We start from the raw sequence: 56,868 nt of genomic DNA, 5'->3' as shown, positions 1-56,868 counted from the left end.
TGCGGGACGCCATCGACCCGGAAGCGGCGGAATATCTCTTCGGTGCGGTCGCCCAGCGCGGCCAATGTGCGCTGCGCCTCGATCAGCTGCTCGCGCGCCAGCAGCGCCCGCTCGGCGGAGGGCGCATCGGAGGCTTCGCTGAGCCCGGTGGTGACGTCCGTCCAGTCGCGGCCGCGTTTCGCGGCGCTCGCCTCGGCGCGAGCCCGGTCGATCATCAGATTGTTGGCGGCCCGGTAGAGGTAGGACAGCGGGTCCTGGATCGGCCCGGACAAGCCCGTCGATGCCTTCAGCCAAAGCTCCTGCAGCAGGTCCTCGGCTGCGTCTCCGGCGCCGCGCGCGCGCAGGAAGCGCAGCAGCTCGGGGCGGTGCGCCAGGTAGATCGCCTCCAGCCCGCCCGTGTTCATCCGCGCCGGCCCCGCCGACGCGCTCCGCTCCCGCCGATCCCGCGCATGCCCCTTCATAGGGCTTGCGCCATCGTCCTGCCAGAAGCTGAGGCGCCTTGTGTCAACCGCGGCTGCCATAGGCCGTATCGATCCGCGCCTGGCGCATGTCCGTCGCGACCTGCAGCGCGAGCGCGCAGAGCACAGCCGCGACGACGCCCGCCATTCCCACAAGCAAACGCCGTTCCTGCATGATCACCTCCTCCGCCCTGAACCAGGGCCTCGATGATCAGACGGAGTCGGTCAGCCGGTTCCGTATGCCTTAGTGCGAGGCGCCTGGACCGACCACCCGCTGGGGGCGCGGAGAGAGCCAGATCATGCCCGCCGCGACGACGAAGATGAGGGCGGACAGGAAGAAGATCTGGTTGACCGCGACGGCCATCGCTTCCTGCTCGACCAGCCGATCCACCATGGCGCGCACCTGGTCGAGGGAAAAGCCGTTGGCTTCCATTGTCGCGGTCACATCAGCGGGGTTCAGCCGCGCAACGATCTCGCTCCGCGCAATTCGGGACCGGTCGTCCCACAGGCTGACCGCGACGGTGGTGCCGAGCGCGCCGGCCACCGTGCGCAGGAAGCTCATCACGCCTGCCGCAGAGGCCGTTTCCTCCGGCTCGACCGCGCCCAATGCGATGGTGGTGAGCGGGATGAAGAAGAAGGGCATGCCAAAGCCCTGCAACAGCTGGGGCAAGGCCAGGGTCCAGAAATCGGAACCGCTGGTCCATTCGGTTCGGAGCAGGGATGTCGCCGCCAGCCACAATATGCCGCCGCAAACAAGCAGCCGCGGATCATATTTTCCGGTCAGCTTGGCAGCGATCGGCGACATGAACACGGCAGCGATGCCGGTCATGGCAGTGACATAGCCGGCATAGGTGGCGGTATAGCCCATGCTGACCTGCAGCCATTGCGGGATGATCACGACGGACGCGAAGAAAGCCGCGTAGGTGGCCGACAAGGCGACGGTCGCGAAGGTGAAGCCGCGATGGCGGAACACCGACAGATCGACGATGGGCCGTCGCTCCGTCAACTCCCAGACCAGGAAGATGGCAAGGCCGATGCCGGCAGTCAGGCCCAGGCCGACGATCATCGGATCGCCGAACCAGTCATGCTCGCGGCCCAGGTCGAGCATCAGCTGCAGGGCGCCGACCCAGAGCACCAGCAGCGACAGGCCGATCCCGTCGATGCGGCTATGCTCGACCGGCGTTTCGGCCGATTTCAGCACCCGCATCGCCCCAAACGCGCAGAGCAGCACGACCGGGATGTTGATGAAAAAGATCCAGTGCCAGGACCAATTGTCGCTGATCGTGCCGCCAAGGATCGGGCCCAGAATCGGCGCGACGACGGTGGTCATCGCCCACACGCCCATGGCCTGGGCGCGCTGTTGCGGCGGGAAGATGCGGAACAGCAGGGTCTGGCTGAGCGGCATTAGCGGTCCGCCGCAGAGGCCCTGTCCGATGCGGCAGATCACCAGCATGGTGAGCGTATGCGACATGCCGCACAGCACGGAGAAGATGCCGAAGCCGATCACGCCGGCCGTGAAGGTCCTGACAGTCCCGAACCGGGCAGCGAGCCAGCCGGTCAGCGGTACGCAGATCGCTTCGGCGACCGCATAGGAGGTGATGATCCAGGTGCCCTGACTTGGCGAAATCGCGAGCGATCCGGCGATGTGCGGGACCGACACATTGGCGATGGTGGTGTCGAGCACCACCATGAAGTTGGTGAGGGCGAGCACCGCTCCCGCCAGGATCAGCCGCGCACCGGTGAGCGGCGCGAACTCCTCCGCCTTGCCGGTCATAGGACCTACTCGGCCACCTTGATGCGCGCATCCATCGACAGGCCGACGCGCAGCGGGTGGCGGGCCAGCTCCTCGGGCTTCAGCCGGACGCGAACCGGCAGGCGCTGCACGACCTTGATCCAGTTGCCGGTCGCGTTCTGGGCAGGGATCAGCGCGAAGGCCGAGCCGGTGCCGCCCGCAAAGCCAACCACTTCGCCGTGATAGACGACATCGTCGCCATACAGGTCGGAGGTCAGCGTCACCGGCTGACCCGGACGGACCTTGGCGAGCTGCCCTTCCTTGAAGTTTGCATCCACATAGACCTGCCCGACGGGCACGATCCTCATCACCACCGCACCAGGGGCGATGCGCTGGCCGACCTGCACGGCCTTGCCCGCGACGACGCCGTCGATCGGCGCTCGGATGATCGTGCGGTCGAGATCGAGCCGCGCCTGTTGCACCCGCGCCCTGGCCGCGAGCACGTCCGGGCTGGAGCCGGCGCTGAGCCCTTGAGTCAGCGCCTGATTGGCAGCGAGCTCGCCGGTCGCGGCGCCGCGCGAAGCGGACGCCTGCGCCAGAGCTGCGCGCGCCTGCTCGACGCCGGCACGGGCATTGTCGAATGCGTTGGTCGCATAGGTCAGCTCATCGCCGGATACGGCGCCGTTCGGCGCCAGCCGTTGGCGGCGGGCCAGGTCGACCCGCGCTTTCTCGAAAGCAGCCTGCGCCGCCACGAGCTGGGCGCGGGCGCGGGCGATATCCGCCTCGCGCGCCATCACTTGCGCCGCCAGAGCGGATCCCGTCGCGGAGGTGCGGCCGAACTCGCGCTGGGCACGGGCCAGGTCGGCCTCGGCCTGGGCCAGCGCAATGCGGGCGTCGCGATCGTCCAGCCGCAGCAACACCTGTCCGCGCTTCACCGACTGTGTGTCGGTCACCTCGACGGCGAGCACGGTGCCGGGAACCTGCGGCGTCACCTGCGCCGTCTCCGCGCCGACATAGGCATTGTCGGTCGACACATAGCGGCTGCCGATAAACGCCTCATAGGCGCCATAGCCGGCACCCCCCACCAGCACTGCGCCGGCGATGGCGGCGAGCAGTTTTTTGCGCCGGGCGGGTGCGATCGGTGGCTGCGTCTCGGCGACGGGGTTGGCGTCGCTCTCCGCGTCCTTGATGCCGCGATAGTGCGGATCTGCATCAGCCACGGGTCTGTTCCTTGTTCGTCTGGTTCGTCACGGAAGTGGCCGAAAAGCCGCCGCCCAGCGCACGCACCAGCGCCACGTCGAGGGCGAAGGCCCTCGCCTTGAGCTCGGCAACAATGCGGCGGGCCTGAAGGACTCGGTCTTCGGCGGTCAGCACATCGAGGAAGTTGGAGAGCCCGCCTTCGAACCGCTGCTGGGCGACGGAATAAGCGGCCTCCGAATGCCCGAGGGCCAGGCGCGCCTCTGCGAGCCGGGTGGTGAGCGCAACCTGGCTCGTCACCGCATCCGCCACGTCGCGGAACGCCCTGACGACGGCGCCATCGTAGAGCGCGACGGCTTCGTCATAGCCGGCGCGCGCCTCGCGATACCGGCCCTGAAGTTCGCCGCCGCGAAAGATCGGCAGGCTGACCGCGGGCCCAGCGTTCAGGAAAGTCGATCCCGAGTCGAACAGCCGATCGAGCCCGAAGGCCTGCAGGCCCACCAGAGCCGACAGGTTCACTGACGGGTAGAAGTCGGCGCGCGCGACCTTGATGCGGCTCGCGGCGGCTTCGGCCCGGGCTTTGGCGGCAGCGACATCGGGCCGGCGGGCGATCAGGTCGGTGGTCACATTGGCGGGAAGACCGGCGCTGCGGCCAACCAATGCAGGCGCTTCAAGGGTCAAGCCACGGTCAGGCCCTTGTCCCACCAGCGCAGCGATCCGGTTGCGCGTGAGGGCGATCTGCTCATCGGTCGCCGCCAGTTCGGCGCGGACGGCGGGGAGCTGGGCGGCGGCCTGGCGCGCTTCCGCTTGCGTGTCCAGCCCCGCCGCCACTCGGTCACCGACCAGTCTGGCGGTGCGGTCCCGCACCGTCACCGCGTCCTGCTGCACCGCGCGCACGGCATGAAGCCGGGCCAGCTCCGCATAGGCTGCGGCGACATTGGTGGAGAGCACCAACGCCGCTTCACTTGCTTCCAGCCGCGCCGCCTGGGCTTGGGACGTCGCGGCGGCCAGAGCAGCGCGATTGCGGCCCCACAGATCGAGATCGAGCCCGATCTGGAGCGCGATCTCGCCGCTCTGGTTGACGCCTTTGGGCACGAATGCCTCTGGGATGAGGTTGTTGTAGCTCTGCTTGACAGCCTGAGCTGACGCGCGGGCATCCACCCGCGGTGCGGATGCGGCTCCGGCCTGAAGTGCGATCGCCTCCGCGGCGCGGAGACGAGCTGCTGCGGCAGCCAAATCGGGCGCGCCGGCGAGTGCCTCTTCGATCAAGCGATCCAGCTGTGGGTCGCCAAACCGCGTCCACCAGCGTTCGGTGGGCCACTCGGCCGTTGCAGCGGCTGCGAAGCTGCGCTCCGCGGCCGGCGCGCCGCGTAACTGCGGCCGGGCACCGAGGTCGGGCACGGTTGCACAGCCGGACAACGCTAACGAGGCCAACGAGATCGCTACGAAAGAAGGGGGCAATCGGGTCATCGTCACAAAACCGTACTGGTGAGTACGCCCGCGCAGATGGGCGCAGCTTCGTCCATTGTCAATGCAAAGACGTACCCTATAGTACATTTGTGACAGCCACTGACGGATCTCCGCCGCTCAGCAAGCGGGACGTGCGCAAACTGGACCGGCGGCGCGCGATTCTGGACGCGGCGCGTGTGTCCTTCCTCGAAAAGGGATATGACGGCACCTCGATGTCCGGCCTGCTCGATACGGTTGGTGGTTCGAAGGCGACTCTCTGGGGCTATTTCCGGTCGAAGGAGGAGCTGTTCGCGGCCGTCCTCGATGACGCAGTGGTGGAGCATCGCGCCGCACTGCTCGCCTGCATCGATCCGACCGGTGATCTGGTCGAGAGCCTGACGCAGTTCTGCCGCCGTTTCCTGGAGAAGCTGTCGTCGCCCGATTCGCTCGCCTTGTGGCGGACGATCGCTGCAGAGGGCGGCCGCAATCCGGCGATCGGCCGCATCTTCTACGAACGCGCACCCAAGCGGATCGAAGCCGGCCTGACCGCCTTCATCCAAAAACATATCGAGATGGGCGAGCTCCGCGCCGACGATCCCGTCCGTATGGCGCGGGTGCTGATCAGCCTGTGTACGGGGCGTCAGTACCGGCTGATGTGGGGCGTGGCGAGCGCCGATCCGGCAGAGATCGAAAGCGATGTCGCGACCGTGGTCGAGGTGTTTCTGCGAGCTTACGGGCAGGGCTAGAAGAGGCGACCGCCGTTCGGCACCTCGTGCGTCGGCGCGATCAGCACGACTTCGCCCTCCCCATCGGGAAAGCCGAGCGTCAGCACTTCCGACATAAAGGGGCCGATCTGGCGCGGTGCGAAGTTGACGACGGCGGCCACCTGACGGCCGACCAGTGTTTCGGGCGTATAGTGCACCGTGATTTGCGCGCTCGACTTCTTGACGCCGATCTCCGGCCCGAAATCGATGCGCAGCTTGAAGGCGGGCTTGCGCGCTTCAGGAAAGGGCTCTGCGGCGACGATAGTGCCGACGCGGATGTCGACCGCAGCGAATTGTTCGTAGCTGATCGTCATGCTGTCCCCTTCTGTTGAACCGGTGCCCATGCCGCACGTTGGTGCCGCATGGCAGAGGAAAATAATGCGCGCGTCTATGGCATGGCCGACCAGGCCAATCGGCACCCGCCGGCTGCGCAGGGCATGCGTGGCGAGAAGTCGACAGGCACGCAAGGTGCGGGACCCGAGTTCAGCCATGACGTGACGCTGGAGAGCGGCAGGCGCGTCGTGGTGAGCGAGGGCAATGGCGTCGCCTTTGCCGAAGCCTCGGGCCGCATCCCGTCGGCTGAAGGCCGGGACGAGCTGGAGGTTGAGTTTATTCCCGAAGGCGAGTTCGCTGAGCCGGCCCGCCCGTCGCAGACGCCGTTGCTGATCGGTGCATTGCTGGCAGGTGCTGGTCTGGCCCTCTATGTCACCGACCGCTGGCTGCGCAGCCGGACCGATCGCGAAACGGATGTGCGGTTCGGCGATCTTAGCGCCAGCAAACAAAGCCGTGAACTGGTGCCGGTGCAAGACCTTCCGCACCGGCAGCAGGTCTCCTCGTCATTGCGAGGAGCGTAGCGAGGAAGCAATCCAGCTGGGCCAGACTGGCGCACCGGATTGCTTCGCTGCGCTCGCAATGACGAACGTCTGCTTCAGCCCTTCGGCTTCACGAACTTGAGCGTCATGCGGTCGCTTTCGCCGATCGCCTGATATTTGGCGCGGTCGGTCTCGCCTTCCGCATAGGTGGGCGGCAGCGTCCAGACGCCCTTCGGCCAATCGGCGGTGTCCTTCTTGTTCGCGTTGACCTCGGACGAGCCCGCAAAGCGGAAGCCCGCCTGCTCGGCGAGGCGGCGGACCGTGGACACCTTGATATAGCCGCTCGACTTCTCCCGGGCATCGTCGGCGCTTTCGGGCAGGCGGTGATCCTCGACGCCGAGCACACCGCCCGGCTTCAGCATCGCATAGATTTCCCGGAACGCCTCGAGCGAATAATCCTGCTTCTCGGGATGCTGATAGCCGCCGCGCCAGTTGTGCGCGTTGCGGAAGGTCAGCACTGCATCGGCGGTGCCCGGCGAGACGCCGGTGCCGCCGAGCAGGGTCGGGAAGTTCACCGCCTGCACTTTGCCGAACAGCTCGGGCTTGGCGGCGAGCCGCTTCTGCGTACCCTCCAGTCCCTTCGCCGTCGGCGCGGCGACGATCAGCTTGCCCCGCTCGGCGAGATAGGGAGCGAGAATCTCGGTGTACCAACCGCCGCCGGGCCACAGCTCGACGACGGTGTCGGTCGGCTTGATGCCGAAAAAGGCGAGCGTCTCGGCCGGATGGCGATACTGGTCGCGGGCGCGATTGGCTTCGCTGCGAGCGGGGTTCGCCACCGCCTGCTTGAGCGCGGCGGACGGCGCCTGGGCCGGCGCGGCGCTGGCGATGAAGGCGGACGAAACGGCAAAAGCAAGGGTCAGGGCGCGCATCAGGGTCTCCTATTCTGCGGCTCGGCTGAAGAAGCCCTAACGCTATCCGGCAATCGGGACTCGATCAACGTCGGGTGCGGTTCGACAGGCGCCGCGATCAATAGCCGAGATCGAGATCGACCTGGTTGATCAGCGGCTCGCCAGCCCGATAGCGCGCCAGATTGTCTAGGAAGAGCTGGGCGGCGCGCTGGAACATGCGGGTCTGGGCTCGGCCGGACAAATGCATGGTGATCAGCGTGTTGGGTGCTCTCCACAGCGGGTGTTCGGGCGGCAGCGGCTCCGGATCGGTGACGTCGAGATGGGCGCCGGCGATCTGCTTGCTCTCCAGCGCGGCGATCAGCGCGCTCTGGTCGACGAGCGTGCCGCGGGCGATGTTCACCAGATAGGCGCTGGGCCTCATCGCCGCGAGTTCGTCGGCGCCGATCAGATGCGCCGTTTCCGACGTGGCCGGCGCGGCGACAATGACCCAGTCGAACTCGCCCAGGCGCGGCCGCCAGTCGTCGGGACCGAGCATGTTCGGCTCGCCGCTGGCCGAGCGGCGAACGCCTGTTACCTCGACGCCGAAGCCGCCCAGGATCTCGCCGATCCGCCGGCCGATGGCGCCATAGCCGATGATCAACGCCTTGCTTCCCTGAAGCTCGACCTTGCCGGGCGCGTCGAGCAGCCACTCCGACCGGTCCTGCGCGCGCACGATCGCCGGAAAGTCCTTCGCCAGCGACAGCATGCCCATCACCGCATATTCGGCGACCGCATTGGTGTTGATGCCGACGCCATTGGTCAGCCGCGTGCCGCGCGCCTTCATCTCCTGCAGCGGAAAGGCGTCGGTGCCGGCATAGATGGTGGTGACCAGCTTCAGATCGGTACCGAGGGAGATCGCGCGACCGGTGTTCCTGGCTACTTGCATGTCGAGCCAGCCGACCTCCGCGCCCGGCGCCATCGCATAGGCGTCCTCGGCCGAAGCAAACCAGCGGACCTCCGCGTCTTGAGGAAGGTGCGGCTCGATCAGCGGGCGGGCGAGGGCTGGGACTACGATGATCATGGGCCGCTTATAAGGCTTGAGCCGTCCAAGTTAAGTTGCTCCCCGGCGAAGGCCGGGCCCACTGGCGCGGGTGTGATCTTGGGCCCCGGCCTTCGCCGGGGAACAGCTGAGACTAGACGAGCGGCCCGTGATCGATCCGGGGCAGCACGTGGCGGGCGAACAGGTCTGCCTCCGCCGCGTGCGGATAGCCGGACAGGATGAACGCCTCGATGCCCATAGCGCGGTAGCGCTGCAGCTTCGCCAGCACCTGGTCAGGATCGCCGACGATCGCCGCGCCGCATCCGGAGCGGGCGCGGCCGATGCCGGTCCACAAGCCCTCCTCGACAAAGCCCTCATTATCGGCGGCTTCGCGCAGCGCCGCCTGGGCAGTGACGCCAACGGAGGTCGAGTCGAGCGACTTCTGCCGGATCGCGGCGCCGGTCTCGGCGTCCAGCTTGGAAAGCAGGCGGCGGGCATAGGCGCGTGCCTCGTCCTCCGTTTCGCGAACAATCACATGGGCGCGGTAGCCGAAGCGGAGCGTGCGGCCATATTTGGCGGCGCGGTCCTTCATATCGGCGATGATGTCGCGCACCGCTTCCTCGCGGTCCGGCCACATCAGATACACGTCGCAGCCTTGCGCGGCCGCGTCGCGGGCATCCGGCGACAGGCCGCCGAAATAAAGCGGCGGGCATTTGCCGGAGACCGTGCCGACGCGCGGCGGGTCAAGCTTCAGCTTCCAGAACTCGCCGTCATGATCGAGCGGCTCGCCGTTCAGCAATGTCTTCAGGATTTTCATCGCCTCGACGGTGCGGGCATAACGCGGCGCCGAAGCCAGTGTCTCGCCCGGCATGTCGGACGAGATGATATTGACCGTGAGGCGACCGCCGAGGATGCGGTCGATGGTCGCGATCTGGCGCGCCAGCTGCGGCGGCCAGGTCTCGCCGATCCGCACCGCCATCAGCAGCCTGATCCGGTGAACCAGCGTTGAGATGGCGGCGGCGAAGGCAGTGGTGTCGATACCGAGAGCATAGCCCGACGGCAGGAGGATGTTGTCGAAGCCGCCGGTCTCCGCGGTCAGGACAATGTCGCGGCAATGCTCCCAGCTGGATTTGAGCTTCGGATCGGAAACGCCCAGAAACTCATAATCATCGTCGCACAGCGCGGAAAACCAGCTGATCTCGCAGGCGCTCACGGTAGTCTCTCCCCCATCGAAGCTTGCAGCACGGCATACCATTCGGCGCGCGTCCAGCGCGGCTGGAGCGCCTGTGGAATTTCGGCGATCCGCTCCGGCCGCTGCGTGCCGACGATCGGGATCGGACGCGACGGATGCGCCATGATCCAGCTGAGCGCGGCGGCGGTGCGGCCCACGCCCGCTTCTTTTGCCTTTTTATCGAGCAAAGCCGCCACTTCCTGGCTGCGCCCATCCCAGGGTTCGGCGATGCGGCCGCCCGCGAGCGGGGACCAGGCGAGCACGGCCAGGTCAAGCATCATCGCCTGGTCGAGCAGCCCGCTGCGGATCGGATCGAGCGCGAGTGCCGAGAATTCCGGCTGGGTCGAGACCAAGGGGATGGTCAAATACTGGGCGAGCGCCGCCGTCTGCCAGATCGTGAAGTTGGACACGCCGACGGCGGCGATCTTGCCGGCCGCCTGCGCCTTTTCAAGGGCGCGCGCGACTTCCTGCGGATGAGTGAGGATGTCGGGGCGGTGGATCTGCCACAGCTCCACACGCTCGGTTCCGAGCCGCTGCAGCGAAGCGTCGATTGCCTGGCCGATATAGTCGCTGCTGCTGTCATAGGGCGTGCCGATAACGATGCCGCCCTTGGTCGCGAGCACCATCCTGTCGCGCAGGCCCGGCGCGTCCTTGAACACGCGCCCGAGCAGCGCCTCGGCGGCGCCGAACGGCTCCTTGTTGTCCGGACCGTAGATGTCCGCGGTGTCGAACAGGGTGATGCCGGCGTCGAGCGCCGCTTCGACCTTGCGGCGGGCGGCGTTCACGTCGTCGCCGGCGAAGCGCCACATGCCCCATGCGACGGGAGAAACTTCGATTCCGCTCTTGCCGAGCGGGCGCTTATCGGGTGAGACAGGCAAATATGACATCGCTGTCTTATGGCACGGAAGGTTCGGGAATGGCTAGCCGGGTTCGGTATGGAATGATCGGAACGGGCATGATGGGGCTGGAGCACATCCAGAATCTCCGCGTAACCCCGGGCGCCGAACTGGTCGCGATCCACGATCCCGTGGCGCAGTCGCTCGACTGGGCGAAGACCGCTTCCGCGGGCTGGTGCGAACCCAAAGTCTATGAAAATGGCGAGGCGCTGGCGCGCTCGGGCGAGGTGGACGCCATCATCATCGCCAGCCCCAATCACACCCACCGATCGGTGCTCGAGCCGATCATCGAGGCGCCGGTCCACATCCTCTGCGAAAAGCCGCTTGCCACCACGATTGAGGATGCGCGCTGGATCGCCGAGGCTGCGGCGGGGCGAAGCCACGCTTTCTGGACGGCGATGGAGTATCGCTTCATGCCGCCGGCCGCCAAGTTCATCGACCAGGTCCATGGTGGGCGGGTCGGACGGCTGCAGATGCTCTCGATCCGCGAGCACCGCTTTCCCTTCCTGCCCAAAGTCGGCGACTGGAACCGCTTCAGCCGCAATACCGGTGGCACGATGGTCGAGAAATGCTGCCACTTCTTCGATCTGATGCGGCTGATCGTGCAATCGGAAGCCGTGCGCGTCTATTGCTCCGGCGCGATGGACGTGAACCACCAGGACGAACGTTATGACGGGCAGAAGCCCGACATCATCGACAACAGCTACACCGTCGTCGATTTCTCGAACGGCGTGCGGGCGATGCTCGACCTCTGCATGTTCGCGGACGGGGCGGAGAACCAGGAAGAGATCACTGCCGTCGGCGACAAGGCTCGGCTCGACGTGCTGATCCCCGAAGGCTCGATCGTGTTCTCGCCCCGCGTCGGCTTTATGAACCCCAAGCAGGTCGAGCGCGAGCACGTCGGCGTGGACGAGCTGGCGCTCTCGACCGGCCAGCATCACGGATCGACCTATTACCAGCACCAGCATTTCAACGCGGTCGTGCGTGGCGAGGGCGAAGTGCTGGTCACGGCCGAAGATGGCCTGCGCGCCGTCGAGATCGGCGCCGCCGCCGAGTTAAGCGCGCGAGAGAAGCGGGCCGTGACGCTGGAGGAAGTTAGAACATAGATTTGTCTGCTCGCCCTGAGCCCTGAGCGCCGCCGACAGGCGGCGGCGAAGGGCTCGGGACGAGCAAGTCAGGTGCCTGGAAGGGCGCAATCACCGCCTTCGCTGCCTCGACCGGCCGGTCGAGGTCGAGCTTCTCCACCACCGCGAGCGCATCGTCGAAGCCGGCGCCGCAAAAGGTCGGCACGCCCGCTGCCTCGATCGCGCGCAGCAGGGTGCCCTCGGGACCTGAGCGGCAGCTGCCGTCAACGTCGCGGATGAACACGGCAGCGACGCGAGGGCCGAAATCCTTCACCACTTGCGCGTAGATGGTGACGTCCTTCTGGCCATTGTCGCCGATCAGCAGGAAGCGGAGCTTCGGATAGGCGGCAAGGATTGTCTCGATCGCCAGCAGTTTGTGCGTCTCATGGCCGCTGTCGATTAGCTTGTCGGCGTCCAGGCCATAGTCCTTCAGGAACATCGGGCCGTGCGGGATGCCGTTCAGCTCCATGAACTCCGTCAGGAAGCCGTAGAGGTTCCAGGGCGAGGAGGAGACGTAGAAGAAGGGGCGGGCAGGTGCGCGGTGATCGACCGCGATCATCCGGTAGAGCGCGGACGCGCCGGGCACCGCCAGCCGGTCCGAAGGCCGCTCAACCAGCACGCGCCGCCAGTTCCTGACGAAGTTCGTCGCGCCGGTTTCGACCACCGTGTCGTCGATGTCGGAGATGATGCCCCAATTGTTGTTGGCACCGGGCGCAAGCATGGGCGCGGAGACCTGGGGCGTCGCCGATGTGCGGCCGGGTGTCGTCAGCGTCACCTTTTCCCACGACGTGGCCTTGGGCAGCGGCTGGGCGACGGGCTTGTCGAAATGGAAATAGCCTTCCTGGTCGGTCACGGTCTCGTGGGTCTCGCCGTACGCCTGGAGTTGGACCGGCACACCGGCGAGTTCGCGGCTGTTGTAGATGGCGAGCATGGCGCGCATCCGGCTCCAGGTTCCCGCGCCCGGCGTGAGCGTCGGAGCAGCGCGGACGACGCGCCCTTTCAGGTGCAGCCGCGTTTCCGTGCGGTAGCCTGCATAAGCGAGCAGCCGCACCTCGCAGCGGTGATGGCGCCCGAGCGTCGATCCGAGCCGGTCCAGCGCGCCTTCGATGCCCGCGAGCAGGCGGAGAAGCGAGGAAGCCGTCATGCCGGCGGGAACGCCCGAAGCCTTGGACTGATGCAGACGCGCAACAATCCCGTAAACAATTTCTAGGCGGCGCCGCCTTGGGCTTTCCGGCAATCCGTAATTCTGCTTAGTCTGCGTATGACAACGCTATCAATAGGGTGGGGAAATCTGAAATGCGTCGCTTGACCTTGACTACAAGCTTGATCGCGCTCGCTTTTTCGGCGGTGCCTGCTTTGGCCCAGCGGCCGGCCGAGACTGCGGCGGCGGAAGAGAGCTTTGGCGACATCGTCGTCACCGCCCAGAAACGCGAAGAAAATCTCCAGGACGTGCCCGCCGCGGTGAGCGTCGTCTCCGGCGCGCAGTTCGAGCAGCGCGGGGGCGTCAACATCCAGTCGCTGCAGCAGCTCGTGCCCAGCCTGAACTTCAAGGATTCGGCGACCAGCCTCGATTCGACGCTATTCCTGCGCGGCGTCGGCACGATCAACTTTTCGATCGCCGCCGAACCGAGCGTCGGCTTCGTGGTCGATGGGGTGACCTTTGCACGCGCCGGCGAAGCGTTTGGCGACTTGTATGACGTCGAGCGGATCGAGGTGCTGCGTGGGCCGCAGGGTACGCTCTTCGGCAAGAATGCATCGGCCGGCGTGATAAGCGTGGTGACTCGCCGCCCCGGCAGCGAGTTCGGCGGATATGTCGAAGCGACTGCCACCACCGATGAGGAATATAAGATCCGCGGCGCGATCGATCTTCCACTCTCGGACACGATCAAGAGCCGCATCACGGCGTCCTACGCGAACTTTGACGGTATCGTCCGCAACCTGACGCTCAATCGCACCGTCAATGGTTATGAGCGTTATGGCATTCGCGCGGTCGTCGAGGCGCAGCCGACCGACGCGCTGACTCTGACCCTGATCGGCGATTATCGCAAGCAGAACAGCGACTGCTGCGCGGAGGTGGTGGGTACGCTGCCAGCGGGCGTGCTCGCCGGCGCGGTGAGCGGTATCGACATTTCCGGAGCGGCTACGCGCCAGATCCGCCAGAACACGCTGACGGAGACGAAGGAGCGGAGCTGGGGTGTGTCGCTGCAGGGCGACCTCGACGTCGGCACCGCAGGCACGCTGACATCGATCACCGCCTATCGCTATTACCGCAACTTCGGCATTCGCGACGGCGACTTCATCGATACGGTTTTCGCGAATGGCGGTGGCTTCCAGCAACTGGACTTCGGCCCGCAGCCATCCAAGACCTTTACGCAGGAAGTTCGCCTGACGTCCCCGGGGGGTCAGTTCATCGAATATGTGATCGGCGGCTTCTATTATTGGGCGAAGCAGCAGCGCACCTTTCAGCGCGACGATATCGTGTGTAACATCCAGAATTCGCCGACGCTTACGCCTTGCGTCCTGACGCCTGGCAACTTCACGACGCCGAGCGCCCGGGGTGTGTTCGGATCGACGTTCAAGAACGCGGCCATCTACGGCAACGTCACCGTGAACGTCACCGACCGCTTCCGCCTGATTGCTGGTGGCCGTTACACGCATGACGACCTGACCGCCTTCAACGATCGTACCGCCTCGCTCGTCGCCGGTCCCGGTGTGCTCGCTGCTGCGTTCAATGGCCGCTTCAAGGTCAAGAACGACGACTTCTCGGTCAAGGGCGGCGCGCAGTTCGACGTGACCGACGATTGGATGGTCTATGGCACCTATACCCAGGGCTATAAGGGGCCTGCGTTCAACGTCTTCTTCAACCAGAACCCGACCCTGACCGCTCCGCTTAAGCCGGAGACGTCGGACGCTTATGAGATCGGTTCCAAGTTCCAGTCGGCCGACGGCACCTTCACGCTCAACACCGCCTTGTTCCACGCGACCTACAAGAACTTCCAGGCGAACGGCTTCATTCAGGTCGGAACGCCGCCCAATGTCAGCACCGTCACCAACCTGACGAACGCCGGCACGATCGCGACCAAGGGCTTCGAGATCGAATCGCTGATCCGTCCGTCGCGCAACTTCACGATCACGGCGGGGCTTGCTTACACCGATGCCGAGATCAAGCGGTTCAACGTCACCCAGGCGGGCCAGAGCACCCGGGCCGGCGAGCAGCTGCCGCTTGCGCCCAAGTGGAAGGGCAACTTGGCTGCGCTGTGGAAGATCGAGACCGGGGGTTTCGCCGACTTTGAGATCGGCGGTGACGTGGCGATCACTAGCGATCAGGTGTCGACCCTCCAGCAGGCGGTGACTCCGGCCGAGATCGCGACCCGCCGCGCGATCACGATCGACGCTTATACGATCCTGAATGCCAATGTGGCGGTCGTGGATCCGAACGGCGTCTGGCGGGTGAACTTCTTCGGCCGCAACCTGACGGACCAGAGCTATGCGACGCTGATCACGCCGGGCGGTCCCGGCGGCAGCTTCCGCTACCTGCTGCCGCGTGATGTGGACCGCTATTTCGGGGTGAATGTCCGCTTCAACTTCTAATTGTTGAAGACTCGTCATTGCGAGGAGCGGATGCGACGAAGCAATCCAGCGGCGCAGAAGGTGGATTGCTTCGCTCCGCTCGCAATGACGAAGGAGAGGTGACGAACTTGAGCTTCGAACAGCAATCCCGCCAGTTTGCCGAGCAAGGCTTTGCCGTGTTTCCCGGCGTGCTGGTGGGGACGCCGCTCGAACTGCTCCGCCGCGAGTGCGACGCCTTGGTCGCGCGCGAGGACGCTCGGATGGACGAGCTCGGCGTCGACACCATCGGCATCAGCCATCGGGGCAAGCGCTATTTCGCCAACGAGTGCCAACGGGTCTCGCCGGAGCTCCGTTCCGTGCTGTTCAGCGAGGCGATGGCGGAGGTCTGCCGCGCGACGCTCGGCGCCGACGCCTATTTCTTCTTCGATCAATATGTTGTGAAGGGCCCCGAAGGCGGCCTGCCATTTTCCTGGCACCAGGACTCGGGCTATGTGGTCGGCAATGGCGGTCCCCCAGATCACGCGCCCTATCTTACCTGCTGGTGTCCGCTCGACGATACGACCGAGGAGAATGGCACGGTACGCCTGATCCCCGGGAGCCACAAGGGCGGGATCATCGACCATCAGCGCCAGCCGGGCACCAACGACCTGGTCGGGGCTCCAGCCGGCACGGAAGGCGTCATGGTGGAGGCGAAGGCTGGCGATGTGGTCGCCTTTTCGAGCCTGACGCTCCATGCAACGGGCGCGAACCGCACGGACAAGCCGCGCCGGGTCTATCTCGCCCAATATACGCCTGAGGTCATGCTCGACCCGGGCACCAAGCACCTGCGCCGCAATGCCGTCGCCTTTCTGCGGCACGGCGAACGCGTGACGATCGGGTGAGTTCGGACCAGCGCCCCCCGACTTCGCTCGTGAAGAGCGGAGAGGTTTCGGGGTCCAGCACGCTCGTCCCGAGCGAAGTCGAGGGGCGTAGGCTCGGGCAAGGTCGCGGCTGGACGCTGTTCGCGCTGTTGTGCGTGGCGGGCATCTTCAATGCGATGGACCGGCCTGTCATCGCGATCCTGAAGCCAGACATGTCGGCCGAGTTGGGCTGGACTGATGCGGAGTTCGGACGTCTCGCCTTCTACACCCAACTGTCGGCGGCGGCCTCCTTCCTGTTCACTGGCTGGCTGATCGACCGGCTGGGCGTACGCCGGTCGATGATCGCCGGCGTATCGGCGTGGAGCGTGGCGGCCATGGCGCATGGCTGGGCGATCTCCGCCTGGCAGGTGGTTGCCGCCCGGATCGGCCTGGGTGCGACCGAAGCCATGCAGACGCCGCTCACGATCAAAATGGTCGCGACCCTGTTCGCGGCCGAGCGGCGCTCGCTGGCACTCGGCATCAATACCGCGATCGCGAGCATCGGCACGATCAGCTTGCCCTTCTTCATCCCGGTGCTGGCGGCGTCGGTCGGCTGGCGGGGCGCGCTGCTGCTGGCGGGCATCGGCGGCTTCGTGACGCTCGCCGCCTGGCTGGCGGTCGCCCGCGGCGTCCGCTTCGACGACAGCGCCGAGGATCCGGAGCTCGACTTTTCGGACGACGGCAAGCCCTATGGTCCGATCCTCAGCGAACGCCGCACCTGGGCGATCGTGATCGCCAAGGCCCTGTCGGATTCGACCTTCTGGCTGCTGACCTTCTGGCTGCCCGATTTCTACCGCCGAACCTATGAGCTGACGACGGGGCAGCTGGCGGTGCCGCTGGCGCTGGCCTTTGCCGGGTCGGCTCTGGGCGGGCTCGCGGCGGGGGCGATCTCGAGCCGGCTGATCGCCAAGGGCTGGCCCGTCGCCAAGGTGCGCAAGACCGTGATGGTGGTATCGGCATTGGTCGTCACCCCAGTGCCCTTCGTGCTGCAGCTGGACAGTTTCTGGACGGTCGCGGTGATGATGGGCGTGGTGCTCGCCGGTCACCAGGGCTTCTCGCTCTCAATCTTCGCCACCATCACGGACGTCGTGCCGCGCGCCAAGGTCGGCCGGGTGACGGCGTTCGGCGCCTTTTGCGGCAATGTCGCGGGCGGGCTGCTTGTCTGGGTCGTCGGCACGGCACTCACCGCGGGCTATGGCTATGCGCCGTTCTTCATCTTCGCGGCGGTGTCGTATCTGCTCGCCATCGCCTGGCTGCGGCTGCTGATGCCCCGGGCTGATTCGTCGCTTCGTCATTCCCGCGAAACCGGGAATCCACAACGGTGAAGTGAAGAAGAAGCTGGGTCCCCGCCTGCGCGGGGATGACGAGTAGGAAGATGCGCTCTCAGGCCGGCCCGGTGGAGCCGCGTTCGATGATCTCGAATGGCAGCACCACACGCTCCTGCTCACCGGCAAAGAGCAGTTCCGCGGCGCGCTCGGCCATGGCGCGGATCGGCTGGCGGACGGTGGTGAGGCCAGGCCAAACGAGGCTGGCGAGATCGGTGTCATCGAAGCCGGCGATTGCGATCTGATCGGGCACTTTCGCGCCACGGCGATGCGCGACACTCAAGACGCCGGCTGCCATGTCGTCGCTGCTGGCAAAGATCGCGGTCGGCGGCCGGCGCAGTCCGAGCAATTCTTCCGCCGCTGCCGCACCCGACTGGAAGCTGAACTCGCCCTGCTGAAGCAGGCTGCCGTCGAGCGCGATACCGCACTCGCGCAATGCATCGAGATAGCCCTCCAGCCGCTGCTCGCTAACGCTGAAGCCCTTGTGCCCGATGACGAAGCCGATGCGCTGGTGGCCCATGTCGATCAGCCGCCGCGTCATCATGCGGGCGGCGCCGTGATTGTCGATCGACACCGAAGCGCCGCGATCCAAATCCGCGGCCGGCGAGATGCGGACATAGGGCGTGCCCGCCCGGTCGAGATGATCCAGCACCACCGGCTGATCGGCGATCGGCGGCGTCAATATGGCGCCGTCCAGGTTCATCTGGCGGAAGAAGCTGAGCACATCCTCGCCAAGCTCTTCAGTCTCGGTCTCATAAGCATGGACGATCAGGCGCACGCCCTCGGCGGCGCAGCGGCCGCGCAGGCCGCCGATCAGGCCGTGGAGGTAATAGGGGCCGGGATTGCTGCAGACGAGCGCGATCTGGAACGACTTGCCCCCTGCCAAAGCGCGGGCGGCGTAGCTGGGCTGAAAGCCCAAAGCCGCCATGGCTTCCTCGACGCGGGCGCGGGTGGCGGGACGAACGTAACGCTCATTGTTGATGACGCGGGAGACCGTCTTGATCGACACCCCCGCTCTTTGGCTCACGTCCTTGATATTGGCCCGCATGGCGCCTGTTGTGGGGGAGGGAAGGCGGCTCTGTCCAGCCTTGTCAGAAATGCGAAAGGGGCGGCGAACCTGCTGGTCCGCCGCCCCTCCGCAATCGCTTCAGATGAGGGTCTTAGCTGACCTTCATGTTCGACGACACGTTGTTGAAGGTCGTGCCGACCTTCGTGCCGAGCGACGACATGGCCGTGATGGCGGCGACGGCGATCAGCGCGGCGATCAGGCCGTATTCGATCGCGGTCGCGCCCTTGGAATTCCGAACGATGTTGCGCAGTTTCTGCACGAGATGTCTCCTTGGTCCAGTTCTACCCCGTTGACCCGACTGCCCGTCCCAAGATCAACGACACTGGAATACGAGACAGACGTTGCGGAAACCTAAACAAGGCCTGCACACCGGCCCGTTAACCATATTGGCCGGTAGATCGCTGTCGAACCTGCCTATCCCTGCTGCATCCGGGCGTGGTGGCGGATCACTTCGTCGATGATGAAGCGGAGGAATTTCTCCGAGAATTCGGGATCGAGCTTTGCCTCCGCGGCGAGCCGCCGCAGGCGCTCGATCTGCCGCTCCTCTCGACCCGGATCGGCGGGCGGCAGGCCATGCTCCGCCTTATAGGCCCCGACCGCCTGAGTAATCTTGAAGCGTTCGGCGAGCATGAAGACGAGGGCGGCATCGATATTGTCAATGCTTTCGCGATAGCGCGTCAGGCGGTTGTTATCGTCCAAACTATTCCCCCGCTCCGTTCGGGCTGAGCTTGTCGAAGCCCTCCCTTCTCACTTCCTTTGAGTCAAAAGAAAAGGAGGGCTTCGACAGGCTCAGCCCGAACGGCTTGGAGATAGCCTTGCCTTGGAGGGCGCGTCTCGCCACATGGCGGGCAGCATGAGCGCCACTCTTCACCGCATCGACGGCACGTCCGCTTCGCCCTCGCTCGATCCCATGGTCCGTCTTGTCGCGCACGACATGAATGCGGTGAACAGCGTCATTCTGGAGCGGATGCAGTCGGACATTCCGCTGATCCCGGAGCTCGCCGGTCACCTGATCGCCGGCGGCGGCAAGCGGATGCGGCCGATGCTGACGCTCGCCTGCGCCAAGCTGCTCGACTATCCAGGCACGCGCCACCACAAGCTCGCTGCCGCCGTGGAGTTCATCCACACTGCGACTTTGCTGCACGACGATGTCGTGGACGGATCCGACCTGCGGCGCGGTCGGCGCACCGCCAATATCATCTGGGGAAATCCGGCGAGCGTGCTGGTCGGCGATTTCCTGTTCAGTCGCTCTTTCGAGCTGATGGTCGAAGATGGCAGCCTCAAGGTGCTGCGCATCCTGTCCAACGCCTCGGCCGTGATCGCAGAAGGGGAGGTTAACCAGCTCACCGCGCAGCGCCAGGTGAACACGACCGAGGAACGCTATCTCGACATCATCGGCGCGAAGACCGCGTCCCTGTTCGCAGCCGCCTGCCGCATCGCCGCCGTGGTGGCGGAGCGGCCCGAGGCGGAGGAGCAGGCGCTCGACGCCTATGGCCGCAATCTGGGCATCGCCTTCCAGCTGGTCGATGACGCGATCGATTATGCCTCGGACGCGGCAACGATGGGCAAGGGCGTCGGTGACGACTTCCGCGACGGCAAGGTGACCTTGCCCGTGATCCTCGCTCATGCGCGCGGCTCGGCCGAGGACAAGGCGTTCTGGCGCGACGCGATGATGGGTCACCGGGTCAGCGACGAAGACCTGGCGCACGCGACGCGGCTGCTGCGCGACACTGGCGCGCTGGAGGACACGCTTGCGCACGCCCGCCACTATGGCCAGCGGGCGATCGATGCCTTGGGCGGATTTGGCCCGAGCGCGGCCAAGGCGGCGCTGACCGAAGCGGTCGCCTTCGCCGTCGCGCGGGCTTACTGAAAATAGGGACTGTCCCTATTTTCAGCTCTGCGGTCCTGTGATGACGGAGAAGTACGCGACAAGTTGCGACATTTTCGTGTGACTGCCGACATAGGTTTGCGACGGCTCGCGGCGATATACTGATCCCGACAGCGCGGTTTACCCCTTCCCCGCTGTCCGAACCACGGCAAGGCCACCCCTCCTTGCCGACCCAGGACGACCCAAGTCCGGGCCCCGCTCTCCCACCCCTGAGAGCGGGGCCCTTACTTTTTTGGCCGAACATCGCTCGGGACGAGCGAGATTTGTTGCTAGCGCCGCTGCGCTGCCGTCTTGTCTCGAGTCGCGCGAAATTCGCTATCCGTGCTCCAGTTCGGCCAGGCGCGGCGGTTGGCGAGCTCGGAGCCGAGCGCGTGCAGCAGCTCGAGATCGGCCGTCATCCCGGCCAGATTCCAGTCCGGGCTCCATTCGTCCGCCGGCTGGTGATAGCGGTCGCGCGTATAGGCCTTGCTGAGCTCCTCGCCGCGCGCGACGCCGCCCTCGACCAGGTTATTGCCGCCATCGAAGGAAATGGCCGGCACGCCGCGCTTGGCGAAGGGGAAATGGTCGGAGCGGTAGAAGCCGCCGGCTTCGGGATTCGGATCGGGCGAATAGACCCGGTTGCGGGCGGCCGCGAGCCGCGTCAGATCGTCGAGAAGGCCGAGCTTCGCGCTTCCCGAAATCGTGAAGTTGCGCGTCGGGCCGGCGATCGAACCGCCATCCATGTTGATCACGCCGACGGTCTTCGCCAGCGGATAGAGCGGGTTGGAGGCATAATATTCAGAGCCGAGCAGGCCCTTTTCCTCGGCGCCTACGGCCAGGAACAGGATCGAGCGCTGCGGACGCGGGCCCTTGGCAAAGGTGCGGGCGAGCTCCAGCATCTGGGCGATGCCGGTCGCATTGTCGACGGCGCCATTATAGATGCGGTCGCCACGCGCATCCGGCTGGCCGACGCCCAGATGATCCCAATGGCCCGAATAGACGACAATCTCGTCCGGCCGCTGCGCCCCGGGCAGGATACCGGCGACATTGTGCGAAGTGATCACTTCCGCATCGACGCGGTAATCGGCTGAGAAGCTGGCCTTGAGCGGCACCGGCTTGAAGCCGCGGGTTTGCGCGCGCTTCTTCTCCGCTTCGAAATCGAGGCCAGACGCCTTGAAGATCGCTACGGCCTGGTCGCGCTGGATCCAGGCCTCCACGGGCGTGTGCGACGCCTTGGGGTGCTTGCGGACGATGTCGAACATTGTGTTCGTGTTGGAGTTCTTGACGGTGTTCCAGCCATAGGATGCTGGATCGGTCTCGTGCACGATCAGCACCCCGGCTGCACCGCGCCTGGCTGCCTCCTCATATTTGTAGGTCCAGCGACCATAATAAGTCATCGCCTTGCCGCCGAAATCGCCATTGCCGGTCTCGAAATCGGGATCGTTGACGAGGACGACGAGCATCTTGCCCTTTACGTCCAGGCCCTTGAAATCGTCCCATTTCCGCTCGGGCGCGGTGACGCCATAGCCGACGAAGACGAGCGGCGCGTTGTTGACGTTGACGTGCTTCTGCCCGGTCAGCGGTGCGCGGACCGCGATCTGCTCGCCCTGGGTCATCGGCATCGCCTTGCCGGCGACCGTCAGCACCAGCTTCGGGTCGGCATCGCTGATCGAAGTGCGCAGCAGCGGCACCTTTTGGTACCAGCTGCGCTTGCCACCTTCGACGTCGCCTGCCGGCTGCAACCCGGCGGCTGCCATGCCTTCCGAGATATAGGCGATCGTCTTCTGCTCGCCTGGCGTCGCGGGGCCGCGCCCCTCGAACGCGTCGGAGGAAAGCGTGCGGATGTCCTGCGTCAGCCGATCGGTGCTGAACTGCGGCGCCTGGGCCAGCGCCGCGGTGGAGAGCAGGGCGAGGGCGGCGATCATCTTCTTCATCAAGCAAGAGCCTTAGCTGATTGAGGCGGCCACTCATGCCGCCAGCCGCGGCTCAGTTCAACGCTGCCGCTAAACGGTCGGTGAAAGGGCGCGAAAACAGGATGTTACACCTGCGTTCCTAATCGAAATCAGGAACCAACGCATGGCGAAGCCGTTAATGCTTATGAAGCTTGCTTCCCCCTTCGCGAGCTTCGTGTTCCCGCGTTGGCGCCCCGCTGCACACCCCCCTGGCAGCGAGGCGCATCGCGTTTCAGCCCCCGGCGGTGAAGCTCAGGCCTGCCCGGCTTTCCAGCCGCTTGACCAGCGGATCGCCCATGATCGCGCCGGGCGTCCAGATGCCGCCTTCGCCCTGCACGTCTTCGACCAGGCACAGTGCGCTTTCGGCGATCATCTTCGACGTCGAGCCATAGCCCGGATCTCGGTCGCCCTTGACCGACAGCCTTGCCGTCCGGCCGTCCGGATATTCGGCAACGAACAGGATGTCGTAGAAGCCGCTCTCGCGCTCTTCCTTGCTGGGGCCTTCGCCGGGCTTGGGCCCGCCTTCGCCCATCAGCGGATTGAACTTGGCGATGGCTTCGGCCGCAGCCTTGCCCATCTCACCCAGGCCGGGCGCGACCATCATCTCGTCATAGCGGAAGTCGCGTCCATAAGGGTGGCCGAGCAGCGCATTGGTCCGGTGGACATTCTTGGTGTTGATCGGCGCCATGATGAAAGGCGCGACCCAGGCGTTCACCGCGCTGTCGTAGTGCGGCAGCATCATGTTGGGCTGGTCCGGCCCTTCGAAGCCGGGCGTCAGGCCGAAGGAGCTTCCCAGCACCTTGACCAGCGACGGGTTCTTGGCGAGCGCCGCGAGCGTCGCCTTGAGACTCGCCGCCGTGCCGCCGGAGAAGCCGCCCTGCATGGCCCGCACCCGGCCCTTGATGCGCGGCGCCGGTGCGCCGAACCGCTCGGTGCAGAGCTTCTGCAGCTGCTGGACACCGAGATCGAAGGGGATAGAGTCGAAGCCGCAGGAGAAGACGATGCGTGCGCCGCTCGCCTTGGCGCGGTCCTGATGCGCGTCGATCATCTCGCGCATCCAGCCCGGCTCGCCGCACAGATCGACATAGGCGGTACCGTGCGTGGCGCACGCCGCGACAAGGCCGGTCCCGTAGAGCTGATAGGGTCCAACAGTGGTGATCACGACATCGGCCCGCATGACCATCTCGCCCAGGCTCGCCGGATCGGCGGCGTCGGCGATTATGAGGGGGAGGGTGGCCGGAGCGCCGATCTCCGCCCGGATCTGCTCCAGCTTGGCCTGGGTGCGCCCCGCCATCGCCCAGCGCAGATCGGGGTAGTTGGCAGCAAGATACTCGGCGACCAGCCGTCCGGTGAACCCAGTTGCCCCATAGACGATGATCGAGAATTCGCGCGCCATTCGGCCCTCCCTTGTCGCTCAGGAGAGCAGCATAGCAGCAGGCGGGCGACCCGCCAGCGGGCTTCGGCAGGTGACGATCGGCGGCTGGCGCCCTATCTGCGCTTTCGATGCCGACACTCTCAGACATTCTCGACGATTATGAACTGCTCGATGCCGATGATCGCTACCGGCTGCTGATCGATCTCGGGCGCGACCTCGAGCCTATGCCCGATCCGCTGAAGACCGACGCGACGTTGGTGCGCGGTTGTTCGGCTTCGGTGTGGGTGTATCCGATGAAGCAGGCCGAGCGGCTCCATTTTCTGGCCGATTCGAACGCGGCAATCACCAAGGGCATCATCGCGCTCGTGCTGCAGACGGTGCAGGACAAGACGCCGGCGGAAATCATGGGCACCGACATCGAGGGCGAACTCGCCCCCTTTGACCTGCGCAATCAGCTCAGTTCAAACCGCACCCAGGGTATCCCGAACATGATCGCGCTGATCAGGGCGACCGCAGAAAGGTATACGTGATTTTTTGGCTCGTCGTTGCGAGCGCAGCGAAGCAATCCAGGATCCGGCGCTGCTAGATTGCTTCGTCGCTGACGCTCCTCGCAATGACGAGGGCTGCTAGGCGACCTTACGCTCTTCCGCCCGCTTCAGCACGTCATAGGCCGCCTGGACCTGGCGGAACCGCTCGGCAGCCGCCGCGTCGCCGGGCTTTACGTCCGGGTGGTTGGCCTTGGCCAGGCGGCGATAAGCGGATTTCACATCGTCGAAGCTGGCATCGGACTCCAGCTCCAGCGCGGCGAGCGCGCGCATCTCGTCGCGCGAGCGGGTGCCATCGCCGGGACCGCCCCAGGCGTAATGACCGGACTGGCGGTAGCCGGAGGCGCCGCGCAGGTCATCTGCCTCGCGCTGGGCCGCTTCCTCGGCCGACAGGCCCTCGAAATAGTTCCAGTTCCGGTTGTACTCGGCGGCGTGCGCCTCGCAGAAATACCAACGCTCCGGGCTGTTCGGCGATTTGGGCGCAGGCCGATCGCCTGGCTCGCTGCAGCCTTCGCGGTCGCACAGCCTCACCTGCGTCGCGCCGCGCTCGCCGCCATAGGCGCGCCAGCGGGGAAAACCCCAGTCATTGGAACGAGTCTGCCGCGCCATCGCGCCCGAGATAGTCGCTAAGCCGCCTGAGGCAACCATCCGAACGGCACGACCTTGTTACCGGCATCGTGGCCAATATCGGCCACGCCCAGCAACGGGATGCCGGCCCGCTCGCACCAATAGCGGACCACCGTTTCGGGCGGCGCGCCGAAGTCCGGATCATTCTCCGGCACCTTGCTAATCCGGCCGAGCCGAATGCCTGCCAAGCCTTTCACCGCCGCCACGATCTGCGCCAGGTCGCGGTCGGTGCGGTAGAGATATTCGTCCACTTCCTCGATCATCAGCACATGCCCGGTCAGGTCCGGCAAATGGCGGGCGCCGACGAGATGGGCGAGGATGACGATGTTGAAGGCAACGGCGGGGGAGCCGCCGAGCGATGGCTCCAGCGAGGCCGGAGAGCGGTTGATGAGCCAGTCGAGCGCGCGCGCCACTGCCGCCTCGCCGCCGTCCCGCCTTATGTCCGAAGGCATGGGGCCATGGGCGATGCTGCCGATGCCCCGCGCATAGAGGGCGCCGAGCAGCGTCCCCGCATCCGAATAGCCGAGATAGGTTTTCCGTGCCGCGGCAGGGCCAAGTCCGTTCATCACGGCATCGACGATCCGCGCCGCGCCATAGCCGCCGCGGGCGAACCAGAGCGCGTTGATCGCGGGATCGTTCGCAAACTCGATCGCTGCTTGGGCGCGGGCGGCGTCGGGTCCGGCGAAATGACCGTCGCTGAGGAAGCATTGCGGATGCCAGACCAGTTCCGCCCGCCCTGCCACCAACGCCGACACGCGCTGCACCACGTCCTGATCGATCCGGCAGCTCGGCGCCACGATGCCTATGCGCAAATCCACTCTCCGTTCGCTTCGAGCGAAGTCGAGAAGCGCAAGCTCCGAGCAACGTTTCTCGACTGCGCTCGAAACGGACGGGCTTGGGTGCTTCACGCAACCAGGAAACCCGCTACTAGCCGCCTCATGTCTTCTCACAAATCCTATTTCTTCTGCGGGATCGGCGGCAGCGGGATGCTGCCGCTGGCCTGCATCGTCCGTGCGCAGGGCGCCGAGGTGGCCGGCTCCGACCGTGCGCTGGACCAGGGCCGGACCGCGCCGAAGTTCGAGTTCCTGCGCGCGCAGGGGATCGGCTTGTTCCCGCAGGACGGCAGCGGAGTCGCCTCGTCGGAACAATTGCTGGTAGCGTCGGCAGCCGTTGAAGACACTGTGCCCGACGTGCAAGCGGCGGCGGTGCTCGGCTGCGGCCGGATGAGCCGCGCCGGGCTGCTCGCCGAGCTGTTCAACGCCGCGCCCGAGCGGATCGCTATTGGCGGCACCAGCGGCAAGTCCACCGTGACGGGCATGATCGGCTGGATCCTCCATGCAGTCGGCCGCCACCCCACGGTGATGAATGGCGCGGTGATGAAGAACTTCGTCAGCGAAGACACCCCGTTTGCGAGCGCACTGGTTGGGGAGGGCGAGGTCTTCGTCAGCGAAGTCGACGAAAGCGACGGCTCCATCGCGCTGTTCGACCCGACCATCGCGGTGCTCGGCAATATCAGCCTCGACCACAAGGAAATGGACGAGCTGCGTGCGTTGTTCGAAGATTTCGTCGGCAAGGCACGCACTGCCGTCGTCAACATCGATCACCCGGAAGTCGCGGCGATTGCCGATGAGCTGCACCAGGACCGCCTGCTCACTTTTGCCTTCGACCGCGAAGCGCAGCTGATCGGGCATGAGCTTATCGAAGCGCCGGAAGGCGTGTCGTTCCACGTGACCGAACGGTCGAGCGGCGACCATGCCGAAGTGCAGCTGCAGGTGCCGGGCCGCCACAATGCGGTGAATGCGCTGTCGGCGATTGGTGCGGCCATCGCGGCTGGCGTGCCGCTCAGGGAAGCGGCGGAAGCGATGGCAGGCTTCACCGGCTTGAAGCGCCGGCTGGAGCGCGTCGGTGAGGCGGGCGGCGTCACCGTGTACGACGACTTCGGGCACAATCCCGACAAGATCGCGGCGACCCTCGACGCGCTCCATGCTTTTCCGGGGCGGCTGATCGTCTTCTTCCAGCCGCACGGCTATGGGCCGCTGCGGGTGATGGGCGAGGAACTGGTGCGGACCCTTGCCGACAAGCTGAGCCCTGAGGATCTGCTGATCCTCAGCGATCCGGTCTATTTCGGCGGCACTGTCGATCGCTCGGTCGGCAGCGACACCATCGTGGAAGGCGTCCGCGCCGCCGGCCGCAACGCCGAGCACATCCCGCTTCGCCCCGACATCGCCCGCCGCCTGGTCGAGATCACCCGCCCCGGCGACCGCATCATCGTCATGGGCGCCCGCGACGACACGCTTAGCCAGTTCGCGGAAGAGCTGCTGCCGCTGTTCGGCTGACGGAAGCATGCTTAGACGGCTCATCAACCGGTTCAGGCGCACCCCCGAGGCCCAGAGGCTCGACGCCGAACGGGACCAGGCCGTGATTGTCTGGATCAGAACGGTGCCATCAGAAGAGCGGCTCGCGTGCTTCCTTGCCGACCTACCGCGCCCTGATGCGCGAGCGGTCGAGCAGTCTGCACGACAGCTGCGTCGCGCCTTCGATCAGCTCATCGAGCGAGGACCGCCGAACGTTGCGCTGGACGCGTATCTCGACAGCATCGAACCAAAATTGCGTGCCCGCTTCCCGTGGATGTCAACCGAAGCTTTCGGCTGTCTTTCTTCCTACGCTCATTGGATGAATTGGCACGGCTGAGCCTTGCTGATTACTCGGATGCGCTCGAAGCGGCTCTTCACCAGGTGCGGGTAGAAGGTCGGCCGCATGGGGTAGAACGGTGCGGTGGCGCTTTTGGTACGCAGGCCTTAGATGCCGCCCATGCCGCACAGCGTGTTCGATTTATTCAAGATCGGGGTCGGCCCGTCCTCGTCCCACACGATGGGGCCGATGTCCGCGGCCTGCGCCTTTTCCGAACAGCTCCGCATGGCCGGGCTACTCGTACAGACCGCGCGGGTGCTGGCAGAGCTTTATGGCTCGCTCGCGCTGACGGGAAAGGGCCATGCCAGCGATCGCGCAGTGCTGCTGGGGCTATCTGGCAAGCGTCCGGACGGCATCTGTCCCGACGAGGCAGATCGGATCGTCGGTGAGATTCGCGCCTCCGGCCGCATGCAGCTTGGTGGCGAGGCGGAGATCGGGTTCTCGGAAGAGCGGGACCTGCTTTTTCATCAGCGCGAACGGCTGTCCTTCCATTCCAACGGAATGCGCTTCACCGCCATCGACGTGGCGGACCAGGAGCTGGCGAGCGGGATCTGGTATTCGATAGGCGGCGGCGCGATCGTCGCCGAAAGCGAAGTCTCCGGCAACGCGCCGCCGTCTGGGCTTTATGCCGATGTGCCCTATCCCTTCCATTCCGGCGATCAGCTGCTGGAGCGGGCCGAAGCGGCGGGACTGACGATCGGCGAGCTCACCCTGGCCAACGAACTCGCGCGGATGCCAGAGGCGGAGGTCCGCGCGCGGTTGAAGGCGATCCGCGAGACCATGTCGGCCTGCATCGACCGCGGAATGGGGCAGGGCGGCATCCTGCCGGGCGGGCTTCATGTCCGCCGCCGCGCGCCTGAAATCCACGCCAAGCTGGTCGCGCGGCAGGAGCGCGCTTTGTCCGATCCGCTGACGGTCATCGACTGGGTCAACCTCTGGGCGCTGGCGGTCAATGAGGAAAATGCTGCCGGCGGACGCGTCGTCACAGCGCCGACCAACGGTGCTGCCGGCATCGTGCCCGCCGTGCTGCGCTATTATGAGCGCTTCGTCGCCAATGCGACAGAGGAGGGGGCCGACCGCTTCCTGCTGACGGCCGCCGCGATCGGCTCGCTGTTCAAGGAGAATGCGTCCATTTCGGGCGCGGAGGTCGGATGCCAGGGCGAAGTGGGCGTCGCCTGCTCGATGGCGGCGGCCGGGCTGACCGCGGCGCTGGGCGGCTCCAACGGCCAGATCGAGAATGCCGCGGAGATCGGCATGGAGCATAATCTGGGCCTCACCTGCGATCCCGTCGGCGGCTTGGTCCAGGTGCCCTGCATCGAGCGCAATGCCGTGGGCGCGATCAAGGCGATCGAAGCGTCGCGCCTGGCCCTGCTCGGCGACGGCACCCACCGCGTCAGTCTCGATCAGGTGATCGAGACGATGCGCAAGACCGGGGCCGACATGAGCGCCAAATATAAGGAAACGGCGCTGGGCGGTCTGGCGGTGAACGTCGTCGCCTGCTGACGCGCTGTCGAACGGCTTTCCGGGACTGATCGAGACTTTGCCGCGCGGCGGGCGGCGCTCCGGTGCGTTTGGGCGAGAGAGAACCGTCACTGGAGAAGAAGCATGGCTTTCGAACTGCCGCCCTTGCCCTATGCCACCGATGCGTTCGGCGACATTATCTCTGCCGAGACGTTCGAGTTCCACTGGGGCAAGCACCACCGCACCTATGTCGCCAACACGAACAAACAGGCGCGTGAAGCCGGGCTCCAGGACCGTTCTCTTTCCGAAGTCATCCGCGCCGCCAAGGAGCGCGGCGACAAGGGGCTGTTCAACAACTCCGGCCAACTCTGGAACCACAGCTTTTACTGGCAGTGCCTGAGCCCCGAGCCGCAGCAGCCGACCGGCATGCTCCGGAAGAAGATCGAAGAGGCGTTCGGAACAGTGGAGGCGATGCTGGAGCAGCTGAAGACAGAGGCGGTCGGCCATTTCGCCAGCGGCTGGGGATGGCTGGTGCTCGACCGCGGCGAGCTGAAGATCACGTCGCTGCACGACGGCGATACGCCGGTCGCCTATGACGGCATGACGCCGCTCCTCACCATCGATGTGTGGGAGCATGCCTATTACATCGACTATCGCAACGCCCGCGCCGACTATGTCGACGCGCTGCTGAAACGGGCGATCAACTGGGAGTTCGTCGGGCAAAACCTGGACGGGCGCGGCGTGGAGCGCGCGGATCAGGAGCCGGAGATGGCGGCGGCGGTTTGACACCTTGCGTCATCCCGAACTTGTTTCGGGATAAGGCATGGGCAGCGTGATGCTTGAGGGCACCCTCCCTCCACGAGCAGCTCCACCCTTATCCCGAAACAAGTCCGGGATGACGATCTAGTTAGTCCCCCGGCGGCAGCGGCGCGTCTTTGCCGTCGCTGAGGCCGTGTTTCATCAGCATCGGAATGTTGAGGATCGCGAACAGCATCGTCAGCGGCACCGCGCCCCAGAGCTTGAAGCCGACCCAGAAATCCCAGCTCTGGGTCCGCCACACCGCTTCGTTCAGCAGCGCCATGAAGATAAAAAAGCCGACCCAATTGACCGTCAGTTTGCGCCAGCCGGTGTCGTTCAGGCCGGGATAGGCGGTTTCCAGCAGCATCTTCAGGAGCGGCTTGCCGGCGACCAAGCCATAGCCGAGGATCACCGCAAACATGGTGTAGACGATCGTCGGCTTCATCTTGATGAAGGTGTCATCGCGAAACCAGAGCGTCAGGCCGCCGAAGAACAGCACCAGCGCGCCCGAAATCCACAGCATGGGCGAAATGCGCCCGGCCTTCACCCGGCTGACGATCATCGCAATCGCGGTCGCCACCATGAAGGCGGTGGTCGCCATCATGACCTTCAGCAGCTTCGGCCCGTCCGCCAGCGTGTTGACCAGGAAGAAAACGGCGAGCGGCCCGAAATCCACCGCCATCCTCAAGCCGGGCGAGAGCTCGCGATTTGGCTCAGACTTATCCACGAAAACTCCCAAAACTACGTTCGGCCTGAGCCTGTCGAAGGCCTGTTCTTGTTATCCAGTCCGTAAAGAAAAGCAGGGCTTCGACAAGCTCAGCCCGAACGGATTGGAGGTTCAAGGCCTTAGCTCTCAAGTCCAGCGATCATCCGGGCAACTTCGCGCGCGTCGAAGGGTCGCAGATCGTCCATACCTTCGCCGACGCCGATGGCGTGGATCGGCATGCCGAATTTCTCGGCCGCAGCGACCAGCACGCCGCCTCTGGCGGTGCCGTCGAGCTTGGTCATGACGAGCCCCGAGACGCCTGCCACTTCCTTGAACACCTCGATCTGGCCGAGCGCGTTCTGGCCGGTGGTCGCGTCCAGCACCAGCACGACATCGTGCGGCGCCTCGGGGTTCAAGCGTCCGAGCACCCGCCTGATCTTGGCGAGCTCGTCCATCAGCTCACGCTTGTTCTGGAGCCGGCCGGCCGTGTCGACGATCAGCACGTCGATTCCGGTCGCGGTCGCCTGTTTGACCGCGTCCCAGACGATGCCGGCGGCGTCACCGCCTTCCGGCCCCGCCATGATCGGCACGCCGATCCGCTCCGCCCAGATGCGCAGCTGTTCGATCGCCGCAGCACGGAAGGTGTCGCCGGCGGCAAGCATCACGCCATAATCCTGCTCCAGGAACAGGCGGGCAAGCTTGGCGATGGTCGTGGTCTTGCCCGAGCCGTTGACGCCGATCACCAGGATGACCTGCGGGCGAGGAAAGGCGTCGACTTCGAGCGGCTCGGCGACGGGCGTCAGCACCTTCTCGATCTCCTCGGCGACTATCTCGCGCAGCTCATAGTCGCTCAAGCCCCGCTCGAACCGGCCTTCGGACAGCCGCTCGCGGATGCGAGCCGCCGTCGCCGGGCCGAGGTCGGAGGCGATCAGCGCATCTTCGATCTCGTCCAGCGTCTCGCGATCCAGCGCCGACTTGGTGAACAGGCCCGTCAGATTTTCGGTCAGCCGGTCCGACGTACGTCGGAAGCCGCCGAGCAGTTTGTCGTGCCAACGCGCATCGGTCATGCCGGCACTCCGACGAGCGCTGAGCCCTTGCGGCGAATGATGCTGACCGTCTGCACCGAGCGGGGCGGGAATAAGCTCTCCATTTCGACTTTCGCGAAGTTCTCTGCGTGCCCCATGCGACCGTCCAGCTCGACCAGCACCTGCTGCTGGGTTCCGATCAGCGCGTCGAGCCAGGCAGCCTGCCGTTCCTCGCATGCCTCGCGCAGCCGCTTGGCGCGCGCCTTGACGACCTCGGGTTCCACTTGGGGCATGCGAGCCGCCGGCGTGCCGCGACGCGGCGAATAAGGGAAGATGTGGCCGAAGACGATGTCGCACTCCTCGACGATGGCGAGGCTGTTGGCGAACATGGCTTCAGTCTCGGTGGGGAAGCCCGCGATCAGGTCGGCGCCGATCGCCACCTCGGGCCGCGCGGCCTTGATGCGCTCGACCAGCTTGATGGCGTCGGCGCGGAGGTGCCGCCGCTTCATTCGCTTCAGGATCATGTCGTCGCCCGCCTGCAACGACAGATGCAGATGCGGCATCAGCCGCGGCTCGCCGGCGATCAGCGCGAACAGCCGGTCGTCGATTTCGATCGGGTCGAGGGAGGAGAGGCGGAGGCGGGCGAGGCCAGGCACCCCTTTCAGGATGCGCTCGACCAGCAAGCCCAAGCCATCGCCCGCCAACTCGCCATAACTGGTCAGATCGACGCCGGTGAGCACGGCCTCCTGGCAACCGCTGTCCACCAGCGTCTTGATTTGTTGGATCACACCGCCCGCGGGCAGCGAACGGCTGGGGCCGCGGCCCCGCGGGATGATGCAGAAGGTGCAGCTGTGATCGCACCCATTCTGCACTTCGACAAAGGCACGGGCGTGGGACGGTTCGGGTCCGTTCGTATCGAGCGAAATCGAGATACGCTTCTCGACTTCGCTCGAAGCGAACGGAGAAAAAGAGGCAGGCTCCAGCTTCCCAAGATTGCTCACCACGCCGCTGACCTCGGGCATGTGCGCGAACATGTCCGGCTCGACCTCGACCGCGCAGCCGGTCACGACGATCCGCGCATCCGGCCGCTCGCGCCGCGCCCGCCGGATCGCGCGGCGGGTCTGGCGCACCGCCTCTTCGGTCACGGCGCAGCTGTTGACGACCACCAGATCCTCGTCCGGCAGCATTGCGCGTATCGCCTCGCTTTCGGCGATGTTGAGACGGCAGCCAAGGGTGATGACCTCGCTCACCCGAACGCCTCGAGTTCCGCTTCGCCGGTGAAGACATGGTTGGCGGGCCCGCTCATGCGGATGGTCTCGCCCGGCGCCCAGGCGATGATCAGATCGCCGCCTGGAAGTGAGACGGTGACCGGCGACTGCACCAGCTTGCGCCGGATGGCCGCGACCGCGGTCGCGCACGCGCCCGTGCCGCATGCCTGGGTGAGCCCAGCGCCGCGCTCCCAAACTCGCAGGCGCAGCGATGAGGGACCGGTCACTTGCGCAACATTCACATTCACGCGTTCGGGAAAGACGGGGTCATGCTCGATCTCGGGCCCGAGCTTTGCCAGCGGCACCGCGTCGAGGTCCGGCACGAAAAAGATGATGTGCGGATTGCCGACACTCACCGCCACCCCATGCGCCAGCTCGCCCCACGCCATCGGCAGGTCCGCCGTGTCGGCCGGATAGGCGAGCGGGATCTCGTCCCAGCCGAAGCGCGGCGCTCCCATGTCGATGCTGACCAGGCCTCCCGCCGCTGTGGCGGACACCAGTCCACCCTGTGTTTGAATTCGCTCCGCGCCAGTCAGGCTTGCCACGCAGCGCAGCGCGTTGCCGCATTGCTCGACCTCCGCCCCGTCGGCGTTGAAAATGCGCATGCGGAGATCGGCTTGGTCGCTCGGTTCGAGAAGGATCAGCTGATCGCAGCCGATGCCGCGATGGCGGTCGGCGATCGCCCGGGCCCGCGAGGCGTCCATCGCAATCGCCTGCGCACGTGCGTCAATCACGACGAAGTCGTTCCCGAGGCCGTGCATCTTGTGGAAGGCGAAGCGCATCGCGCGCGACTTAGGGTCGCGCCGGGCCCAAGTCTATGCTTGGCGGCGCAGTTCCCGGATGCGCTCGCCGGCCGGGGCGACGAGGCGCTGCACCGGCAACAGGTTACGCTGGGCAAGCATAGCCCGCACCTGCGCCACGTCCATCGGCTTGCCGAAATGCCAGCCCTGGCCCTGGTAGCAGCCCAGTGTCTTCAGCTGCGCTTCGATCTCCGGAGTCTCGACGCCCTCGGCAGTGACCGGCAGGCCGAGGCTGTCGCTCAGCCGGGTGATGGCGTTCACGATCGCGGCGCTCTCCGCGCTGCTGCCCAGCGTGGTCACGAAGCTGCGGTCGATCTTGACCCGGTCGAAGGGCAGGGCGCGCAGATTGGACAGCGACGAATAGCCGGTGCCGAAATCGTCGAGGGCAAGGCGGACGCCCTGGTTCTTCAGGCTGCCGATCACCGACTGGGCAACGCCCATATTTTCGGCGAGCGCGCGTTCGGTGATCTCGATCTCCAGGCGGTTGGCCGGGAAACCGGTTTCGACCAGCAGCTTGACAATCTTGTGCGCGAACCAGGGGTCGCGCAGCTGCGCCGGCGCGATGTTGACCGACAAGGTCAGGGACGGGTCCCAATTCTTCGCTTCTTCGAGCGCCTGGCGCATCACCGACATCGACAGGTCGGCGATCAGGCCGCATTCCTCGGCGATCGGAATGAAGATGTCCGGCGCGATGATGCCGCGGGTCGGATGCTCCCAGCGGGCAAGCATTTCGAAGCCGTGCAGCTTGCCGGTGGTGAGGTCGATCTGCTGTTCGTAATAGGGCACGAACTGGCCAAGCGGGATGCCGTCGCGAATGCCGTTCTCGATCGCGTTGCGCATGTGGAGCTCGCGCTCCATCGAGCGGTCGAACCAGCATTGCCGGTTGCGGCCGGCATGCTTGGCGGCGAACATCGCAATATCGGCGCGGCGCAGCAGTCGGTCGAGACCGTCATCTTCCGATTCGATGCTCGCCAGGCCAATGGACGCGCCGGTGTGGACGGCTGCGCCGCCCACTTCCAGGCGATGGCCGAGTTCGGCGACCAGCTTCTCGGCCAGCAGATCGGCCTCGCCCGCCGCGTGCTCCGACAAGAGCAGAACCGCAAACTCGTCGGCGCCGAGCCGGCCAGCCAGCGCGCCGTCGGGCAGATTGGCTTCGATCAGCGCCGCCACCATCTGCAGCGTGGTGTCGCCAATCGGATGGCCGTTCACGTCGTTGACCGCCTTGAAGTGATCGAGATCGAGCAGCAGCAGCGCTGCGCCCTTGCCCCGACGGCGCGCCTTGCGCAGCCGCACATCGCCGGTTTCGAAAAAGGCCGCGCGGTTGAGCAGGCCAGTAAGCCCGTCCTGCCGCGAAAGCTTGGCAAGCTTCTGCTCGGCCTGCTGGCGGCGGCCGGCCTCGGAGCGGAACTGGGCATATCGCCGCCAGCTGAATAGCAACAAAGCGACGTTCAGGATCACGGAGACGCTCAGCGCCTGGTTGAGAACGAGCTGCCCGGCCAGGCTTCGCATCGCCAGCGTGAAGGCTGAGCCTGCGGTGCCGACCAGCAACACGGTCGCGGCGAGGGTGACGCCCAGCAGGATCAGGTCTTGCCGCGTTGGTCCGTCGGTCAGGTTCCGCATGGCAAGAAAATGCCAGCGCGTGATGGAGGAAGCGTTAAGCGGCGACCTTACCGGCCGTTAAGCAACCTGTTCCCCGGCGAAAGCCGGGGCCCAGTATCGCAAATGGACCCCGGCCTGCGCCGGGGATCAACTTACGAACCCAGCTTGCGCGGTGGCGTGGCGGGCCCTCGGCGTATGACGAGGTTCCGGATCTCGGTCATGTCTTCCATGGCAAAGCGGACGCCCTCGCGGCCCAGGCCCGAGTCCTTCACGCCGCCATAGGGCATGTTGTCGACACGGTAGCTGGGCACGTCGTTCACGACGACGCCGCCGACGTCGAGATCATCCCAGGCGTCCAGCACCTTGAAGATGTCGCGGGTAAAGATGCCGGCCTGAAGACCAAATTTGCTGTCGTTGACAATCGCCAGCGCCTCGTCCCAAGTCCTGAAACGCTCGAAAAACGCGACGGGGCCGAATGCCTCCTCGCGGTTGAGCTTGGTGTCAGAGCTGACCTCTTCCAAAAGCGTCGCCTCGAGCATGGCGCCCTCGCGCTTCCCGCCGCACAGCAGCTTGGCGCCGCCCGCCACGGCTTCCTGTATCCAGTTGTCCAGGCGCTGCGCCTCCTTCGCGTCGATCATCGGGCCGACGAAGGTGTCGCGGTCGTGCGGATTGCCGGCGATCAGGGTTTTCGTCTTGGCGACCAGCTTGTCCCGAAAGGCTTCGTATACCTCATCATGCACGATGATGCGCTGGACGCCGATGCAGCTCTGGCCGGACTGGTAGAAGGCGCCGAACACGGTGCGCTCGACGGCGTCGTCCAGGTCGGCATCGCGGTCGATCACCACTGCGGCATTGCCGCCTAGTTCAAGCACGACCTTCTTCTTGCCGGCCTTGGCCTTCAGGTCCCAGCCGACGCCTGGAGAGCCGGTGAAGCTCAGCAGCTTCAGCCGCTCGTCCTCGGTGAATAGGTCGGCGCCGTCACGGGCAGCGGGCAGGATGGAGAAGGCGCCCTTGGGCAGGTTGGTCTCGGCGAGCACCTCGCCCATGATGATCGCGCCAAGCGGCGTGCGGCTCGCCGGCTTCATGACGAAGGGGCAGCCGACCGCAATCGCCGGCGCGATCTTGTGCGCGGCCAGGTTCAGCGGGAAGTTGAACGGCGAGATGAAGGAGCAGGGGCCGATCGGCACGCGCTTCCAGATGCCCTGATAGCCCTTCGCGCGAGGGCTGATGTCGAGCGGCTGGACCTCGCCCGTCATTCGCACCGACTCTTCTGCCGCGATGCGGAAGGTGTCGATCAGCCGCCCGACTTCGCCTTCGGAGTCCTTGATCGGCTTTCCCGCCTCGACGCAGAGCGCGTAGGCGAGTTCGTCAAACCGTTCCTTGAAGCGGGCAACGCAGTGCATCAGCACATCCTGGCGCTCGTATGACGCCATCCGCGCCATCCGCTCGGCGGCTTCAACGGCGGCGGCGATGCCGGCCTCGATCTGCTCGGTCCGGGCAAGCGCGACGCGAAAGGCGACTTCACCCGTGAACTTGTTGGTGACCTCCAGGTCCGCATTGCCGGACCAAGCTTCGTTGGCGAGGTAAAGGGGGTAGGTGTCCTTAAGCTTGGTCATGATGCGCCTAGCCTAGAAGAAAAAACAAAAAAGCAGCCACGCCGCCTGCAATCGCGAGAACAATGAGAAACGCGACCCCGCACCCGATTGCACCCCAACGTTTGTGCACTTGCTCGAACACAACGCTGAGACCCTGGGTAACAAGAAAGTCGAACATCTCCTCTCTAGAGCGCCTTCGACAGCTTTTTGATGTCGACGTTCAGGATCTGGTCGTTTTCTGAATAGTCCACCGGGCAATCGATCAGGTGCACGCCGGGCGTGTCGAGGCAGTCCTTCAGCAGCTGCGGCAAATGCTCGGCGCTTTCCACCCGGTGGCCCTTGGCGCCATAGCTCTCGGCATATTTGACGAAGTCCGGATTGCCATAGGTCAGGCCCCAATCCTTGAAGCCCATATTCGCCTGTTTCCAGCGGATCATGCCGTAGCTGTTGTCATTGAGGATCAGCACGGTGATGTTGAGGCCCAGCCGAACAGCGGTTTCCATCTCCTGGCTGTTCATCATGAACCCGCCGTCGCCGCAGATCGCCATCACCTTGCGGTCCGGATAGACCATCGCCGAGGCCATGGCGGACGGCAGGCCGGCGCCCATCGTCGCCAATGCGTTGTCTAGCAGCACCGTATTCTGCTGCCGCGCCGGATAATTGCGGGCGAACCAGATCTTATAGACGCCATTGTCGAGGCAGATGATGCCGTCGGCGGGCATCGCCTCGCGAATCTTGCGCACCAGGTAGGGCGGGAAGATCGGGAAACGCTCGTCGCTGTCCAGCGAAGCGGTGTGCTCCACCTCGGCGGCACGGAAGCGGAGCATGTCGTCGAAGCTCCACTTGCCCGATGGCACGATGTCTTCCTTGATCTGCCAGATGGCGTTGGCGATGTCGCCGAGCACCTCGATCTGCGGGAAATAGACCGGGTCCACTTCTGCCGAGCGGTTGGAGATGTGGATCACCTCCGCGCCGCCGCGCTGCATGAAAAAGGGCGGTTTCTCAATCACGTCGTGGCCGATGTTGACGATCACGTCCGCCGCTTCGATCGCGCGGTGGACATAGTCGCCGGCGGAAAGCGCCGCGCAGCCGACGAATTTCGGGTGCGTCTCGTCGATCACGCCCTTGCCGAGCTGGGTCGTGACGAACGGAATGCCGGTCTTTTCGACCAGCTGCAGCAACATGCGGCCGGTCAGCTTGCGATTGGCGCCTGCGCCGATCACCAGGATCGGAGACTTGGCTTCCTCCAGCTTCTTGACCGCGGCCCGCACGGCCTTCTGCTCGGCAAGCGGTCGGCGCGAGACGCTGGGCTTCAGCGGCGTCATGTCGGTATGCTCGTCCGCCACGTCCTCGGGGAATTCGAGGTGCGTGGCCCCAGGCTTTTCCTCCTCGGCCAGGCGGATCGCCTCGCGGATGCGGCTGGGGATATTGTCGGCGCTGGCGAGCTGGTGGGTGAACTTGGTGATCGGCCGCATCATGTCGACCACGTCCAGGATCTGGAAGCGGCCCTGTTTCGACTTCTTGATCGGCTTCTGGCCGGTCACCATCAGGATCGGCATGCCGCCGAGCTGCGCATAGGCGGCAGCGGTGACGAAGTTGGTAGCACCCGGCCCCAGCGTCGCCATGCAGACGCCCGTCTTGCCGGTGTGACGCCCATAGGTCGCAGCCATGAAGCCCGCGCCCTGTTCGTGGCGGGTCAGGATCAGCTTGATCTTGGTCGAGCGCGACAGGCTGTCCAGCATGTCGAGATTCTCTTCGCCGGGCACGCCGAAGATATATTCGACACCCTCCTCCTCAAGACATTGGATGAAGAGGTCGGAAGCCTTGGTCATGTAATCCCCCCGTCGCGTTACGTGGTGCGCGCGCCCCGCGCGGACGGTCCGGCTTTTCGCCGATTCCCGTGCCGCGGCGCAGGCTTATCGTTTCGGGAGCGGGGTGGCTAGAGGAGGCTGACGCGTCAGAACAGGAAAGCGACGACGATGACGAGCAGGATCAGCGCACCGATGCTCAGCGTGACATTGCGGCCCATAAGGTCCTCCGTTGGTTGCGGAGGTGTAATGCTCGCTAACCCGCCGGGTTCCCCTTACAGACAGGCTTCCAGAAACGCCTGGTCAAAGCCGAATTGCTTGGCCTTTTCCAGCGTATAGGGGCGCAGGCCAGACGAGCGGTATTCGCCGATGATCTTCCCGTCGGCGCTCTCGTCCAGATATTCGAACTTGAATAGCTCCTGCGTCACGATGACTGGCCCTTCCATGCCGATCACTTCGGTGACGTTGGTGACGCGGCGCGAGCCGTCGCGGAGGCGCTTCACCTGCACGATCATATCGACCGAATCGGCGATCTGGCGGCTGATCGCTTCCTTCGGCACCTTGATGTCCGACATCATCACCATGTTCTCCATACGCGCGAGGCATTCGCGCGGGGAGTTGGAGTGAAGCGTGCACATGGAGCCGTCATGGCCCGTGTTCATGGCCGCGAGCATGTCGAAGCACTCGGAGCCGCGGATTTCGCCCAGGATGATGCGGTCAGGGCGCATACGCAGCGCGTTGATGACGAGGTCGCGGATGGTGATCGCGCCCTGGCCCTCGAGATTTGCGGGGCGGGTTTCGAGCGGCAGCCAGTGCGGCTGCTGCAAGCGGAGCTCGGCCGCGTCCTCGATGGTGATGACGCGCTCGCCCGGGTCGATCATCTTCGACAGGGCATTGAGCATCGTCGTCTTGCCCGAGCCGGTGCCGCCCGAAATGACGATGTTGAAGCGGCTGGCGCCCGCAATCTTGAGCGCGGTCGCCATCTTTTCCGACATGGATCCGAACTTCGCCATCATGTCGAGCGTGATCGGCTTGGCGGAAAATTTACGGATCGAGATGGCGGTGCCGCGCAAGGAGAGCGGCGGCACGATCACGTTGACGCGGCTGCCGTCCTTCAGGCGGGCGTCGGCGAGCGGGGTGGTCTGGTCGACGCGGCGGCCGACCTGGTTGACGATCCGCTGGGCAATTTGAAACAGATGCTCTTCGTCGCGGAACTGGATCGGCGCGATCTCAAGCTTGCCCTTGCGCTCGATATAGGTCTGCTGCGGCCCGTTGACCATGATGTCGCTGACATCGGGATCGGCGAGCAGTTCCTCCAAGGGGCCGAGGCCCAGCAGCTCGTCGATCAGCACCTTCTCGAGCGCGAATTGCTCGCGCCGGTTGAGGGTGATCTTCAGCTCGGCCAGCACTTCGCCGATGATCGGCGAAAATTCCTCGGCCAGCTCGTCCTTGCTGAGCGAGGCGGCGGCTTCGGGGTCGACGCGCTCGAGCAGGCGGGGGAGAACCTGCTCCTTGATCTTGTGGACTGAGGACTCGAACCCCTCCACCTTCGACTGGCCAGCTTCGCCGGACGCGGCCTGGCGCTCGGCCAGGCGGGCCATGGCGTCGAGGGGTGGCGCGATCGGCTCTGCGTCAGGATAGGATTCCTGAACTGGCTCGCGCGACAGTTCACGCGGCGCAATCGCGGGCGCCTGCATGGGGCGCGCAACGCCGAACGACGGCCGCGCGCCGCCCGCACCAATTCCGCCACGCTTACCGAACGCACTCATCGGCAAGCGGCATAAGGACCAAACTTTGATAGAGTGCTAACCGCAAGCGGGGAGGGCATCATGATCGTGATTGCGGCGATGCTGGCGGCGGCGCCGGCTATCGAGGAATTTGCCTGGCTGGCCGGCGCCTGGCGCACCGAAGAGCGTGTTGCGGCCGATGGCGTGCTCTGGGCGGAAGAGGTTTGGACAGAGCCCGCCTTCCATTCGATGCTAGGCGTGGGCCGCAGCGTCGGTGGGCTGCGCACGCGCTCGTTCGATTTCATGCGGATCGCGAGGGACGAGCAGGGCGTCGCCTTTTGGGGCTCGCCGAATGGCTCACCGGCAGTGCGTTTTCCGCTCGTGTCGGCAGGCATGAACCGGGTCGAGTTTGCCAATCTTGCTCATGATTACCCGCAGCGCATCGTCTATGAACAGGAGGGGGAGACCCTTACGGCCACCATTTCGATGATGGACGGCAGCAAGCGGGTGCGCTGGGCCTATCGGCGTCGCTGAGGGGGCTTAACGGCTGCGCAAGGGCTGAGCGCCTAGAGCCGCAGCTGTGACGGAGATGCATGCAGAAGGCGCGCGGCTCGCTTCGATCCAGCGGCTGCGCGGGATCGCGGCGTTGCTCGTCGTCCTCGTCCACGCCATCGACCTCGCCGACCGCTCGCCCGATGCCGGAGCGCTCGCGCCGCTGTGGCTGATCAATGACCTGGGTGCGAGCGGCGTCGACCTGTTCTTCGTGCTGAGCGGCTTCGTCATGACGCTGGGGCTGGATCGGTTCACCGGCCCGGGCGGATGGCGGCGTTTTCTGGTCGCGCGTGCGATACGGATCCTGCCGCTCTTCTGGCTGCTGAACTTGCTGCTGATCGTGCTGATCGGGACGATTCCAGACTGGCGGTCGGCCATCACGGCGCTGTTGCTGTTGCCGGCGGCTGATATGCGCGACTTTTACTTTCCGCCCTTGTGGGTCGGTTGGACGCTGGCGTTCGAGGCCGGCTTTTACCTGATGGTCGCTTTGGCAGCTCGGAGCGCCCGTCCGGCTGTAGCTTTGGTGGCGCTGGTCGGAGCGGCGAGCCTTGCGGGCGCAGTTCTGCAGCCGAGTTGGCCTCTGGCGCAGGTGCTACTGAATCCGATCATGCTGGAGTTCGGACTGGGGGTCCTGATCTGCCTCGCCTGGCGCCGAGGCGTGTCAGCCTCGATCAGATCAGCGTGCATCATCACAGGCGCGCTGCTGCTCGTTGTGCCGCGGCTGCTGATGGCAGAGGTCGTGTTTTCGCCCGAAGCTGGACTCGTGATCGACGGGACGTTGAGCTTCCACCGCGTGCTGTTCTGGGGTGTGCCTTGGGCGCTGATCCTGACCGGAGCCACCGGCGGAGCGGATCGCAGCCATAGGGGTGGGCTGCTGCACAAGCTCGGCGACGCCTCCTATTCGCTTTATCTATCCCATGCGATTTTGGTGGCGCTGATAGAGAACTCGCTTGCCGGCAGCGGCGCCTATCAGGCGATCGTCACCGTGACGACCGCGTCGATGGCACTTGGTCTTGCCACGCATCGCTGGGTCGAACAGCCGCTCGCGCGGTTGCTCCGGCGCACTGGCGACGCGTCTGCCCCGACTATGGTCGATGGTAGCAGGCGCGTCGGCCAAGCTTAGAGCATGATCGACGTTGGCTGACGCAAATTCGTCATTGCGAGCAAAGCGAAGCAATCCAGCTTGGGCTTATGCGACTCCTAGATTGCTTCGTCGCTTCGCTCCTCGCAATGACGATCCCCTAAGGCGATCAAGCTTTAGGCGGCGAGCGCGACCTTCCGATCGCGGCGACGGATCGCGGCCCCGGCCATCGCGAAGCCGGCGACCATCATGCCCCAGGTGGCCGGCTCGGGCACGGCGGAGATGCCGAACTGGCGCACGATGTCGCGGAACAGGGCCTTCTGTACCGCAGCGGTCGGGTGAGTGCCGTCGAAAGAGAAGATGCCCTGGCAGCCGGTCGCCTGCGCACGCAGCTGGATGCAGCTCCGGTCGGTGCGCAGCGGCGGGAGGCCGAGCGCACCCGGATTGGTCGCTAGCGTGTTGAAGAAGTTGATATAGCTGAACCGGTAGAGCTCGGTGCCCGGCGCGAGCGTCAGCCCGGTCAGCGCGGCTTGCAGCTGCGCGTCGATTTGCACGGCGAGCGGCACGGTCGCATTCGGGATGCCGGTCACCAGGATGTTGCGCGCACCGAGATTGTTGAGCGTCTGCACCGCGCCGACATACTGGTTCACGATCGCGTTGATATACTCGGACGGGTTGGTGAAGGGCAGCAGCTGAGTCGGGTCGCCGGCGGCAAAGCGGCCGAGCGCGAAGATGTCGTTGCCGCCTGCGTTCAGGATGTAGAGGGCGTTGGGGTCGGCGACCGGACCTTTGGCTGCGACATAAGCGCCGATCTGTGGGTTGAGATCGGGGATCGTGTCCCGCGCGTCAGTCACCACGCGAGCGCCGCCGAACGCGAAGTTGTTCCCGCCCCTCAGCGAGGCTTTGGTCGCCGTGCCGAACAGCTGATAGTTGATATAGTCGACATAGTTATAGCCGTTGGTGAACCGACCCTCGAAATAGCCCAGCGACTTGTTGGGCGTGGTCCCGCCGGTGACCACGCTGATGTTGCCAGCATCGACGAGGCTGTCGCCGAATACGTAGAGCGCGCTGTAGTTGTTCTGATTGCCGGGGCTGGCGGCATTTGCCGGGGCGGTGAGCGCCAGTGCGGCGGCAGTGAGTGCGAACCCAATCGTTATGCGCATGCGATCCTCTCCTGTTTTTTATGACAGGAAGGTTACCGCTGCCGGGCATCTCTGCCAACGGCTTTAATCGAATCTTTACAGCTACTTAGGGCGCGGATAAGATGACGCTACGGCACCGTAGCGGCAGGCGTTCAGCCTTGCGCTTCCACCTGTTCGGCCAGCACCGTAAGACCGCGCTCATTCACTTCGGCAAAGCCGCCGGTCACACGAATCGCGGTCGGCGCGGCGCCCTGCGCAGCCACGACCAGTAGCTCGCCGTCGCGCAGGGTGGAGACGAGCGGGGCATGATTTTCCAGCACACCGAAGTCACCCTCGGTGCCGGGAACGGTCACCATATACACGTCCTCTGAGCGGACGAGCTTTTCGGGAGTCACGAGTTCGAAGTGCAGGGGCATCTCATATTCCTTCCACCGTCATTGCGAGGAGCGGAGCGACGAAGCAATCCAGCAGCTCGGATGCGGCACTGGATTGCTTCGCTACGCTCGCAATGACGAGGTATTACGCGTTGTCCGCCATCTTCTTGGCCTTTTCGACCGCCTCGTCGATGCCGCCGACCATGTAGAAGGCGGCTTCCGGCAGGTGGTCGTATTCGCCATCCACCACCGCCTTGAACGACTTCACCGTGTCTTCGAGTGCGACGAACTTGCCCGGGATGTTGGTGAACACTTCGGCGACGTGGAAGGGCTGGGACAGGAAGCGCTGGATCTTGCGCGCGCGGCTGACGACCAACTTATCCTCTTCACTCAGCTCATCCATGCCGAGGATGGCGATGATGTCCTGCAGCGACTTGTAGCGCTGCAGCGTCGACTGGACGGCGCGGGCAGTCTCGTAATGCTCCTGGCCGACGACCCGCGGCTCCAGCACGCGGCTGGTCGAGTCGAGCGGGTCCACCGCCGGGTAGATGCCGAGCTCCGAGATGGCGCGCGACAGCACGGTGGTGGCGTCCAGGTGCGCGAACGACGTGGCGGGCGCCGGGTCGGTCAAGTCGTCAGCAGGCACGTAGATGGCCTGGACCGAGGTGATCGAGCCCTTGTTGGTCGAGGTGATCCGCTCCTGCAGCGCGCCCATGTCGGTCGCGAGCGTCGGCTGATAGCCCACGGCCGAGGGGATGCGGCCGAGCAGCGCCGACACTTCCGAACCCGCCTGGGTGAAGCGGAAGATGTTGTCGACGAAGAACAGCACGTCCTGCCCTTCAACGTCGCGGAAATATTCGGCGATCGTCAGGCCCGATAGCGCGACGCGGGCGCGAGCGCCCGGCGGCTCGTTCATCTGGCCATAAACCAGGGCCACCTTCGAGCCTTCGGAGGTCGGGTTGCCCTCGGCATCCTTGGCGATGACGCCCGCATCGAGGAACTCGTGATAAAGGTCGTTGCCCTCGCGGGTTCGCTCGCCGACGCCGGCGAACACCGAGGTGCCGCCATGGCCCTTGGCGATGTTGTTGATCAGCTCCTGGATCAGCACGGTCTTGCCGACGCCGGCGCCGCCGAACAGGCCGATCTTGCCGCCCTTGGCGTAAGGCGCGAGCAGGTCGATCACCTTGATGCCGGTGACCAGGATCGAGCTTTCGGTCGACTGGTCGACGAACACCGGCGCTTCGGCATGGATCGGCGCGGTTTCGGTGTGACCGACGGGGCCGCGCTCGTCGATCGGCTCGCCGACCACGTTCAGGATTCGGCCGAGCGTCTTGGGACCGACCGGCACGCGGATCTGCGAGCCAGTGTCGCGCACGGCCTGTCCGCGGGTCAGGCCTTCGGTCGAGTCCATCGCGATGGTGCGGACGGTGTTCTCGCCGAGATGCTGCGCAACTTCGAGGACGAGGCGGTTGCCGCCATTGTCCGTCTCGAGCGCCGACAGGATGGCGGGGAGGTGGCCGTCGAACGACACGTCGACGACGGCGCCGATCACCTGGGCGATGCGGCCCGTATTGCCGCCCGCGGCAGTCGAGCGTTCGAGAGTCTGAGGCTCAAGCATGTGCGTCTTCCTTCAGCGTAACTTTACAGCGCCTCAGCGCCGGAGATGATTTCGACGAGTTCGGTGGTGATCGCAGCCTGGCGCTGCCGGTTATAGGCGATCGACAGGCGGTTGATCATATCGCCGGCATTGCGGGTCGCATTGTCCATCGCGGTCATCTGCGAGCCGTAGAAGCCGGCCTGGTTCTCGAGCAGCGCGCGATAGATCTGAATCGCTACGTTCTTCGGCAGCAGGTCCGCCAAGATTGCTTCCTCGTCGGGCTCGTAGGTGACGGCCGCCGAGACCGAAGTTGAGGAAGCAGAGCTTGTGGCGTCGAGCGGCACCGGGATGATCTGCTTGCCGGTCGGCTCCTGCACCAGCGCCGACTGGAACCTGGAAAAGAACAGGTGCGCGACGTCGAACTCGCCGGCGTCGTAGCGGGCGATCAGGTCCTGCGCGATCGCCTGCGCGTCCTCGAACGCCGCCTTCTTGGCATGGCTCATGTCGAAGTCGTGCAGCGTCTGCTTGGGGTAATAGCGGTTGATCACGCCGCGGCCCTTGCGGCCGGCGAGGTAGAAGCGGACCGTCTTGCCCTGCGCCTGCAACTCGTCGGCCTGGCGCCGGGCCGCGCGGACGATGTTGGTGTTGAAGCCGCCGGCGAGACCGCGCTCCGAAGTCATGACGACGATCAGGTGCACATCCGACTTGCCGGTGCCGGCGAGCAGGCGTGGCGAGGAGGCGCTGATCGTCACCTTCGAGGCAAGGCTCGCCATCACCGCTTCCAGCCGCTCGGCATAAGGGCGGCCGGCCACCGCCGCGTCCTGCGCACGGCGCAGCTTCGCGGCGGCGACGGTCTTCATCGCCTTGGTGATCTTCTGCGTCGACTTCACCGAGCCGATACGGAGTTTCAGAGCCTTGAGGCTGGCCATCTTCTCAATTCGTCCATTGTGCCGTCATGCTGAACTCGTTTCAGCATAAGACTTCCGGGTCCTCGCGGGCGGACGCCTTATCCCGAAACAAGTTCGGGATGACGGGTTAGGTCTTACGCAAACGTCTTCGCGAACTGGTCGAGAGCGCCCTTGAGCTTGCCCTTGACGTCGTCGCCCAGGTCGCGGCTGTCGCGGATGCCCGACAGCACGTCCGGATGCGAGGAGCGCAGGTAAGCGATCATCTCGCGCTCATAGCGGGTCACCGCCTCGACCGGCACATTGTCCAGATAGCCGTTGGTGCCGGCGAAGATCGACACCGTCTGCTCCTCGAACGGCATCGGGTTGAACTGGGGCTGCTTCAGCAGCTCCGTCAGCCGGGCGCCGCGAGCGAGCAGCTTCTGGGTCGACGCGTCGAGGTCCGAACCGAACTGCGCGAACGCCGCCATTTCGCGATACTGGGCGAGCTCGAGCTTGATCGAGCCAGACACCTTCTTCATCGCCTTGGTCTGCGCGGCCGAGCCGACGCGGCTGACCGAGAGGCCGACGTTAATGGCCGGACGGATGCCGGCGAAGAACAGGTCGGTCTCAAGGAAGATTTGGCCGTCGGTGATCGAGATCACGTTGGTCGGGATATAGGCGGACACGTCACCCGCCTGCGTCTCAATAATCGGCAGCGCGGTCAGTGAGCCATTGCCGTTCGCGTCGTTGAGCTTGGCGGCGCGCTCCAGCAAGCGGCTGTGCAGGTAGAAGACGTCGCCCGGATAGGCTTCGCGGCCCGGCGGACGGCGCAGCAGCAGCGACATCTGGCGGTAAGCGACGGCCTGCTTCGACAGATCGTCATAGACGATCAGCGCGTGCATGCCGTTGTCGCGGAAATATTCCCCCATCGCGCAGCCGGTATAGGGCGCGAGGAACTGCAGCGGCGCCGGGTCCGACGCGGTCGCGGCGACGACGATGGAATATTCCATTGCGCCATTTTCTTCGAGCATGCGCACGATCTGCGCGACGGTCGAACGCTTTTGCCCCACCGCGACATAGATGCAGTAAAGCTTCTTCGACTCGTCGTCGCCCTTGTTGACTTCCTTCTGGTTGATGAAGGTGTCGATCGCGACGGCAGTCTTGCCGGTCTGGCGGTCGCCAATGATCAGCTCGCGCTGGCCGCGGCCAACAGGGACGAGCGCGTCCAGTGCCTTCAGGCCGGTCTGCACCGGCTCGTGCACCGACTTGCGCGGAATGATGCCCGGCGCCTTCACTTCGGCGCGGCGGCGCTCTGCACCCACGATCGGGCCCTTGCCGTCGATCGGGTTGCCAAGACCGTCGACCACGCGACCGAGCAGACCCTTGCCGACCGGCACGTCAACGATGGTGCCGGTGCGCTTGACAGTGTCGCCTTCCTTGATCTCGGCGTCGGAGCCGAACACCACGACGCCAACATTGTCGGCCTCAAGGTTCAGCGCCATGCCTTGCACGCCATTGGCGAACTCGACCATTTCGCCGGCCTGGACATTGTCGAGGCCATAGACGCGCGCGATGCCGTCGCCGACCGACAGCACCTGGCCGGTTTCGGACACTTCGGCTTCGGTGCCGAAATTGGCGATCTGGTCCTTGATGACCCGGGAGATTTCTGCGGCGCGGATATCCATTGTGTAAGCCTTCAGCCTTTCATCGCGTGCGCGAGGGAGTTCAGACGAGTGCGGATGGAGCTGTCGATCATCTGCGAGCCGATGCGGACGACCAGCCCGCCCAAGATGGTGGGATCGACATTGAGTTCAACGGCGACGTCGCGGCCAATGCGCTGACGCAGCTGCGTTTTCAGCTGCGCGACCTGAGTATCGTCGAGCGGGTGGGCGGAGGTGACTTCCGCCGTCGTTTCGCCGCGGTGGCGGGCAGCCAGCATGCGGAAGTTGCGGATCACCATCGGCAGCTGTCCGAGACGGCGATTCTGCGCGAGCACGCCCAGGAATCGCGTGGTGATCGGATCGAGCGCGAGCGCGTTTGCCGTGGCGGCAATACCCTTCGCGGCTTCCTCGCGGCTGACCACGGGGCTGGTCGTCAGGGTGCGGAAATCATCCGACTGGTCGAGCGCCGCACGCAACCGGCTGAGGCTCGTTTCCACCGACTCGATCTGCTTTTCCTCGCGCGCGAGCTCGAACAGCGCGGTCGCATAGCGCCCTGAAAGGCTAGCCCCAATGCCGCCGGAATTCTCCACGCGTGAAATGCCTCCAAGAGGTGAATGTCAGCTTGCGCCAAAGGGGGCGCGCGAACGCACCCGGCCAAGTCGCGGCGGCGGTTAGCAAAGGGGTGCGGACGATGCAAGCGGCTCAAAGCGTGGCACAAGGAGCAGCGTGTTCCCCGGCGAAGGCCGGGGCCCACGCCTCATTCTCGTTCCATGGACCCCGGCCTCCGCCGGGGAGCGCTGGTCTGGAGCTTTGACCGCAAGGCGCGGGACGCGAAGCGAATCGCGCGCAGCTAAACGAGGCTCCGACAAGGAGACATGCATTGGCCTATCTGATCCAGGGACTCGATCCGCAACTCGCCCGCGCCGCCGATGCGCGGCGGGTAACTGTTACGGCCAAGCCCGGCTTCCCTTGCCGCGCCACGCTGGAAGATGCCGAGATCGGCGAGACGGTGTTGCTGTTCAACCATGTATCGAACGACAGCGAAGGCCCGTTCCGCGCCAGCTTTGCCATCTATGTGCGCGAACAGGCACTGGTCGCGATTACGTATTGCGATGTGCTGCCGCCTGTCTTCGCGACTCGAACCATCAGCCTGCGCGGCTTCGACGAAGCAGGCGATCTCCGCACGGCCGAACTGGCGAGCGGGGAGGAGATCGACCCGGCAATCAGGGCGATGCTGGAGCGGCCGGATATCGCCTTCATCAACGCCCATAATGCCGCGGCGGGCTGTTTTGCCGCGCGGATCGTGCGAGACTGAGCCATGGCGACCGCATTCAAATACAGCGACGACGAAGCCTGGGCGGCGGTGCTGCGGCGCGACCGGAGCGTGGACGGCCGCTTCGTCACCGGCGTGCTGACGACGGGCATCTATTGCCGGCCGAGCTGCGCCGCGCGGCACCCCAAGCGCGACAATGTCCGTTTCTTCGCCACCGGATCGGAGGCTGCGCAAGCCGGACTGAGGCCGTGCCTGCGCTGCAAGCCGGACGAGGTCGCGCGCGATGCCGAAGCGGTCGAGCGGGCAATCGCGCTGATCGAAGCCGCTGAAACGCCGCCGTCGCTGGACGCGCTGGCGGAGGCGGTCGGCTATTCGCCTTTCCACTTCCACCGGCTGTTCAAGCGCGCGACCGGCGTCACGCCTGCCGATTATGCCCGGGCGCGACGCGCCGGGCAGATGGAAAAGAGCCTGGCGCGGGAAGCCCGCGTCACCGACGCGATCTACGGCGCGGGCTATTCGGGCCCGAGCCGCTTCTATGAGGATGCCAGGCGACGGCTGGGGATGACGCCCAGCGCCTGGCGCAATGGCGGCGCGGGGGTGACGATCCGCTGGGCGACTGCGGAAACGGAACTCGGCACCATGCTGGTTGCGGCGACGGAGAAGGGCATTTGCCGCCTCTCCTTCGACGAGGACGAATCTGCGCTCGTCCGGCGCTTCCCCAAGGCGGAAATCGCCCATGGCGGCGGCGAAATGACCGAACTGGTGCAGCGGGTGGTCGCGGCGGTGAACGCGCCCGGCGCGCCTCACGATCTACCGTTGGACGTGCACGGCACCGTCTTTCAGCAGGCGGTGTGGCGCGAGTTGCAGCGGATCCCGCCGGGCGAAACGCGGACCTATGCCCAGATCGCGGCAGCCGTGGGGCGGCCGGGGGCGGTACGGGCGGCGGGCACAGCCAATGGCGACAACAATGTCGCGGTGCTGATCCCCTGCCACCGCGTTATCCGCAGCGACGGCACGCTTGGCGGCTATGCCTATGGGCTGGAGCGCAAGGCGGAGCTGCTGCGTCGGGAGGCCGGCGCCTAGCCTGCATCCGGCCGGCAGCTATAGACCAGCCGCTCGTTGGGAGCGGGGGGCAGCAAGTCGCGCAGGGCGGCGTTGAGTTCGCCAACGCTGCGGGAGGCATCAGGCTCGCAGCCGGCGACCGCGTGGCGCGACTGCAGCTTACGCGCGGCCGCTGCCGTTTCCGCGGAGAGGAAGAAGCGCTCGACAGTCAGCCGACCGTTGTCGGAGTCGAGCCGGCGTACTTGCGCGATCGCTTCGCGCGGAGACACATCGGCCCGCTCGTAGCGACCGTCCGTCTCCGCAAAGGCGGTGCGGCCCGACTCGCAGCCTGGGCCGGTCAAATCGAGGCGCACTTCCTTCGGCTCGGATACGGTCAGCCTGCTTCGCTCCAGGTCCGGACGGCAGAGCAGGGCACCTTGCACTCCAGCTACTGATCGCGCGCGCGGCTGTTCGGCGGCGAGGCGCATATCGGCTTGATCAAGGTCGGGCCGCTCGGCCCAGGCAATCGGCGCTCCGGCCATCAGCAGCAGGCCGGCCGCACCGGACGCGGTCGCGAGCTTTCGGTCGTGGTGCACTGCCAATACCATCCCGCCATTCACGAACAGCACGCCGAACACGAGCAGCAGCCCTGCCACCGCAAGGCCGGTGTCGCGTTCGGCCATGATCTCGTCGCGGAGCTGCTGGCGGCGGCTGGCGAGTCGTTCCTGCGAAAGTGCGGCGCGCTTGCGCGCCTCCTCCGCCTGCTGGGCCTCGCCGCGCGCGAGCCGTTCGTCGATCGCCGCCTGCTCGGCGCTGCTTCGGCAGGGCAGGCCGGTCACATTCGCGCGCACTCCGGCCGAGCGGAGAAACGGAAGTATCTCGCGAACGGAAACGGAGAAGCCGAACACAGCATCCACGCCTTCGGAATTGGAGACGAAACTGTTGATGCCGACAATCCGCCCGCAGGCATCGACCAGCGGTCCGCCCGAGTTGCCCCGACCGATGGAGGCGTCGTGCAGCACCGTGTCGAAGCGCTGCGAAGACTGGCCGCCCGAGACTCGGCCCCAGCTCTTGACCGGCGCGGCGGGCGTGACGAAGCCCTCGGCGCTCAGTTCGCGCGCCCGATCGACGGAAAAAGGATAGCCGAGCGCCGCCACTGCCGCGCCGTCCTGCACGGGCCCGGTAGCGATCGTCGCCGGCTCCACCCGGCCGTCGATCAGCTGAATGAGTGCCAAGTCGCGCTGCGGCTCATAGGCGATCAGCCTGCCGGTAAAGCGCTTGCGGCCTTCCGAAGGCACGACGCCGATAATCGCTTCGCCCTCGGCGGCGTCGGTCAGCACATGAGCGTTGGTGAGGATCTTGTCGGGCGCGACCGCGACGCCGCTACCGGTGCCGATCCCCGCCGCTTCCCCGTCTTCCATCGAGACCACAACGACCCGCACCACGCTGCGCCCCGCTGCCGCAACGTCCAGATTGTCCTGGGCTAGGGCTGGAGAGGAGAATAGCGCCAAAGCCATGCTCAGCGCCATCTTCAACACTGTTCGGGCTGAGCCTGTCGAAGCCCTGCTTTTCACTACCCGCCTCACAACAATGAAGAACAGGCCTTCGACAAGCTCAGGCCGAACGGTTCCCGGGGTCAGCGCGTCAGAAACGCTTTTATTTCCTCCGCGAATGCATCGGGTGCGTCGAGCATGATGAAGTGGGCGGCGCCCGGCACGCGCTTCACCGTGGCGCCCGCGATTGGGGCGTAGGCTGCCTGATACACCCCATCCATCTGGGCGTCGGTAAAGGGCGCACCGGCCGGCGTCACGTAGAGCACGGTGGTCGGCACCTTGATCGCCGGCAGCTCGCCCCGCAGGTCGGTAACGATCAGCTCGGAGAAGGCATTGGCGATGGTGTCCGGATTGCTGGCGCGGCTATCTTCGAGCGGGCCGGTGCGTTCGGCGACGGTGTTGATCATCGAGTTGATCGTCCGTTCGCGCTCGGCGGCGCGCTCTTCCGGCGTCGCCTTGGCAGAGCGGGCGCGCATCGCGTCGGCGATCGGGCGCACACTGTCCGCGGTCGCGGTGGGGCCGGCAAACATCTGGCCGATGAAGGGGTGCATATCGACCACCATCAGCTTCGAGATGCTGGAGGGGTAGCGCGCCGCCACCATCATGCTGATCGTGCCGCCCATCGAGTGGCCGATCAGCGCCGGCGCCTGCAGTTTCTCTTCGTTAATATAGCGCGCAATCTCATCGGCGACCGGCGCCACTACCGCCCCCTGCGCATTGCCTCCCGGCGCCGCCGATCCCATGCCGGCAATCTGCACCAGGTGATAACGGAAGCCCGGCACCCGCTCGACCGTGCCCTTCCATACCCGTGGCGAAGACGCCAGACCGTGCACCAGCACGACATCCGGGCCCGAGCCCTCGGTCGTAACGCTGATACGATCGGAGTTGAAGGCGGCGAACGAAGGGGCTGCGGCAATCATGGCCGCAGCCGCGAACAATCCACGGAACACGCTGTCTCTCCTGAACCTTTTGCTGCCTCGTCTTACGACGGCGCGTGCGTCAAAGGAAGCTGTAGGGATCAACGTCCACCGTGACCCGCACGCTGTTCGGCCAGTCGAGCGCGCCCAGCCACTCGCGGATCACGTCCTGCACGTCGAGCGCACGGGTGGCATGGATCAGCAGGCGGTGGCGGTGCCGTCCGCGCAGCATGGCCAGCGGGGCAGGGGCGGGGCCGAACACGTGCATATTCTCGATGTGCGGCGCGGTCTTGCCGATCAGCCGTGCCGTCTCGGTCGCGGCCTGAGCATTTTCCGATGAGACGATGATCGCCGCCATTCGGCCGAAGGGTGGCGCGCCGGCCTCGTGCCGCGCATCCGTTTCCGCCGCGTAGAAGCTGTCTGCGTCACCGCTCACCAGTGCCTGGATCACCGGTGCATTCACATCGTGCGTCTGGATGAAGACCCGGCCCGGCTTCGCGCCGCGACCGGCGCGGCCGGCCACCTGGGCGATCTGCTGAAAGGTGCGTTCCGCTGCGCGCAGATCGCCGCCGGACAGGCCCAGATCGGCATCGACCACGCCAACCAACGTAAGGTTGGGGAAGTGATAGCCCTTGGTGACGAGCTGCGTGCCGATCACGATGGAAATCTCGTTCGCTTCCATCCGCGCGACGAACTCGGCGGCGCGGGCGGGAGACCAGATCGTGTCCGAAGTGACGATGGCGCGCGGCGCGTCGGGGAAGAGGACGGCGACCTCGTCGGCGATCCGCTCGACACCCGGCCCGCAGGCGACGAGCGAGTCCTCGGCCTTGCACTCCGGGCAATGCTGAGGAGGCTTCGCGATCAACCCGCAATGATGGCATTGCAGCCGATGGATGAGCCGGTGCTCGACCAGCCAGGCGGTGCAGTTCGGGCACTGGAAACGATGGCCGCAATGGCGGCACAAGGTCAGCGGCGCATAGCCGCGGCGATTGAGGAACAGGAGCGCCTGCTCACCGCGTTCGAGCGTCTCCTCGATCGACTTGACCAGCGTCGGGGCCAGCCAGTGCCCGCGGGGCGGCGGATCGGAGAGGAGGTCGATCGCCTCGATATCGGGTAGCTGGGCGCCGCCATAGCGTGCCGGCAGTTTCACTTCCTCGTAGCGGCCAAGCTGGACCTGGTGACGCGTTTCGATCGCCGGCGTTGCAGAGGCGAGGATCACCGGAATCTCCTCGAAGCGTCCGCGCATCACGGCCGTGTCGCGCGCGTGATAGTTTACGCCTTCCTCCTGCTTGAAGCTCGCCTCATGCGCTTCATCGACGACGATCAGGCCGAGATTGGCATAGGGCAGGAACAGCGACGAGCGGGCGCCGACCACCACTTTCGCATCTCCGCTGGCGATAGCGCGCCATGCGCGGCGGCGTTGCGATTGGCGCAGGTCCGAATGCCACGCGACCGGCTGCGTGCCGAACCGGGCGGCGAAACGGCGGAGGAACGGCTCGGTCAGCGCGATCTCGGGCAGCATGACGAGGCTCTGGCGCCCTTGGCGCAGCGCCTCGGCAATCGCCTCGAAATAAACTTCGGTCTTGCCCGATCCGGTGACCCCGTCGAGCAGGAACGTCTGGAACGCGCGCGCGCCGACAGCCTGTGTGAAGCGAGTCGCGGCGGCCTGCTGTTCAGGGGTGAGGTCGGGCGGACTATGGTCCGGATCGGGAGCGTCGAACGGCGTGTCGAGCGAGACTTCGACCGGCTCGATGGCCCCCGCCTTGCACAAGCCGCGGATTACCGCGTCGGACACTCCGGCGATCATTGCCAGTTCGCGCACCAGTCCTTGGCGATCGCCGATCCGCTCCAGCGCCTGCGCGCGTTGTGGTGTGAGCCGGTCCGGGACCAACCCCGTGGCGCGATATTCGAGCACGGTACGTCCGCCCTCCAGCGCCGACGAGGAGGGCAGCGCCATGCGCAGCACGGCGGCAGGCGGCGCGAGATAATAATCAGCCGTCCACTCGATCAGTCGCCGCAGTCTGGCGTTGAGCGGCGGCGCCTCATGCACGGCGAGGAGGTTGCGCAGCCGGTTGTCCCCGACCTCGCCCGCCGACGGCATCAACTCGGGCTCCCAGACAACGCCGGTCAGCTGCCGCGGGCCGAGGGGCGCGACGACAATGGAGCCCGGTTCGACCGACATCCCGTGCGGCACTCGGTAATCGAGCGGCCCGAGCGCGGCATTGAGCAGGAGGACGCGGGCGCGGGACATGGGAGCGGCTAGTTAGGAGCGGAACTCCGCCTCGTCATCCCGAACTTGTTCATGAATCACGAAGAAACCTGGACTAGTCGTCCGGAAATGGGTGAAGGCCGTTGGCGTCGGCGGCCATGAACAGCCGATCGACGAGCTTGCGTTCCTCCGCCGTAATGTAGGGATTCCAGACGTCGAGGATCAGCACCGCGCGGAGCTGGTCGCTGTCGTTCCACGCCTCGTGCTCAATCGTGTCGTCGAAAGCGAAGGCTTCCCCTTCGACCCATTGCCGCGTCTCGCCGCCGACGCGGAAGCCGCAGCCTTCGGGAACGATCAGCGCCAGATGGACGATGGTGCGGGTGTTGGTGACGCCGGTGTGCGGCGGAATGCGCGTCTTCGGGTGGAGCAGCGAGAAGAAGGCAGTCGGCGCCCGGCCCGCGTGGCTGGCGAGAGGCAGTTTGGCGAGCACGGCAGCCGTTTCGGGGCAGCGCGCGCAATGCTCGTCCATCCGCTTGCCGTGCCGCCATAGAAAATAGGCGCTCCACCGCTCGCTATGGTCGAGATGGCTCCATTTGCTCTCGGGATAGCCGGACGGATACTGGACATAAGGCGCAAAGCCCTTGTCGCCCTTGGCCAGCAGATCTTGCAGTTCGGCGCGGATGGCGGGCGTCGCTGCCTCCAGCTCGGCCAGCCAAGGGAAATGCTCGCGATCAAAAAACTCGTCCGCGGGCAGGAAGGGGAAGTGCAGCCCGTCGCACTGATTGGCATAGATGCGCCGCCGCCCGAGCATCGCGTCCACGGCCGCGTCGAAGCGCCGTGTGTCGCGCCGTTCCAGCCCGGTGCGTGCGGAAGCAAGCTCCTGGTCGAGCAAGGCTGCGGTCCGCTGCTGCTGTGCCGAGGCAAAGGCCAGGCCGTGAGCAAGCAGGTCGCGCAGTTCCTGCGACAGTTGCTCCTGCGGCGGCGCTACCATCGAGGCGTTCGACCAGAGTGTTGCCGCCGCAACATCCTGGCCCTGGCGCTGCAGCAGATGCGCCTTGCGCAACAACGCCAGAAAGAAGCGGGCGTCTATCGCGAGCGCCTTGTCGAGGGCTGCGAGCTCGCCAGCATCGTCGCCCAATTCGCGCGCTGCGCGAGCGACATTCATCCACAGCACGGGCTCATTCGGGTCGGCAGCGGCGGCGCGGGCGAACAGGTCGCGTGCGCGCTCGAACTCGCCGGCGCCGAGCGCATGGGTGCCGAGCGAGTTCAGCGCCTGGGGGTGATCCGGCACGATCGCCACCACCTGTTCCAGATACCGGACGGCCATCTGTGGCCGCTGCGCCCGCTGCTCGGCCGCCGCCGCCGACAAGAGTTGCGCCACTTGCGCGTCGTTCACTCTGCTTTTCTCACTTCTCGTCACCCCGGGCTTGACCCGGGGTCCCGCTTCCACTTGACAGCGTCCGTAAAGAAGCTGGACCCCGGATCAAGTCCGGGGTGACGCAGAAGGATTAAAGGGCCACATGAAATTCTTCGTCGACACCGCCGACACCAACGACATCCGCGAACTTGCCGAGACGGGACTGCTCGACGGCGTCACCACCAATCCGTCGTTGATCCACAAGGCGGGGCGCGACTTTCTGGAGGTGGTGAAGGAAATTTGCGCGATCGTGCCGGGGCCGGTGTCGGCCGAGGTGGTGGCGCTCGATCACGAGACGATGATGAAGGAGGCCGAGATCCTCCGGAAGATTGCAGACAATGTCACCATCAAGGTGCCGCTGACGCTGGACGGGTTGAAGACCTGCCGCAAGCTGACCGATGACGGCACGATGGTGAACGTCACCCTTTGCTTTTCCGCCAACCAGGCGCTGCTTGCCGCCAAGGCGGGCGCGACCTTCATCTCGCCCTTTGTCGGCCGGCACGACGATGTCGGCTTCGACGGCATGCAGCTGATCAGCGACATCCGGCTGATCTACGACAATTATGATTTCGAGACCGAGATCCTGGTCGCAAGCGTGCGCCACCCTATCCATGTGCTGGAGAGCGCGAAGCTCGGCGCCGATGTCGCGACCATGCCCCCGGCCGTGATCCGCGCACTCGTCAAGCACCCGCTGACCGATAAGGGGATAGAGGGGTTCATGGCGGATTGGGCCAAGTCCGGGCAGAAGATTGGGTGACTTCAAGCCCCTCCCCTTCAGGGGAGGGGTTGGGGGTGAGGCAGGTCGGCCACTCCACAACCCCGGACAGCCCCCACCCCAACCCCTCCCCTGAAGGGGAGGGGCTTATTG

The 56,868-nt window shown here is 65.5% G+C and carries 53 protein-coding genes (1 of these 53 only partly in view); 17 read left to right on the top strand and 36 right to left on the bottom strand.

The features are described 5' to 3' along the window. The 5 genes from VGT77_RS09665 to VGT77_RS09645 all read right to left on the bottom strand — a co-directional run. Positions 1–461, bottom strand: the 5' portion of a protein-coding gene (locus VGT77_RS09665) for a sigma-70 family RNA polymerase sigma factor (RefSeq protein WP_327461968.1). 142 nt of this gene lie to the left of the window's left edge; 461 of the gene's 603 nt are visible here — the first part of the coding sequence; its start codon is at positions 459–461; its stop codon lies off the left edge, out of view. 43 nt (positions 462–504) lie between these two features. Next, on the bottom strand, positions 505–633 hold the full coding sequence (locus VGT77_RS09660; RefSeq protein WP_327461966.1) for a hypothetical protein: 129 nt from the start codon (positions 631–633) through the stop codon (positions 505–507). A 69-nt stretch (positions 634–702) separates the two neighbouring features. Continuing rightward, positions 703–2,232 carry a DHA2 family efflux MFS transporter permease subunit gene (locus VGT77_RS09655; protein ID WP_327461964.1) on the bottom strand — a complete coding sequence of 510 codons (1,530 nt, stop codon included), beginning with the start codon at positions 2,230–2,232 and terminating at the stop codon, positions 703–705. 5 nt (positions 2,233–2,237) lie between these two features. Beyond that, positions 2,238–3,410 (bottom strand): HlyD family efflux transporter periplasmic adaptor subunit, encoded by a 1,173-nt coding sequence (locus VGT77_RS09650; RefSeq protein WP_414713382.1) that lies wholly within the window; start codon positions 3,408–3,410, stop codon positions 2,238–2,240. Continuing rightward, entirely contained in the window at positions 3,403–4,788 is a 1,386-nt protein-coding gene (locus VGT77_RS09645) for an efflux transporter outer membrane subunit (protein ID WP_414713381.1), read from the bottom strand. The genes VGT77_RS09650 and VGT77_RS09645 overlap by 8 nt, the downstream gene beginning before the upstream one ends. Positions 4,789–4,946: 158 nt before the next feature. Here VGT77_RS09645 and VGT77_RS09640 point away from each other — a divergent pair, with 158 nt between their 5' ends. Beyond that, positions 4,947–5,582 (top strand): TetR/AcrR family transcriptional regulator, encoded by a 636-nt coding sequence (locus tag VGT77_RS09640; protein ID WP_327461960.1) that lies wholly within the window; start codon positions 4,947–4,949, stop codon positions 5,580–5,582. On the opposite strand, the gene VGT77_RS09635 is transcribed toward VGT77_RS09640, so the two are convergent. Further along, complete coding sequence (locus VGT77_RS09635) at positions 5,579–5,914, bottom strand: tRNA-binding protein (protein ID WP_327461958.1); 336 nt, start codon at positions 5,912–5,914, stop codon at positions 5,579–5,581. The two genes, VGT77_RS09640 and VGT77_RS09635, sit on opposite strands and share 4 nt — an antisense overlap. Positions 5,915–5,962: 48 nt before the next feature. Here VGT77_RS09635 and VGT77_RS09630 point away from each other — a divergent pair, with 48 nt between their 5' ends. Then, on the top strand, positions 5,963–6,454 hold the full coding sequence (locus VGT77_RS09630; RefSeq protein WP_327461956.1) for a hypothetical protein: 492 nt from the start codon (positions 5,963–5,965) through the stop codon (positions 6,452–6,454). A 74-nt stretch (positions 6,455–6,528) separates the two neighbouring features. Here the strand turns inward: VGT77_RS09630 and VGT77_RS09625 are convergent, their stop codons facing one another. The 4 genes from VGT77_RS09625 to VGT77_RS09610 all read right to left on the bottom strand — a co-directional run bounded on the left by VGT77_RS09625 (position 6,529) and on the right by VGT77_RS09610 (position 10,456). Then, positions 6,529–7,341: a methyltransferase gene (locus VGT77_RS09625; protein WP_327461954.1), complete on the bottom strand. Its 813-nt coding sequence runs from the start codon at positions 7,339–7,341 to the stop codon at positions 6,529–6,531. Positions 7,342–7,438: 97 nt separating this feature from the next. Continuing rightward, positions 7,439–8,380 (bottom strand): D-2-hydroxyacid dehydrogenase, encoded by a 942-nt coding sequence (locus tag VGT77_RS09620; RefSeq protein WP_327461952.1) that lies wholly within the window; start codon positions 8,378–8,380, stop codon positions 7,439–7,441. Between the two features lie 112 nt (positions 8,381–8,492). Then, the gene (locus VGT77_RS09615) at positions 8,493–9,593 is read right to left on the bottom strand and encodes an LLM class flavin-dependent oxidoreductase (protein ID WP_414713380.1); all 1,101 of its coding nucleotides are present in this window, start codon (positions 9,591–9,593) and stop codon (positions 8,493–8,495) included. Beyond that, complete coding sequence (locus VGT77_RS09610; protein ID WP_327461948.1) at positions 9,548–10,456, bottom strand: aldo/keto reductase; 909 nt, start codon at positions 10,454–10,456, stop codon at positions 9,548–9,550. The genes VGT77_RS09615 and VGT77_RS09610 overlap by 46 nt, the downstream gene beginning before the upstream one ends. Before the next feature lie 53 nt (positions 10,457–10,509). On the opposite strand from VGT77_RS09610, the gene VGT77_RS09605 reads away from it, so the two are divergent. Further along, positions 10,510–11,571 (top strand): Gfo/Idh/MocA family oxidoreductase, encoded by a 1,062-nt coding sequence (locus tag VGT77_RS09605; RefSeq protein ID WP_327461946.1) that lies wholly within the window; start codon positions 10,510–10,512, stop codon positions 11,569–11,571. Here the strand turns inward: VGT77_RS09605 and VGT77_RS09600 are convergent. Further along, positions 11,561–12,733 carry an App1 family protein gene (locus VGT77_RS09600; protein ID WP_327461944.1) on the bottom strand — a complete coding sequence of 391 codons (1,173 nt, stop codon included), beginning with the start codon at positions 12,731–12,733 and terminating at the stop codon, positions 11,561–11,563. The two genes, VGT77_RS09605 and VGT77_RS09600, sit on opposite strands and share 11 nt — an antisense overlap. A gap of 179 nt (positions 12,734–12,912) precedes the next feature. Between VGT77_RS09600 and VGT77_RS09595 the strand changes: the two genes are divergently transcribed. From VGT77_RS09595 to VGT77_RS09585, 3 genes are all read left to right on the top strand, one after another. Further along, entirely contained in the window at positions 12,913–15,180 is a 2,268-nt protein-coding gene (locus VGT77_RS09595; protein WP_327461942.1) for a TonB-dependent receptor, read from the top strand. 107 nt (positions 15,181–15,287) lie between these two features. After that, on the top strand, positions 15,288–16,040 hold the full coding sequence (locus VGT77_RS09590; protein ID WP_327461940.1) for a phytanoyl-CoA dioxygenase family protein: 753 nt from the start codon (positions 15,288–15,290) through the stop codon (positions 16,038–16,040). Beyond that, the gene (locus tag VGT77_RS09585) at positions 16,037–17,383 is read left to right on the top strand and encodes an MFS transporter (RefSeq protein WP_327461938.1); all 1,347 of its coding nucleotides are present in this window, start codon (positions 16,037–16,039) and stop codon (positions 17,381–17,383) included. Before VGT77_RS09590 ends, VGT77_RS09585 begins: the two co-directional genes overlap by 4 nt. A 58-nt stretch (positions 17,384–17,441) precedes the next feature. Here the strand turns inward: VGT77_RS09585 and VGT77_RS09580 are convergent, their stop codons facing one another. The 3 genes from VGT77_RS09580 to VGT77_RS09570 all read right to left on the bottom strand — a co-directional run bounded on the left by VGT77_RS09580 (position 17,442) and on the right by VGT77_RS09570 (position 19,151). Beyond that, entirely contained in the window at positions 17,442–18,410 is a 969-nt protein-coding gene (locus VGT77_RS09580) for a LacI family DNA-binding transcriptional regulator (protein WP_327461936.1), read from the bottom strand. A 133-nt stretch (positions 18,411–18,543) separates the two neighbouring features. Beyond that, on the bottom strand, positions 18,544–18,711 hold the full coding sequence (locus tag VGT77_RS09575; RefSeq protein WP_327461934.1) for a Flp family type IVb pilin: 168 nt from the start codon (positions 18,709–18,711) through the stop codon (positions 18,544–18,546). A gap of 155 nt (positions 18,712–18,866) precedes the next feature. Next, on the bottom strand, positions 18,867–19,151 hold the full coding sequence (locus tag VGT77_RS09570; RefSeq protein WP_327461932.1) for a chorismate mutase: 285 nt from the start codon (positions 19,149–19,151) through the stop codon (positions 18,867–18,869). Between the two features lie 154 nt (positions 19,152–19,305). Here VGT77_RS09570 and VGT77_RS09565 point away from each other — a divergent pair, with 154 nt between their 5' ends. After that, positions 19,306–20,322, top strand: coding sequence for a polyprenyl synthetase family protein (locus tag VGT77_RS09565; RefSeq protein WP_327461930.1), 1,017 nt, complete (start codon positions 19,306–19,308; stop codon positions 20,320–20,322). A gap of 287 nt (positions 20,323–20,609) precedes the next feature. Here the strand turns inward: VGT77_RS09565 and VGT77_RS09560 are convergent, their stop codons facing one another. Together VGT77_RS09560 and VGT77_RS09555 are read right to left on the bottom strand one after the other, a co-directional pair. After that, positions 20,610–22,253 carry a M28 family metallopeptidase gene (locus VGT77_RS09560; protein WP_327461928.1) on the bottom strand — a complete coding sequence of 548 codons (1,644 nt, stop codon included), beginning with the start codon at positions 22,251–22,253 and terminating at the stop codon, positions 20,610–20,612. 250 nt (positions 22,254–22,503) lie between these two features. Beyond that, positions 22,504–23,667, bottom strand: coding sequence for a saccharopine dehydrogenase family protein (locus tag VGT77_RS09555; RefSeq protein ID WP_327461926.1), 1,164 nt, complete (start codon positions 23,665–23,667; stop codon positions 22,504–22,506). A 107-nt stretch (positions 23,668–23,774) separates the two neighbouring features. Here VGT77_RS09555 and VGT77_RS09550 point away from each other — a divergent pair, with 107 nt between their 5' ends. Further along, the gene (locus VGT77_RS09550) at positions 23,775–24,176 is read left to right on the top strand and encodes a SufE family protein (RefSeq protein ID WP_327461924.1); all 402 of its coding nucleotides are present in this window, start codon (positions 23,775–23,777) and stop codon (positions 24,174–24,176) included. Positions 24,177–24,272: 96 nt separating this feature from the next. On the opposite strand, the gene VGT77_RS09545 is transcribed toward VGT77_RS09550, so the two are convergent. Both VGT77_RS09545 and VGT77_RS09540 read right to left on the bottom strand, forming a co-directional pair. Then, the gene (locus tag VGT77_RS09545; RefSeq protein ID WP_327461922.1) at positions 24,273–24,800 is read right to left on the bottom strand and encodes a J domain-containing protein; all 528 of its coding nucleotides are present in this window, start codon (positions 24,798–24,800) and stop codon (positions 24,273–24,275) included. Positions 24,801–24,817: 17 nt separating this feature from the next. Next, the gene (locus tag VGT77_RS09540) at positions 24,818–25,630 is read right to left on the bottom strand and encodes an LD-carboxypeptidase (protein WP_327461920.1); all 813 of its coding nucleotides are present in this window, start codon (positions 25,628–25,630) and stop codon (positions 24,818–24,820) included. 126 nt (positions 25,631–25,756) lie between these two features. Here VGT77_RS09540 and VGT77_RS09535 point away from each other — a divergent pair, with 126 nt between their 5' ends. The 4 genes from VGT77_RS09535 (at position 25,757) to VGT77_RS09520 (ending at position 29,756) form a co-directional block, all read left to right on the top strand. Then, on the top strand, positions 25,757–27,154 hold the full coding sequence (locus tag VGT77_RS09535) for a glutamate ligase domain-containing protein (protein ID WP_327461918.1): 1,398 nt from the start codon (positions 25,757–25,759) through the stop codon (positions 27,152–27,154). An 82-nt stretch (positions 27,155–27,236) separates the two neighbouring features. Continuing rightward, positions 27,237–27,509, top strand: coding sequence for a hypothetical protein (locus VGT77_RS09530; protein WP_327461916.1), 273 nt, complete (start codon positions 27,237–27,239; stop codon positions 27,507–27,509). 180 nt (positions 27,510–27,689) lie between these two features. Further along, complete coding sequence (locus VGT77_RS09525) at positions 27,690–29,012, top strand: L-serine ammonia-lyase (RefSeq protein ID WP_327462138.1); 1,323 nt, start codon at positions 27,690–27,692, stop codon at positions 29,010–29,012. A 102-nt stretch (positions 29,013–29,114) separates the two neighbouring features. Further along, positions 29,115–29,756 carry a superoxide dismutase gene (locus tag VGT77_RS09520; RefSeq protein ID WP_327461914.1) on the top strand — a complete coding sequence of 214 codons (642 nt, stop codon included), beginning with the start codon at positions 29,115–29,117 and terminating at the stop codon, positions 29,754–29,756. A 121-nt stretch (positions 29,757–29,877) separates the two neighbouring features. On the opposite strand, the gene VGT77_RS09515 is transcribed toward VGT77_RS09520, so the two are convergent. The 8 genes from VGT77_RS09515 to VGT77_RS09480 form a co-directional block, all read right to left on the bottom strand. Beyond that, positions 29,878–30,495: a septation protein A gene (locus VGT77_RS09515; RefSeq protein ID WP_327461912.1), complete on the bottom strand. Its 618-nt coding sequence runs from the start codon at positions 30,493–30,495 to the stop codon at positions 29,878–29,880. A gap of 119 nt (positions 30,496–30,614) precedes the next feature. Further along, the gene (gene ftsY / locus VGT77_RS09510; RefSeq protein ID WP_327461910.1) at positions 30,615–31,541 is read right to left on the bottom strand and encodes a signal recognition particle-docking protein FtsY; all 927 of its coding nucleotides are present in this window, start codon (positions 31,539–31,541) and stop codon (positions 30,615–30,617) included. Then, on the bottom strand, positions 31,538–32,749 hold the full coding sequence (gene mtaB / locus VGT77_RS09505) for a tRNA (N(6)-L-threonylcarbamoyladenosine(37)-C(2))-methylthiotransferase MtaB (protein WP_327461908.1): 1,212 nt from the start codon (positions 32,747–32,749) through the stop codon (positions 31,538–31,540). Before mtaB ends, ftsY begins: the two co-directional genes overlap by 4 nt. Continuing rightward, positions 32,746–33,549, bottom strand: coding sequence for a diaminopimelate epimerase (gene dapF, locus VGT77_RS09500; protein ID WP_327461906.1), 804 nt, complete (start codon positions 33,547–33,549; stop codon positions 32,746–32,748). The genes mtaB and dapF overlap by 4 nt, the downstream gene beginning before the upstream one ends. A 33-nt stretch (positions 33,550–33,582) precedes the next feature. Further along, a complete protein-coding gene (locus VGT77_RS09495) occupies positions 33,583–35,187 on the bottom strand; it encodes a putative bifunctional diguanylate cyclase/phosphodiesterase (protein WP_327461904.1) in 1,605 nt (534 codons plus the stop codon). A gap of 131 nt (positions 35,188–35,318) precedes the next feature. Then, complete coding sequence (locus tag VGT77_RS09490; RefSeq protein WP_327461902.1) at positions 35,319–36,782, bottom strand: aldehyde dehydrogenase family protein; 1,464 nt, start codon at positions 36,780–36,782, stop codon at positions 35,319–35,321. 164 nt (positions 36,783–36,946) lie between these two features. Beyond that, the gene (locus VGT77_RS09485; RefSeq protein WP_327461900.1) at positions 36,947–38,593 is read right to left on the bottom strand and encodes an acetolactate synthase large subunit; all 1,647 of its coding nucleotides are present in this window, start codon (positions 38,591–38,593) and stop codon (positions 36,947–36,949) included. Between the two features lie 251 nt (positions 38,594–38,844). Beyond that, positions 38,845–40,338, bottom strand: coding sequence for a CpaF family protein (locus VGT77_RS09480; RefSeq protein WP_327461898.1), 1,494 nt, complete (start codon positions 40,336–40,338; stop codon positions 38,845–38,847). 60 nt (positions 40,339–40,398) lie between these two features. On the opposite strand from VGT77_RS09480, the gene VGT77_RS09475 reads away from it, so the two are divergent. Further along, entirely contained in the window at positions 40,399–40,830 is a 432-nt protein-coding gene (locus tag VGT77_RS09475; protein ID WP_327461896.1) for a DUF6265 family protein, read from the top strand. A gap of 55 nt (positions 40,831–40,885) precedes the next feature. Beyond that, positions 40,886–41,971, top strand: a complete 1,086-nt coding sequence (locus VGT77_RS09470; RefSeq protein WP_327462135.1) for an acyltransferase — start codon at positions 40,886–40,888, stop codon at positions 41,969–41,971. A gap of 134 nt (positions 41,972–42,105) precedes the next feature. Here the strand turns inward: VGT77_RS09470 and VGT77_RS09465 are convergent, their stop codons facing one another. From VGT77_RS09465 to VGT77_RS09440, 6 genes are all read right to left on the bottom strand, one after another. Beyond that, on the bottom strand, positions 42,106–43,092 hold the full coding sequence (locus tag VGT77_RS09465) for an SGNH/GDSL hydrolase family protein (RefSeq protein WP_327461894.1): 987 nt from the start codon (positions 43,090–43,092) through the stop codon (positions 42,106–42,108). 131 nt (positions 43,093–43,223) lie between these two features. Then, positions 43,224–43,487, bottom strand: coding sequence for an ATP synthase F1 subunit epsilon (locus VGT77_RS09460; RefSeq protein ID WP_327461892.1), 264 nt, complete (start codon positions 43,485–43,487; stop codon positions 43,224–43,226). A 103-nt stretch (positions 43,488–43,590) separates the two neighbouring features. Next, positions 43,591–45,063 (bottom strand): F0F1 ATP synthase subunit beta, encoded by a 1,473-nt coding sequence (atpD, locus tag VGT77_RS09455; protein ID WP_327461890.1) that lies wholly within the window; start codon positions 45,061–45,063, stop codon positions 43,591–43,593. A 23-nt stretch (positions 45,064–45,086) separates the two neighbouring features. Next, positions 45,087–45,971 (bottom strand): F0F1 ATP synthase subunit gamma, encoded by an 885-nt coding sequence (locus tag VGT77_RS09450; protein ID WP_327461888.1) that lies wholly within the window; start codon positions 45,969–45,971, stop codon positions 45,087–45,089. Between the two features lie 113 nt (positions 45,972–46,084). After that, complete coding sequence (gene atpA, locus VGT77_RS09445) at positions 46,085–47,614, bottom strand: F0F1 ATP synthase subunit alpha (protein ID WP_327461886.1); 1,530 nt, start codon at positions 47,612–47,614, stop codon at positions 46,085–46,087. 11 nt (positions 47,615–47,625) lie between these two features. Then, positions 47,626–48,180 carry a F0F1 ATP synthase subunit delta gene (locus VGT77_RS09440; RefSeq protein WP_327461884.1) on the bottom strand — a complete coding sequence of 185 codons (555 nt, stop codon included), beginning with the start codon at positions 48,178–48,180 and terminating at the stop codon, positions 47,626–47,628. 290 nt (positions 48,181–48,470) lie between these two features. Between VGT77_RS09440 and VGT77_RS09435 the strand changes: the two genes are divergently transcribed. Next, positions 48,471–48,905: a DUF1203 domain-containing protein gene (locus VGT77_RS09435; RefSeq protein ID WP_327461882.1), complete on the top strand. Its 435-nt coding sequence runs from the start codon at positions 48,471–48,473 to the stop codon at positions 48,903–48,905. 3 nt (positions 48,906–48,908) lie between these two features. Next, positions 48,909–49,946 carry a bifunctional DNA-binding transcriptional regulator/O6-methylguanine-DNA methyltransferase Ada gene (gene ada / locus VGT77_RS09430; RefSeq protein WP_327461880.1) on the top strand — a complete coding sequence of 346 codons (1,038 nt, stop codon included), beginning with the start codon at positions 48,909–48,911 and terminating at the stop codon, positions 49,944–49,946. On the opposite strand, the gene VGT77_RS09425 is transcribed toward ada, so the two are convergent. From VGT77_RS09425 to VGT77_RS09410, 4 genes are all read right to left on the bottom strand, one after another. Beyond that, on the bottom strand, positions 49,943–51,421 hold the full coding sequence (locus VGT77_RS09425; protein ID WP_327461877.1) for a serine protease: 1,479 nt from the start codon (positions 51,419–51,421) through the stop codon (positions 49,943–49,945). The genes ada and VGT77_RS09425 overlap by 4 nt on opposite strands. A 119-nt stretch (positions 51,422–51,540) precedes the next feature. After that, positions 51,541–52,407: an alpha/beta hydrolase gene (locus VGT77_RS09420; protein ID WP_327461875.1), complete on the bottom strand. Its 867-nt coding sequence runs from the start codon at positions 52,405–52,407 to the stop codon at positions 51,541–51,543. A gap of 49 nt (positions 52,408–52,456) precedes the next feature. After that, complete coding sequence (locus tag VGT77_RS09415) at positions 52,457–54,625, bottom strand: primosomal protein N' (protein WP_327461873.1); 2,169 nt, start codon at positions 54,623–54,625, stop codon at positions 52,457–52,459. A gap of 73 nt (positions 54,626–54,698) precedes the next feature. Then, a complete protein-coding gene (locus VGT77_RS09410; RefSeq protein ID WP_327461871.1) occupies positions 54,699–55,979 on the bottom strand; it encodes an aspartyl/asparaginyl beta-hydroxylase domain-containing protein in 1,281 nt (426 codons plus the stop codon). Between the two features lie 124 nt (positions 55,980–56,103). Here VGT77_RS09410 and fsa point away from each other — a divergent pair, with 124 nt between their 5' ends. Further along, positions 56,104–56,757: a fructose-6-phosphate aldolase gene (gene fsa, locus VGT77_RS09405; RefSeq protein WP_327461869.1), complete on the top strand. Its 654-nt coding sequence runs from the start codon at positions 56,104–56,106 to the stop codon at positions 56,755–56,757. Positions 56,758–56,868: the final 111 nt, after the last annotated feature.

Origin of the sequence: Sphingomonas sp. (assembly GCF_035944535.1) — a bacterium.
In the GTDB taxonomy this organism is placed as follows: Bacteria; Pseudomonadota; Alphaproteobacteria; order Sphingomonadales; family Sphingomonadaceae; genus Sphingomonas_B.
Note: the sequence above shows the minus strand (reverse complement) of the source record. Positions and strands in the feature narration are given on the sequence as shown.

Coding starts and splice junctions, on each gene's coding strand:
- VGT77_RS09660 (WP_327461966.1), bottom strand. CDS start 633: ATGCAGGAACGGCGTTTGCTTGTGGGAATGGCGGGCGTCGTCGCGGCT.
- VGT77_RS09655 (WP_327461964.1), bottom strand. CDS start 2,232: ATGACCGGCAAGGCGGAGGAGTTCGCGCCGCTCACCGGTGCGCGGCTG.
- VGT77_RS09635 (WP_327461958.1), bottom strand. CDS start 5,914: ATGACGATCAGCTACGAACAATTCGCTGCGGTCGACATCCGCGTCGGC.
- VGT77_RS09630 (WP_327461956.1), top strand. CDS start 5,963: ATGGCAGAGGAAAATAATGCGCGCGTCTATGGCATGGCCGACCAGGCC.
- VGT77_RS09625 (WP_327461954.1), bottom strand. CDS start 7,341: ATGCGCGCCCTGACCCTTGCTTTTGCCGTTTCGTCCGCCTTCATCGCC.
- VGT77_RS09620 (WP_327461952.1), bottom strand. CDS start 8,380: ATGATCATCGTAGTCCCAGCCCTCGCCCGCCCGCTGATCGAGCCGCAC.
- VGT77_RS09615 (WP_414713380.1), bottom strand. CDS start 9,593: ATGGTATGCCGTGCTGCAAGCTTCGATGGGGGAGAGACTACCGTGAGC.
- VGT77_RS09610 (WP_327461948.1), bottom strand. CDS start 10,456: ATGTCATATTTGCCTGTCTCACCCGATAAGCGCCCGCTCGGCAAGAGC.
- VGT77_RS09605 (WP_327461946.1), top strand. CDS start 10,510: ATGATCGGAACGGGCATGATGGGGCTGGAGCACATCCAGAATCTCCGC.
- VGT77_RS09600 (WP_327461944.1), bottom strand. CDS start 12,733: ATGACGGCTTCCTCGCTTCTCCGCCTGCTCGCGGGCATCGAAGGCGCG.
- VGT77_RS09565 (WP_327461930.1), top strand. CDS start 19,306: ATGAGCGCCACTCTTCACCGCATCGACGGCACGTCCGCTTCGCCCTCG.
- VGT77_RS09560 (WP_327461928.1), bottom strand. CDS start 22,253: ATGAAGAAGATGATCGCCGCCCTCGCCCTGCTCTCCACCGCGGCGCTG.
- VGT77_RS09555 (WP_327461926.1), bottom strand. CDS start 23,667: ATGGCGCGCGAATTCTCGATCATCGTCTATGGGGCAACTGGGTTCACC.
- VGT77_RS09550 (WP_327461924.1), top strand. CDS start 23,775: ATGCCGACACTCTCAGACATTCTCGACGATTATGAACTGCTCGATGCC.
- VGT77_RS09545 (WP_327461922.1), bottom strand. CDS start 24,800: ATGGCGCGGCAGACTCGTTCCAATGACTGGGGTTTTCCCCGCTGGCGC.
- VGT77_RS09535 (WP_327461918.1), top strand. CDS start 25,757: ATGTCTTCTCACAAATCCTATTTCTTCTGCGGGATCGGCGGCAGCGGG.
- VGT77_RS09525 (WP_327462138.1), top strand. CDS start 27,690: ATGGGGCCGATGTCCGCGGCCTGCGCCTTTTCCGAACAGCTCCGCATG.
- VGT77_RS09520 (WP_327461914.1), top strand. CDS start 29,115: ATGGCTTTCGAACTGCCGCCCTTGCCCTATGCCACCGATGCGTTCGGC.
- ftsY (WP_327461910.1), bottom strand. CDS start 31,541: ATGACCGATGCGCGTTGGCACGACAAACTGCTCGGCGGCTTCCGACGT.
- dapF (WP_327461906.1), bottom strand. CDS start 33,549: ATGCGCTTCGCCTTCCACAAGATGCACGGCCTCGGGAACGACTTCGTC.
- VGT77_RS09495 (WP_327461904.1), bottom strand. CDS start 35,187: ATGCGGAACCTGACCGACGGACCAACGCGGCAAGACCTGATCCTGCTG.
- VGT77_RS09490 (WP_327461902.1), bottom strand. CDS start 36,782: ATGACCAAGCTTAAGGACACCTACCCCCTTTACCTCGCCAACGAAGCT.
- VGT77_RS09485 (WP_327461900.1), bottom strand. CDS start 38,593: ATGACCAAGGCTTCCGACCTCTTCATCCAATGTCTTGAGGAGGAGGGT.
- VGT77_RS09480 (WP_327461898.1), bottom strand. CDS start 40,338: ATGAGTGCGTTCGGTAAGCGTGGCGGAATTGGTGCGGGCGGCGCGCGG.
- VGT77_RS09475 (WP_327461896.1), top strand. CDS start 40,399: ATGATCGTGATTGCGGCGATGCTGGCGGCGGCGCCGGCTATCGAGGAA.
- VGT77_RS09470 (WP_327462135.1), top strand. CDS start 40,886: ATGCATGCAGAAGGCGCGCGGCTCGCTTCGATCCAGCGGCTGCGCGGG.
- VGT77_RS09465 (WP_327461894.1), bottom strand. CDS start 43,092: ATGCGCATAACGATTGGGTTCGCACTCACTGCCGCCGCACTGGCGCTC.
- VGT77_RS09460 (WP_327461892.1), bottom strand. CDS start 43,487: ATGCCCCTGCACTTCGAACTCGTGACTCCCGAAAAGCTCGTCCGCTCA.
- atpD (WP_327461890.1), bottom strand. CDS start 45,063: ATGCTTGAGCCTCAGACTCTCGAACGCTCGACTGCCGCGGGCGGCAAT.
- VGT77_RS09450 (WP_327461888.1), bottom strand. CDS start 45,971: ATGGCCAGCCTCAAGGCTCTGAAACTCCGTATCGGCTCGGTGAAGTCG.
- atpA (WP_327461886.1), bottom strand. CDS start 47,614: ATGGATATCCGCGCCGCAGAAATCTCCCGGGTCATCAAGGACCAGATC.
- ada (WP_327461880.1), top strand. CDS start 48,909: ATGGCGACCGCATTCAAATACAGCGACGACGAAGCCTGGGCGGCGGTG.
- VGT77_RS09425 (WP_327461877.1), bottom strand. CDS start 51,421: ATGGCTTTGGCGCTATTCTCCTCTCCAGCCCTAGCCCAGGACAATCTG.
- VGT77_RS09415 (WP_327461873.1), bottom strand. CDS start 54,625: ATGTCCCGCGCCCGCGTCCTCCTGCTCAATGCCGCGCTCGGGCCGCTC.
- fsa (WP_327461869.1), top strand. CDS start 56,104: ATGAAATTCTTCGTCGACACCGCCGACACCAACGACATCCGCGAACTT.